The following is a 57,671-nucleotide window of genomic DNA, read 5'->3' on the forward strand; positions in this document are numbered from 1 at the left end:
GGATAATTTACTGTTGGGTCTTAGTGCTATTTCCGATTCTTGCAATACCGAGGCGTTTGTTCGTCGGGATTGGGAGGCTGTTGCCACGAATGTAGGTGCGAAATTTGTAAACATTGAAATAGTTTGTACCGATCCAAAGGAGCATGAGCTACGAGCCATTAAACGAAAAAGCACTGTAGCAAATCTCAAGCCTCCTAGCTGGGATAAGATTAAAAATCGAGTTTACGAACCTTGGGATTCAGAAGTTATAACGATTGACACAGCAGGTTCGAGTGTTGACGATTCATTAAAGACGCTTTTGGTAAAGCTGGGTGTGTGACGATTGTATATAACAAATTACTGCACCGGATAAATAACTCGCTGGAGCTCGTCATTTTCTAGTGATAAAGCGTTAGATGTAAGGAGAAACATGGCAATCACTGTAAGACCAGCGACGGTCTTTGACGACATTAAGGAAGTTGTGGGACCCAAGCATCCAGACGCCAGTGTCTGCTGGTGTTTGACGTACAGACTCCCTGCGAAGGAGAACAAAGCCCTCACTGGTCCGGCTAGGGGCGAGCGTATAGCGGCAATGCTGCAGGATGGACCAATTGGTGTCTTGGCCTATGATGAAGACGAAGCAGTGGGCTGGGCTGCCGTCGCCCCCCGCACCGAGACTACATTTGATCGGAGCAGGACAATTCCCCGCGTAGACGATGCGGATGTTTGGTGTGTCTGGTGCATTCGGATCAAGCCTGGCCATCGCAAGAAAGGAATTTCACATCACCTGCTAGCTGGGGCTATAGAATTCGCTCGTGGCCATGGAGCAACGATACTGGAAGGTTATCCGCTGGACAATGCAGGCGAGACGATCAACACGACTATGGCGTATGTTGGAACGAAGGCTCTCTTCGAGTCAGCGGGCTTTCGTCATGTAGCGGACACAAAATCTGTGCTAGATGGTTTTCCACGGCTCTTGATGCGGTTGAACCTATAGTGGTTTGGGTTTAGAGAGGGTGGTGAGAGGCTCATCAAGCGCATGTTGTCGGACTGGTTTTCCGCTGCGTTCCAAACTAGCCGAAAATGCGGGCGATGTGATGCATGCAGCAGCTAGAAAAGTTCGCTGTGAGAGCCGATGCGTGCAAGTTGTAGTTTGTCGTTGTTGATTCTATAGATCAGCACAAGGTCTGGTTTAATGTGGCAATCGCGAAAGCCGTGCCAGTTTCCCGTTAGGGGATGATCAACATTTTTGGGTGGTAAAGTTTCGCCGCGTTGTAACTGGGAATAGGCATTTTAGTGATTTTCTTAAAATCTTTTTTGAATTGTGTTGAATATTCAAGAGTGAGCATTTGGAACCTTGCCCTCGGTCAGCTCATTGAACAAATCATCGACAGATGAGCTTTGTTTGCCTTTGCCTTCAACCAATTCTTTAATTGCAGCGGCAGTTGTTCCATTTGGCTGTCGCGCCTTAAGCTCAAAAGGTATACCGCCATGGTTGATGACTGCGCGGGCAAAAAGCTTAAGAGCCTGAGATGGACTTAGCCCGACATCATCGCAAATGTTGGTAAAAGCCACTTTTGTGTCATGATCTATGCGTGTGCTAAGCATTTCGCTTTTCATGGTAATTACTCCAGCGTGTGTTGCAATGTTAGACATTGTAGCACATAGTTGGAACATCACATAACAAACCTCGTCATTCATGGCCTGTGGCCGCTGGATTTGCAACAAGTTGCTCGCCGTTTAGGCGTGCGTTAAATTGCTATGTGAGCCCTTGTTGACTACAATGTATTACATTGTTTTGGTTGAGAGGAGTGTCAACATGAGTGTTACCACAGTTCGCTTACAGGCAGAGGTTGAGCATCAGTTGGAAGCTATCGCGAGCAGGCTTCATCGGAGCAAAGGATGGGTGATCAATCAAGCCTTATCGGAATACATTGATAAGCAGCATTTACAGCAAGAGCGCTGGAAACAAACCTTGGATGCGATGGAGTCAGCAGCTCAAGGAAAATTGGTTGACGCTAGTGAAGTACACAACTGGTTAAACAGTTGGGGTACAGAAAAAGAACAGGATGCTCCGAGGTCTGGTAAGTGAAGCTAGTTTATACCAAGGATGCAATCGAAGATTTAAAGCGTTTGCGGGAGTTTATTGCAGTTAATAATCCAACCGCAGCTAGCAGAATAGCCGCAGAATTGATCGCAAAAATGGAGTTGTTGCCAGAATTCCCAAGGATGGGTACGCCGGTTCAGATGGCTCCTGTTCCAGATGTCATCCGTGATATGGTTTTTGGAAAATACGTTGTTCGCTATTCTGTTCACACCAGTGCAGTCATTGTCCTTCGAGTATGGCATGAGCTTGAAAATGAGCGATAGCAATTTAACAAGTTACTGCACCGGAAAAGTAACTCGCTGGCGCTCCCAATTTTCCGGTGAGTAAAGCGTTGGGTGGACCAAGCATAGAGGAGTGAGTAATGGACCTTGGACTTCGTGGAAAATGTGCCGTCGTGACTGGTGGCAGCAAGGGGATCGGCCGCGCGATTGCGCTTGCCCTGGCCGAGGAGGGGGCGCACGTTGCCATCTGTGCTCGTGGCGAAGAGGCATTGCGTGATACCGAAAGGGTGCTTCGCGAAAGAGGCGTTGAAGTCGTTGCGGCCGTTTGCGATGTTTCCGATCCGGCGGCTCTTGACGGCTTTCTCGAGTCGGCCCGTAAAGCGTTCGGTCGTCTCGATATCCTGGTCAACAATCCATCTGCACTTGCCAGCAGCTTTGCCGATGACGAAGCCGGATGGCGAAGCGGCTTTGAAGTCGACGTCATGGCCGCCGTGCGAGCCACCTGGAAGGTAGTCCCTTGGTTCGCCGAAAGTGGTGGTGGATGCATCTTACACATTTCATCCGTGTCAGGATTGGAAGCTGGCTCTCCACCTGCTTACGCTGCTGCAAAGGCTGCCCTAATCAGCCACTCGAAGACTTTGGCGGTTTCCCTCGCTCCTCAGAAAATCCGCGTCAATGTGATTGCACCAGGCTCGATTGAGTTTGCAGGCGGCCTGTGGGAGGCGACCAAGCAGAATGACCCTGAATTCTACTCGACGGTGCTTGGGACCATTCCATGGGGTAGGATGGGCACCCCTGAAGAGGTAGCCAATGCAGCCGTCTTTCTCGTCTCCGAACCAGCGAGCTGGATCACAGGCGTGTGTCTCGGTGTCGATGGTGGACAGCGTAAAGCGAACATCTAAGGGATATCCACCTTCTGCCTAGGTGAGTTGTGCCGCCGCTGATACTGGGTATTGGCTTAAAATAACTAAGGACCTCATTTTGAAAATTAAGTACACCCTATTGACCGTGGTGGCTTTATTGGCCAATCCACTGCAAGCAGACTCATTTGGGCCGTGTGACCTCGAAGTCAATGCTTCTGGATTTTCCTCATCAACCTGCGCTAAAAGTGAACTTCCGCTAGACTATGAAGGCCATGTTGCTGGCAATGTTGAACTGGCAATCCGCAAATTTACTGTTGAAGACTCTGATAAACGTCGCGGTCAACTATGGCTGATACATGGTGGGCCTGGCGAACCTGGAGCGGGGTTTTATCCTTTTATCGACGTGTTTCGTGCTGCTTTTGAAGGCTTCGATCTCATTATACCGGATCATCGTGGAACCGGTGAGTCGACTCGACTTTGCCCGGCTGAAGAATCTTTAGAGAGTGAGGCAGGCTATGCTTTGGCAAACTCAGAGTGGGGATCTTGCATCGGCTCTATGTTTGCAAATCCAGAACGAACCAAAGCATTTTCCATCAGTAATGCTGCTCACGATTTAGCGGCGCTTATCGAACAGTACCGTGAGCCAGGCGAGGTTTATGTATACGCGGTATCTTATGGCACTCAATTGACCTTGCGCATGATGCAAGTTTCGGAACCAAAGCTGGATGGTATTATTCTTGATGGAATTATTCCGCCGGAGTCGATGCCGGAATGGGATCTCAGTTTTAGAACCGCGCTTGTTGATGATGTTGGCCGATCGATTTTAAGTGAACAAAGTATCGAGCAGTATCAACAGCTTTTAGCGTCTGGCATCAATATTTGGCAGGATGTCATTGGTCCGGGAGATATACGTCAGTTTATGGGAACGTTGTTAAGCTTTCCTGAATTACGTAAGCGCATTCCGGACCTTATCAATGAGTTGGCAGAAGGGCACACGGGTCTCCTGACTGACACAGTGACAGCGCTAAAGGAAGCACATCAGCGTTTAGCTCCATACCCACAGTCTGAGCCATCGATACCCTTGGTAATGCTCATCAGCGGTTCGGAGAATAACAGTCGCCGAGACCTTAATGCTGAAACCGTAGCTGCCGAGGCCAAAGACGCTCTCTTCATCCATCCGCTACCGGGTTTGTTGGCGAGCGCTTCAGCGCCATTTTATGATAGAGACGACTACTTTGGGCAGTTGCCAAAACGTATGCCGCGTACTTTGATTATTCATGGCACCTTAGATCCGAGTACACCTTATGAAGGAGCCAGGCTGCACGCTGATTTATTGAGTAAGGCAGGAGATCTGCGTTTTTCAACCGTGATTGGTGGTGCACATTTTTTGCCTGTGGTTGCACCTGGGTGTTTCATTGAGGCAGCGTCAGCATTTGTTAGCACTGGTGAAGTGCCGGAGCATTGCGATTCGTTATAAATACCAGAAAGCCGCGCGTGCTGCGGGCGTTAGCGTCCCCATTCTGATTGAAGGATTAAAATTGAAGATAACACGGTTAATTTGGTCATCACTACTGGTGATTGTTGCAGCTTCTGCGTGTTCAGCTGAGTCTGAAAGCTCTGCATCGCGAGCATTGATAACGTCAGATGCCGAGGTGTTTGCTGGTTTATTTAGACAGTATGGCGAGGAACTCAGTGCAGAAGAGTTACAGCGGTATTATCTGGAACCTGGCTCAGATGGAATACGCATCTTTACGCCATATAGGATTATTGATGCTGATAACCTTGCGAAAGAAGTTTCTCAGAACCGTGACCTATATCAAAAAGCAATATCACTGTGTCTGCCAGTAGTACGATCATTGGCCGAAGAGTCTGAGCGTATCATGCAAGAGGTTGCTGACAGCATTGGTGAGCAAGAGTCAGCCCCCGCTTATGTTGTGTTTGGGGGAAATAATTCTGGCGGAACCGCCAGCGCTGAAGGATTGGTGATTGGGATTGAGACGGTCTGCAATCTGATTGATAGCGAGGAAGAGTTCGCTCAATCATTTACCTATCTTATCGCTCATGAAATGGTACATGTGTATCAAAGTCGATTAGTCAGTATCGAAGGCCAACCTTCTCTGCTTGAGCTGACACTCATAGAAGGTGTGGCTGATTTTATCGCTGAAAAAATTCTGGGAAGAGTAGATTTCTCAGCTACTGCACGAACTGAATATGGGCTAAATAACGAGGCGCGTCTTTGGCAAGAATTTAAGACTGTTATGGATTCGACTGAAACCGGCGACTGGATGTATCGGCAACAAGCAACGGATGGAAAGCCTGCAGACATGGCATACTGGATTGGGAAGCGCATTGCTGAAGCTTATTATAACAATGCGCCAAATAGCAGCGTAGCTTTACGTGAACTCGTTGGATTTTCGGATGTGCACGAAATACTAAGTAAAAGCCAATATGGCGAAAAATTTTGATCGGGCAAGTGGGTAAGAACCATTGCAAAAGGAGATGCACAGCATGAATCAAGTTAAGAGTCAGTTTCAAATCATAGCCGCCTCGGTTTCAACGCTTTATTTTGCCTTGTTTGCCTATGGAGCCTTTGTTGTTATTCGGCAATTCGAAAAAATATTTGACTCTTTTGGAGCTGAGCTACCAATTCAAACCGCCATACTCATCGGCTCTTATCGCTATTGGGGAGTGTTGTGCCTCATTTCTGTTTTTGTACTTTACAAAGTCATTAAAGGAGAAAACCGTCGATCGATGACGTTACTTACTTGGCTTTTTGTTTTGTCATTATGCTTAGTTCTGTTTGCAACTTGGGGAATTTACAGCCCTGTACTTGCAGGTAGCGGATAACTTTCAATATAAAAAACAAGTTGTATCGCCCGGAATAAATGTTAACTTTATGGTTGCAATGAGTTACATTAAAAAAATAAATTTAAAATGAAGCTGTTTAGTAACATTGAGTCTGTTTTCATCAGGCATGCTTGTTTCGAGTGTTTCTATTGCGAGTGATATTCTAAAGTTTACGGAGTTAGCCATGAAGAAAGTTGTTTCCCTATCGGTTCTAAGCTTGTTTATGGTTGCATGTGCTTCTCATAATACGCTTGAAGAGAGTGCGGATACGATAAACGAAGAGCCAATACATTATCTGGATTTAACCTTAGAGGAGACAAAGGGGTTACTTAAGGAGTATTGGGTTGAAGTGAGCAGAAAAAACCCCAGGTACCCAATGAGTGCAGTTAGTGCCCGACAGTCCGGGTGCGTAAATCTGATTATAGGCATCAATAGTGATGGGCGTGCTAGTGGGTATAGAGTGATAAAATCGTATCCGGAAGGGGTATTTGATAACTACGCAATTGCCGCATTAACGGAGTGGCAATGGGTTGCTGCAGATACCAATAGTGATAAAACACCCGTATTAACCACTATCCAGTTGGATTTCTCTATGAGTGAATCTTCAAATAGAAAAGAAGCTGAAAATCAGTGTCGGGTAGGGTAAAAATAACTCTCTTACCAAACATGACTATACTCACTTGGTCTGCAGTACAACAAGGCTGGATGTTTGTAAAATGAAGGTACAGATCAGTGATTCAACTATGAGCTGAAGTGACACCGCACCATTAAAACCTGATTAGTACATTAAATTAAGCTAGCGAATTGACTCTGAACTACAGTACAGGGTTTATGCTTGTGTTTTCAATGAATATCAGAGGAGATAAATGATGAGTGCAGAAACTAAGCGCGCAGTACTTTATCGCATGACGACTCCTAAGCATCAATGCCCATATGGCCTAAAAGTACTGTATCAACTGCGCCAGGCTGGCTATGAGGTGGAAGATAACCAGCTGGGCTCACGACAAGATATCGATGCATTCAAAGCTAAGCACCAAGTGAAAAGCACCCCGCAGGTGTTTATTGATGGTGAGCGTATCGGTGGTTATGAGGCGGTTCGCAAACACCTCGGGAAGCCAGTGCACGATCCTGATGCGACCAGTTATCGTCCAGTAGCAGCACTATTTACTATGACCGCACTAACTGCTGTTGCCCTGAGTGTTGGTGTGCATGGTAACTGGCTATCGGTACAGACAGTCGAGTGGTTTATAGCCTTGTCGATGGTGGTCTTGGCGCTGTTAAAATTGCAGAATATTGAAAGTTTTTCGACCATGTTTCTTAACTATGATCTGGTCGCAAAGCGCTGGGTGCCTTACAGCTATGTCTACCCCTATGCAGAAGGTTTGGCTGGTGTGTTGATGGTTGCCGGTATGCTGAACTGGCTATCGATTCCACTGGCGCTTTTTATCGGTTGTGTCGGTGCCGTGTCGGTTTTTAAGGCAGTTTATTTGGACAAACGTGAGATTAAGTGTGCTTGTGTTGGTGGTGCCAATAACGTACCACTGGGTTTCATCTCGCTAACCGAAAATCTTATGATGATCGGCATGGCATTGTGGATGTGGTACGCCCATGGTTGGTTTTAATCACGTTTTACGGCAACAGCTCCATCAAAGACGCCACTTCATTTGGATCGGCCAAAGCTGTGGCTACTTTATTGATATCTTCGGCCAGTGGACGATCGTTTTGCAATGGTTCAACATAGTGGCGAAGCCAGTTGCAAAGTATTTGAGATGCATGACTTAATGATTGTTTGCTTTTCAGCTCTGCACCTTGCACCAATACCATTGATTCAATTGCCAGTATTTGATACAGCTGAGTTATGCTGCAGCTAGCTCGCCGTGCTGCGATGGTGCCTAATGGCACTATATCCTGATTATCAGCGTTGGTTGGGATGGATTGGATGGATGCTGGCATTGCTTGGCTTCGCAGCTCAGCCACCAAGGAGGTCGCACATACTTGTGCACCCATAAATCCACTATGGAGACCTGTGTCTTGCGGTTGCATAAAGGCTGGTAAGCCTTTATTTTTTAAAGGGTCGGTGATTCTGGCGATGCGTCGCTCGCTGTACAACGCCATTTGGATCAGTGCATTATTTAAGTGATCGCTGGCAAAAGCTAAATGCTGGCCAAAAAAATTACCGCCATGAAGAACCAGATGCTCATCGGGGAATAGCAGAGGATTATCGGTGACCGAACTAAGTTCTGTCTGAACGGTATGTGCATGTTGATGCACCACATCCAGCACCGCACCCAAAGCTTGAGGTGCACAGCGTAAGGTGTAGGCATCCTGCAATAGGGGTTGATGCTGAACAATGCCGTTTGGCATATTGGCCAATCGCTCCGCCGCTGCTTGCCAGGGAGTTAACGCTGCACTACTTTCCGATAGCGACCAGAGCCATCGATGCAGCTGCTGTTGACCAGAGTGAGGGCGAAGCTCGCCAATTGCAGGATGAAAAGCTTCACGATGCCCCTGCAATAACTCAGCGTAAAGCAAGACCAGCAAAGTACTGAGTTTAACGGCGCGCTCAGCTGCTGTTGAGTTAAGAGCGGCGATGCCCACCGTGACCGAAGTCCCATTCACCAATGAAATGGCATCTTTCCCCTGCAATTGTAAAGGCTGCCAGCCGAACTGTTGATGAGCAATTGCGCTCTCTATCCATGAGCTACCTTTAATGCTGACGCGTCCTTCGCCACTGAGCGCTCGCGCCAGATGGGCGAGTGGGGTTAAATCACCACTGGCACCAACTGTCCCTTGCGATGGTATTTCAGGAACCACATCGGCTAGCAACCAAGCCAGCATGCGCTCAATCATAACCGGGTTAGCACCTGAGTGACCAGCGGACAAGCTGGCGATGCGGGCGACCATCATGGCTCGAACATGGTGATGCGCTAGTGGCTCACCAACACCACTGCAAAGATGATAGACTAAATTTTGTTGTAATAGTGCAGATTGCTTTGGGTCAACATCCGTGGTTGCTAAAGGCCCATAGCCTGTCGTGACCCCATAAATACGTTGGCGATCGGCGATGGCATCACAAAGAAATTGGTGCGCTTTTGCAATAGCAGTTTGTGCTTGCTCAGGTAGGAACAATGTCTGACGACCATGCGCAATGGCTTCTACATCGTTCAGTGTTAGGGGCCAATCCTGCATTGCAGTGTTTCCTTAATGAGGGAGTTACCAATCGGTAAGCTTACCCATGGTATTGGTTGGTAAGACTGCACCATAAGTAAAGCTAATAGGGCGCTCAGCTGCCGGCCATTGCGAAATAGTTTTGGCAATTTCATCCGAGGTTATAGCTTCTGAAGCGGCCGGGACGATAAAAGCTTTCAAGCGCGTCTGTGAAGCTGCTTTTATGGGACGGACGGTGCAACCATCAACACTATCTAAGGCAAGCAATCGTTCAGTAATTAGGCTAGGGCTCACATTAACCCCCCCAATGCTTACCACGTCATCAATACGGCCGTTTAAGTGAAAGGTGCGATCACTAAGCCAGTGCGTTTTGTCCAATAGCGGGATAGTTACCGTGTCGCCTTTACGTTGGATATGTAAGTGATCAGAGCGTAGCCAGTGAGTCAGCAGTTGATAATTCGGATCGGGTCGCCAGCGCGTGGCCACACCACCTGTTTCTGTACTGCCATAAATATCGAGCAAACCCGTTAACCCTAATTCGAGTAAATGATCAGCTGTAGCCTCACATAAGGGGGCGGTAGAGGTGACACCCACTACTTGGGGCGGCCATGGCTTTCCTGAGCGTGCCAGATAATCCCAACGAGGGGGTACCGTCACGACTAAATCACCAGAGGTAATTTCAGGTAGCGCATGGCTATTGACCCAGAGCCGAGGGATCTGTCCGACAGCGGGCAGGGCAATGCCCAGCATAAAGCCATACAAATGGTGCAGTGGCAGCCAAGAAAGAACACGTTGGATCGACAGAACGTCAGCAAGGCATAACTCCAGTGCTTTTGCTTCTGCAGCTATTTGATTCCATGGATGCAAATGTGCCGTAGGCTGTCCAGTGCTACCTGACGTTCTAAAGGTAAGTCCAGATGTCTCCATGGTCGCTTGAGCCACCAGGCTGGCCCAGTCGTCAATGCTGCTGGTCATGAGTAGGCGATCTTCGACACCGGTCTCGTGTAGGCGAAAAAACTCGTTCACACAGCCAGCCAGATGAAGTCGTTCAAGCGAATCAATGTCGGGATTCTCTTGCCAATCTGCGGCCACGCCTCGATAGGCACTCAGTTCTGCGCCCAATAACGATTGCAAAACTGCTTTGCAGTCAGCGACGGTAAGCCACTGTGGCATCATTATATCCTTTGGAAAGCAACTAAATTAAGCGGGGGTATTATCATAAACAAGCTGCCTTGCCTGATGACCAGGCAAAGCAGCTGCCATTAAAATTATAGACGTTTGACAAAAATCCAGAAGCTGTCGCCAGAAATAGCCTTTTTCATATGGACTTTTACTTTGGTCGGCTTCATTTGGTAGTCGAATACGTATTCAAACATGGTATTGAGGTCACCATTTTTAACACCATCTTTGAAACGGCCTTGAAACTCTTTACTCTGAGTGCATGGCGCAACACTGGTAAAAAAGTTCTTACCAATGACGCTCTTAGGGTCGCGACCGGTAATGCTACCTTCCGCAGCATTGTATTGAATAATGGTACCATTACCATCTAGCTGAATGGCTCCAAAAGCTAGCTTATCAAGATTTTCATCATTCATTTTGGCCAATGAGTTTTCGATATCATCGCCACCAAAGCGAATCGTTTCTAGCGACATAATTACCACCTGATTATTTATTGTTGCTGGATATTGGCGCCAGAGCTCGGTACACATTGGAGCCACAATGCCAGTTTGTAAGGGTTCATTTATAAGCTAACAGTAATAATTAAGCATAGCAAATAGCTTTAACCTGCATAAATGGCATATTACCTTAGCATTGCGTAAGCAGAAAAAAACCGGATACATGACTGTATCCGGTTTTGTACGATTGCACTGAGTGTTTGGTGATACACCGCTAGCGTTATTATTGTTTTGGTAACTCTTTGTATCCCATGTTGTAGAGAGTAAAAGAGAACACATCAGCGGCTTGATCGATGATCATCGACACAGGCATGCCCGCTCCATGACCGGCATTCACATCAATGCGGATCAACTGTGGATTCTGGCCGCCATCTTTTGCTTGAAGCTCCGCAATGTATTTAAATGAATGTGCCGGAACCACTCGGTCATCATGATCCGCGGTAGTCACCATGGTTGCCGGGTGATTCACACCTTCCTGAACATTGTGCACCGGTGAATAGCCACGTAAGTAGGCGAACATTTCTTCACTTTGCTCTGCAGTACCATAGTCATGCGCCCAACCAGCACCTGCGGTGAAGGTGTGATAGCGAAGCATATCGAGCACACCGACCGCTGGGATCGCTACTTTAAAAAGCTCGGGCCGCTGGATGGATGCGGCAGCGACGAGCAAGCCGCCATTTGACCCACCACGTATAGCCAGCTTTTCAGCGCTGGTGTACTTCTTATCGATGAGATACTCACCGGCTGCGATAAAATCATCGAACACATTTTGACGGTTGAGCTGGCGTCCCGCGTCATGCCAATCTTTGCCGTACTCGCCACCGCCGCGAATGTTGGCTACGGCATAAACACCACCCATATCCATCCAGACGGCATTAGAGACGCTAAAAGACGGAGTTAAGCTGACATTGAAGCCGCCATAGCCATACAAAATAGTCGGGTTGGTGCCATCTTGCTCAATGTCGCTGCGATAGCTGATGATCATCGGGATCCGGGTGCCATCTTTTGAGGTATAAAATACCTGCTCAGAGGTGTAGTTGGCAGGGTCAAAACCAGTTTCAGGTCGATTGTATAACTCGGTATCACCGCTTTGTGGATCCAGCTCGAAAATACTGCCCGGGCTGATGTAGTTGGTAAAGCTGAAGTAGAGCGTATCGGCATCGCTTTTGCCACTAAAACCTCCCGCACTTCCAACGCCTGGCAAGTCAACCTGACGAACCAGCTGGCCTTCATAGTCAAATTGTTTGACCTGAGCCACTGCATCAACGATGTAATTAGCAAAGATAAAGCCGGCACCGGTGCTGGCACGAAGTACATGCCCGGTTTGTGGGATCAGCTCCTGCCAGTACTCAGGTTGAGGCTTGGATGCTTGAGCAACCACCACCCGGCGGTTCGGTGCTTCATGGTTGGTCACCAAAAACAGCTCTTCACCTTGCGAGGTCAGAAAGCTCACATCATGATCGGTGGTATCTACAATGGGGGTAAAGCCAGCTTCTGGTTGTGCCAGATCTTTGAGAAACAATTTATTACCTGATGTCGAGACTGCTGCAGATACCAGTAGGTAGCGATCATCTTCGGTCACGCTGGCGCCGATATAGCGGTGCTCTTCACCAGGCGCTGCACCAAAGATCACCTGATCTTCAGATTGCGGTGTGCCCAATTGATGGTAATACAGTTTGTGTTGATCTGTCATGGCCGACAGCTCGCTGCCATCCGGTTTGTCATAGCTGGAGTAATAGAAGCCTTCATTACCCACCCAGCTGATGCCACTGAATTTGATATCAACCAGTACATCACCAATTTGTTCACCGCTTTCGGTGTCGATAACGATGATTTTGCGCCAGTCGCTCCCGCCTTCAGAAATGGCATAAGCAGCCAGGCTTCCATCGCGTGAGAAACGAATGGTGGCCATGGATGTGGTGCCATCGTCACTGAAGGTATTTGGATCTAAAAAGACTTCGGGTTCCGCGTCACCTTTTTGCCGGTACAACACAAACTGATTCTGCAGGCCATCGTTGCGATAAAAATAGGTGTAGTCGCCTTCGATGAAAGGGGCTCCTAAGCGTTCAAAGTTCCATGAATCTTGTAAGCGTTGGCGGATATCCGCGCGGTAGGGGATTTGTTCTAAATAAGAAAAGGTCAGTTCATTTTGCGCCTTAACCCAGGCTTCGGTCTCACTGCTGCGATCGTCTTCAAGCCAGCGGTAAGGGTCTGCTATTGGTTGACCAAAATAGGTATCTACCACATCGCCGCGAGCGGTATACGGGTAACTAAGGTTATGAGAGCTATCGGTGACCTGATTGGCTTCGGTGGGGTCAGATTGACCACCACTGCATGCAGTTAACAGGGCGACAGTAAATAAGGGGACGGCATACTTCATAAGACAGTGGACTCCATGGTTGTTGTTATTTTTAAGCAAGATTAACAAAGTAACGCTACAAAGCCTATCAACCCAACAGGTGTTGGCCGCATAAAACGGGCCTGTCGCAGTTTTTAAGGGGAAGTGTGCTTTTATTCTTAAACCACCCAAGGGTGCAGGGTACCGAAAGTAAAAAGCAGTCGATACCTGTGAGGTGCTCGACTGCTTCGCATCATCGCTTTGCTAGTGGTTACTTCACTACATGATGGTTGAGGTTATTCATCATCCTCGACCAATGTCATCAGCGAGGTATTGCCACCGGAGGCTGTGGTATCGATACTGATGGTTTTTTCTGTCACCAAACGCTTGATTAAGGTGTCGTAATACTCAGCGCTGATCACTGGTAAAATGGCGCCCTGACGTTGTGCCAGTTGTTGGCTAAAGTAGCCCAAACGTGATGAACGCGCCGCGATAACTGCGCCCGCCAAATGCGGATGGGCCAGGATCGCTTGCAACTGGTTTGGTTTCGCAACCTGAAATACGCCTTCAGCAATGCCGGTAGAGATAAACTTATCTTTAAAGGCCACGGCTTCTTCATAGAACAGCTCTGATGCAACCGTAATGACGGTATTGCCTGCAGCTAAAGCGGTAATGATGGAGATGGCCCAGAAGTTAAATGATGTACTCTTATCGGCATAGCACACTACGCAGCCACGAGGCTCGATGTGCAGCGTATTGGATTCACCCGTTGGTCCCGGCAAGGTGATGTGCTTGCGCATGTGTTTTTCCAGCCGGTTTAGTTGGGCACGAGCATCGGCTAAGGTTTGTGCTAAATCATCGGCCAGTTCGTCGATGATGTCGACAGTTGCAACTTTTGCTAGCAGTTGACGTACCGCGGACATGCGATCATTCAATGGCGTTGCCCGCCAGATTTTCTCATCGCGCATGGAGTTTTTCATCAATACAGCGACTTGCTCATCGGCATCATCGGTGTGGTGCAGATCCAACTCATCCGGGGTGAGGCTGGTCATTTGTACGTTTTCCGGTGAGGCTTTCTCTTTCACCAAACGCAGCAAATAGTTGGGGCCACCAGCCTTGGGGCCAGTACCCGACAAACCACGACCACCAAAAGGCTGCACGCCAACAATGGCTCCAATCATATTGCGGTTAATGTAGACGTTACCGGCGCGAGACATTTTCGCCAGATACTCACAGCGATCTTCAATTCGTGAATGCACACCCATGGTCAGGCCATAGCCGGTGCCATTGATTTGATCGATCACCTGATCCAACTCACTGGCTTTAAAGCGAATGATATGGACACAGGGGCCAAAAACCTCACGTTTTAGTACCGATAAATCCTTGATTTCATACAAACGTGGGGCGAAGAAAAACGCACCTTGTTTGGTGTTGTCAGGGATGTCGCACTGGAAGTGCAGGGTAGCTTTGTCTTTCAAATACTCAACATGCTCGGTCAGGCTATTCAGTGCCTTAGCATCGATTACCGGGCCAATATCGGTCGATAAGAATGATGGGTCGCCAACATGCAGCTCTTTTAGAGCGCCTACCAGCATCTCAATGATGCCATCCGCCACATCGTCCTGGATAAAGAGTACGCGTAACGCAGAACAGCGTTGGCCTGCGCTTTGAAAGCCAGAACTAATGACGTCATCGACCACTTGCTCAGGCAAGGCGGTAGAGTCGACAATCATGCAGTTCTGACCACCGGTCTCTGCAATCAGTGGGACCTGAGTGTCACTGCGAGCGGCCAGTGTTTGCGAAATTACCGTACCGGTTTCGGTAGAACCGGTGAACATGACCGCCTGAATGCGTGGATCCGGCACAATGGTTTTACCCACTTCACTACCGCGGGCAATGACCGGTTGTACTACATGCTCAGGCAAGCCAACCGAAAGCATCAGCTCGATGGTGCGCAGGGCAATCAAACTGGTTTGCTCGGCTGGTTTGGCTATGACGGTATTACCAGTAACGATGGCTGCAGCTACTTGCCCTAAGAAAATAGCCAGCGGGAAGTTCCAGGGGCTGATGCATAAAATGACGCCACGGGCTTCAAAGCGCTCATCTTCAGACAGCTCTTCAGCGCGGGCGGCGTAATAACGGCAAAAATCAACCGCTTCCCGCACTTCATCAATACCATCCTGTGCTACTTTGCCTGCTTCTTTGATACAAATCGCCACCAGCTCATCATGATGACGCTCGAGAATGTCGGCGATGCGGCGCAATAAGTCGGCACGCTCTTTCACGGGCGTGGCAGACCAACTGGTAAAGGCTGCATCGGCATTGGCCAGCATGGTTTGCATATCATCACTGTTATGCAGTTTGACATGGCCGATAACTTCCTGGTGATTGGCTGGGTTTTTTACCGCAACAGCGCCTTCAGGCAGCTGGCCTGCATCGATACGGTGCTCTTCAAACCAACGCACCAGGTTTTCTTTAAACGGCGTAATGGCATCGATATCGGTTAAATCGAGCCCTTTGGAGTTGGCTCGTTCTTTGCCGTACAAATCAATCGGCATTTTAATCTGGTTGTTGTATTTGTTGCGCAGCCCTTGCAGGGTTTCAACCGGATCTGGCAACAAGGCCTCAACCGGCTTGCTGGTATCGACAATGGCGTTAACAAAAGAGGAGTTAGCGCCGTTTTCGAGCAAACGACGCACCAAATAAGCCAATAGATTTTCATGCTGACCGACTGGGGCATAGACCCGGCATTGAATTTTTTCTTCACGGACAATTTGGTCGAATAACGATTCGCCCATGCCGTGCAAGCGCTGGAACTCAAAGCCAACGTTATCGCCTTTGGCTACTTCTAAAATGGTCGCTGCGGTGTAAGCATTGTGGGTGGCAAATTGCGGGTACAGCACATCACGCGCTTCCAGCAACTTAATGGCACAGGCTTTGTACGATACGTCGGTGGTCGCTTTGCGGGTAAATACCGGGAAATGAGCCAGGCCCATTTGCTGGGTGGTTTTAATTTCAGTATCCCAATAAGCACCTTTGACTAAGCGAACCATCAGTTGGCGGCCGACGCGACGGGCTAAATCAGTCACCCATTCAATGACAAAAATAGCACGCTTTTGATAGGCTTGAACGGCTAAACCAAAGCCATTCCAGTTGCCCAGTTCATCATCGCTGAATACCGCTTCGATCACGTCCAGTGAGATATCGAGCCGATCCGCTTCTTCTGCATCGACGGTAAAGCCAATATCATATTCTTTAGCTATTAAGGCTAAGGCTTTTAATTTCGGCACCAGCTCAGTCATCACGCGCTCACGGTGGCTAAACTCATAACGTGGATGAATGGCCGACAACTTCACTGAAATACCAGGGCTTTTGATCGGGCCACGGCCTTTGGCGGCCTTGCCTATGGCATGAGTGGCGTCTAGATAGCTTTGATAGTAGAACTCGGCGTCTTTCATGGTGCGCGCACCTTCGCCTAGCATGTCGTAGGAATAGACATAGCCCTTTTTTTCTGTTTCTGCAGCGCGTTCAATGGCGTCCTCAATGGTTTGGCCCATCACAAACTGTTTGCCCATGATTTTCATGGCAAAGTTTACCGACTTACGGATCACTGGCTCGCCCAAGCGACCAATGGTCTTTTTCAGCATGCCAAATTGTTGTGCTTTCGATTTATCGCTGTAGTTCACCATTTTACCGGTGACCAGCAGCCCCCAGGAGGAAGCATTCACAAACAAAGAGTCGCTACTACCTAAATGAGAGCTCCAATCGCCTTTAGCTAGTTTATCGCGGATCAGTAGCTCCTGAGTGCGCTTATCAGGAACGCGTAATAAGGCTTCAGCGAGACACATCAGTACTACGCCTTCTTCACTGGAGAGAGAGAACTCATTCAGTAAAGCATCGATACCGCCCTGGCCATCTTGATCCTGACGGATGTTATGCACGATTTGGCGTGCACGCTCCCAGGCCCGACTGCGTGCTTTTACTCCGACTTCGGCCAGTGGCAATATATGATCAATGACGGCATTTTCATCAATACGATAGAAATCACGGATTTTTTGCCGGATGGGGCAATCAGTGGTCAAGTCACCATTAAATAGCATAGCTTTAATCCTCAGAGTCAGGGGCAACAGCCAGCACTATGAATGCGGAATGTCGACTGTCATTTTTTACGGTTCTGTATCATGGTTTCAGTGCGCGTATTCTAATGAAAATATCGCAGAATATGTTGGTTAAATTGTTACTTTGTCCACGAATTTACAGGGCATAATTTGCACATCACCGAATAAATCACTGCGTTTGTGTTGATAGGATAGCGTAAAGCCGAAGTAAGTGGGGAAACCGACACAACAAGTATCGGTTAGCAAGGTATCGGTTTGTGTGAGATCTAGGCTGCTTTCTCGTTGGTACTGGCCGCTTGTTTTGTTGTTGCGGCTTTTGGTTTGGCTGGTGCTGCTTTGCGTTTATTGCCCAGAATGGCAAGCAATTCATCTTTATGCTCTGCCAGATACATGGCCAGGGCGTCTTGTTTTGCTTTGTCTTCGACCAGTTCGCTTTTACCCAACCAGTCACATAGCTCATCTGCCATATCAAGCATTTTATCGTAGGCGTCAGCTTCTGCTTTAGAGGTAAAAGTCATCTTTTCTTCTCCGTTTCGCTCGACCACGTACTTAACGATTACAGCCATGGTTTTTCCTCTGCTCTGTTGATTAACAATACTGTCTATTTATACAGTTTGTTGTGGCGAATGTCCAGTGTCGTATGCAGCTGTAGCGACCATCGTTAAAAAATGCTGGCATGATGCTACATCAGGGTGGTGGCATGAGCCGAAATGAAGGGCAGAAAATTATAGGAAGAAGCCACCTAAGTTAGGTGGCTTGCATATGTAGTTGATGGATCAGAATTGTACTCTGGTCTGTAAGTACCAAAAACGACTGCCGGGCATCTCGTAGTTGGATGGATCATAACCATTGAGGGTACAAGAAAGGCAAATAGGCGGCTCCTTACCAAATAAATTGTTCAGGCCAACCACAATTTGTACGCCATTCAGCAGCATATCAGTTTGCCAACTAAACTGAACATCATGGTATACCACAGAGCCTAACCGGTTCTGGCCAGTCTCAGGGGTGTTTTGACAGATAGCAAAGCTGGCTGCACTGCCACAGCTTTCAGTCAGCTCACTGAGGTAGCGCATGGTCCAGCTGGCTTGAATGCTATCGTTGCCATAAGCCAGATTTAGATTGCTACTAAAGCGAGGAATGCCACTGTTGTTTACTTCGACCCCGACGGTTCTTGGCTGGCGTTCATTGTTGGCATCAAACACGCGATGATAATTCATCATGGTGGTGCGCCAATTCACGCTCAGTTGCCCCATATCGGTTGCTGGTTGTAACCAGCTAACATCAAAATCAACACCAGAAGTATCGATTTTACCAATATTGGTTAGGGAGTTGCTGAAATTATCGATGGCACCGAGCGCATTACGCTGAATACCACCGCAAAAATCATCGCTTAAGGTTTGCACACAAAGGTTGAGCTGTGTTTGAGCATCCAATGCCTGAATAGCCCCTTTGAGCTTGTGTTGATACCAGCTAACACTGAAGTCCATTCGTTCAGACCAGCTGGTTTGGCTGGCGAATTCCGGGCTATACACGAAGCCAAGGTTATAGCTAGTGGATGTTTCTGGCTGCAGCTCTAGGTTACCGCCGGTAATGACACCAATTTGAGGGTTTGGCTGGACATAGTTGGCTGGTACTCCGAGGCTGGAACAGTTTGCTTGAGTGGTGGCATCGCTGGGATCAGAACAAGGATCGTTGAGCACGGCATCAAAGCCACTGGCTGAGCCAAACAGTTCGCCAATATTTGGTGCGCGGAACCCTTCGGCCCAGCTACCCCGTAGTAAAAACTCACTGGAAACTTGCCAGCGAAGGCCTGCTTTGCTGGTTAGCTCGCTGCCAAAGGTGGAATAATCAGAAAATCGACTAGCTATACTTAAATCCATTTGTTCGGCTAACAGCTGATCGCGCAGCAGTGGAATACTCAGCTCGGCATAGACTTCATTCACATCGTAGCTGCCGGACGTTGGCGAAGAAACCACACCGTTGTATTCACCCGCAACCGTTAGGCCATCAGGCCGGTAGCTGCCGCGGTACTTGCGGTATTCCCAGCCAGTGGCAAATGCTAGCTCCCCAGCAGGTAAAGCCATTAAGTCACCGGTTAAGTTGGCTGAAAATAGGTTGAGTGTATTTTCGCTGTTATCCCGAACTACTGGCTGAATGTAGGCAAGCATTTCAGGTGTAAGCGCATTGGCTCCAAACAGGTTGAGTGGGACACACCCAGCTTCAGCCTGACACGTTGCTAAAGGGCCTAAGCCAGTTGCCAATCGTCTCGCGTTATAACTACCAAAGTTAAGTTGTTCTGCACGGTTGGTGCTAAAGGCGGCGTTGATATCCCAGTTAAACCAGCGATCACCTGCAGCAAAATCACCGCTAAGCCCCGTAGCGACATAAAAGGTATCGACGGTTTGCTCAAAGCGACGAGCGCCTCCTTCGAGCGGTCGGTAAGCCAGCATCAGCAAGTTAGGATTATCACCACCAGCAACCAGGTCAAAGCCAAAGGGGTTGTAGGGATTATCGGCAGCAATGGTTACATTATCGGCCCAGAAATTGGTTGGTACTGCGGTACCCAGAAAGAAAGGTTCAGCCGCAGCTTGGTTGGTGCTTTTGCGCTGATTGTACAAACCACGAAGATACCACTGAGTGTTATCGGTTAAACGATATTGTTGCTGAGCAAATAAAGATCCCCGTTTGTTCGGGGTTTGTAGCAAGTTATAGTTGGCATAATTAAAGCGGTTGTCATCGCTAAAACAACGAAAGTCGTCACTACGATCACAGCCACTAAGCGCTGGGTTGTATGTGGGGTTGGCGTTATTAGGAAACAGATTTTGTTGCTGGCCGGTATTGGGATCAATAAAGTGAATCAAACCGGCCGGGATAGCAGCACTACCCAAAGCACTGCCGGTACCAGGTACAGGCAGACTGGATTGTTCCCGGGTATTTGAGGCGACGGTTTTTTGATCGTAATAACTAGCAGCTATAAAAAAGCTGTGCCGGTCAGACTCACCGCCAAAGCTCAGCTCAAGCTGGCTCTGCTCTCCATCGCCTTTCGTGAAGGAGCCATAGCGCGCATTTAAAGTGGCGCCAGTCTGCGCTTGTTTTGTGATGATATTCACCACACCAGCAATGGCATCTGAGCCATAAATAGAAGAGGCTCCATCCTCCAGCACTTCGATGCGATCCACTATCGCCATGGGGATGGTATTTAAATCAACCACGCCTCCGACACCAGAAGCCGAGCTTTCATTCACCCAGCGTAAGCCATCTACTAACACCAGAACCCGTTGGGTACCAAGGTGTCGCAAATCGACAGTAGTTGCTCCAGCTCCGACGCCACCGCCATCTGGTGGGAAGCCAAAGTTACCGCTAGAGTTAAACCGTGTATTCAGAGCTGAGCCTGACGCGGTGATGGATTGCAGTAAATCACCAATAGAACTCATTCCTGATCGATCAATGTAATCACGATCCAGTACCTGTACAGGGTTCTGCCCTTCGAGTTCAGATTGACGAATACGACTCCCCGTTACTTGAATGCGTTCTACTTCTTCTACTGCTTGCTGTGACGATTCCGCATGTGCAGAAAAAGGAGAAACAATGATTGCACCAAGTGCTAAACAGACCCCACTGAGTGGATAACGCATGAAACCTCCGGGTTAACTTGTTGTGTTTATTATTTGTTATTAGTGAGCTAACTGGTTTAGCCCAGAGCAATACTAGTTAATAGCATAATAAATGCAAAATTAATGGTGCTAAAAAGTTGAAGTTTCTGTACCAATATCTTTACATCCTGCCTGTAGCTGGGTTCATTACTGCTTTCATGATTGCTTTTGCAAAATAAAGTTGCTTATTCGTTCGTCAACATTGAAAAATGGCGGATTTCTGTTTAGATTGAAGCAACAGCAATAAGAAAGGGATGAAGAAGAATGAAAAAGTGGCTTTTAGCACTTGCGGTGGTTGTGTTTTCTGTTGGCTCATTGCAAGCAAATGCATCAACGAAAGATTATCGGTTGGTCACGGTTGCCGGTTATCTGAACTTTTACTTATTAAACCTGAATGCCTGTCAGGATTTTCATCCAGCTGTGCGTCAGTCTGCTTATCAGGTTGAAAGTCAGTTGTATCCATGGTTAGAAAAGTTGCAAGCTAAACTGGATGCTTCCAATGACTTTGATAGCAAGATGATGTCTGACATCGTGTTGCGCCGACGTGCGTTATTGAATGAGCAGATTGCGGAAGACGATTTCACACTGGATCATTGCAAGGCCATTGTACAGATCCTTGGTAATGAAGGTTTGGATGAGACATTACTTGCTGTGCTGAATTAATGATTACTCGTAGATTCTAACAAAACCAGCTTCGGCTGGTTTTTGTGCTTTTTACGCCTTCTCGATTTTTTTCTGTTACAATTCGTCTACTTGTCGTTGGTTGGGAGCCTGAGGTGCCATCACCGGTCTTGCAGGTCAAAGATCTAAATTTGCAGTTGGCTCAACGCCAGATCCTGCGTCATATCAATTTTTCACTGTCTAAAGGCAGAATGCTCGGTGTTGTCGGGCCCAATGGGGCAGGGAAAAGCTCATTACTGAAATTATTGCATGGCGAACTGCTGCCTACCTCTGGACAGATTTGGTTGAAGAACCGGCCTTTACAAGCTCATACCCGACGTGAATTAGCGCAACAAGTTGCAGTGGTTGTGCAAAGCCCGGTACCGGTATTTAGCCTAACCACAGAGCAGCTATTAATGATGGGGCTGGTGCCGCACAAACGCTGGCTTGACCCGACCACCAGTGAAGATCGTCAGCACATTGAGCAGGCGTTGCTCAAAACCGGCCTGATATCACTTCGTGCTAAAACTTTGGATTCATTATCTGGCGGCGAACTGCAGCGTGCCTTTATTGCCCGGGCTTTGGTGCAAAATGCGCGAGTTTTATTGTTGGATGAACCAACCAATCACCTCGATGTGCATTATCAGCATCAAATTTTAAATTTAATCAAACAATTGGGTTTGACTATTGTGTGCTGTTTGCATGACTTAAACCTGGCTGCCAGTTATTGTGATGATATTCTGTTGCTAAATGAAGGCCAGGTGTGCGGCTTAGGCCCTGCCGATCAGGTGCTGCAGCCTGACTTGTTAAGTGCCGTGTTTCGCCAGCCATGCCGGCTTATTCAGCAGCCAGGTTTAACGCGACCCATCATTCACTTTTATCCAGCAGAGCACGGGGCCATGCATGCCGATTAAACGAAGCTATGTTTGGTGGTTAGCTGGGGGAGCCTTGCTGCTGACGTTGATGATGAGTATCCGCTTAGGCAGTGCTGAAATCCGCTATATACAACTGTGGCATAGCATCTGGCAGCAACAGCTGGATCCATTGATTGATGCCATTGTTTGGCAAATCCGCCTGCCTCGAATTGCCATGGCTTTTTTTGCCGGCGCCGGTTTGGCGGTTTGTGGGGCTTTGCTGCAGAACATGAGCCGCAATCCCTTGGCTGATCCCTATTTATTTGGTTTGATTGCCGGGGCGGGCTTAGGTGCGACCATCTCGACCATTTTGTTTCCCGATCAACAATTACCGCTGGCGATCGCCGCCTTTGCTGGCGCAGCTCTTGCGGTCATGCTGGTGATTTTGGTCTGCATAAGTCATGGCTGGCAGCAAGTTCAAGTCATGTTGCTGGCCGGGGTAGCGGTTTCTTTTATGCTGAGCGCTATCAGTAGCTTTATTCTCTATTTTGCCGACCCTTTTGCCGCCAATCGGGTGATATTCTGGCTGATGGGCAGTTTAAGTCGCAGCGATTGGCAGGGGGTAGCTATTGTTGCACCGGCGGTGTTGGTACTGATGGTGCTCGCTCTTGCTTTTAGGCGACAATTGGATGCCATGCTGTTGCATGACGAGAGTGCCCGCACCTTAGGCGTGCCTGTAGAGCGAATTCGGTTGCTGTTCTTACTGGCGACTTCCGCCGTGACGGCCTTTATCGTGGCCCAGTGTGGCGGCATTGCCTTTGTCGGTTTAATGATCCCGCATTTGGTTCGGCAATGGTTTGGAGTCACCTTGTTGCCTTTGTTGCTTGGCTCTGCGCTAGTCGGCGGCATTTTCCTGATCTGGGTGGATAATCTGGCGCGTAGTTTGCTGCAGCAGCAAGAAATTCCATTGGGGGTGATTACCTCCGTCATTGGCAGTGTATTCTTTCTTATTCTTTTACGACGACAGCAGGGTTAATTTTTCATGAGCGATGACTACAAAACCAGCAGGCATCAACAGCGACAGCAACAGTTAAAAGAGCAGGTTGATGCTGCAGTTGCCAAAGCAGATCAAGACAAAGGGTTGCTACTGGTTCTCACTGGCAATGGTAAAGGCAAGTCAACCGCCGGGTTTGGTACCGTGACAAGAGCGGTAGGGCATGGTTATACCGCTGCAGTTGCTCAGTTTATTAAAGGGGAATGGGCATGCGGCGAGCGCAATTTGTTGCAACAACATGGCGTGCCCTTTGCCGTGATGGCGACAGGGTTTACCTGGGATACGCAGGATAAATCGGCCGATATTGCAGCAGCAACGGCTGTCTGGCAGCAAGCGAAAGCCTTTTTAGCCGATGAAAAGATCAATCTGGTATTGCTTGATGAGCTGACCTACATGCTCAGTTATCATTATCTGGATACCGATGAAGTACTGGCTGCTATTGCAGGACGTCCAGCGCATCAGCATGTGGTGGTTACGGGTCGAAACTGTCATCGGCGCTTGATCGAATTGGCCGATACTGTCAGTGATGTGCAGGTCGTAAAACATGCATTCGATGCAGGGATTCGCGCACAGCAAGGAGTCGATTGGTGAGGCGTATTCACTTACCAAAGTTTGGTTATGTGCTGGCTCTGCTCAGTACCCTGATGTTGTTACCCTTACACGCCGCATCGAGCGAGCCAGCACCGCAACGGATCATTGCATTAGCCCCTCACATTGTAGAGCTACTATTTGATATTGGTGCAGGCGATCAGCTGGTGGCCGTTAGCGATCACAGCGATTACCCGGCGATTGCCAGAGAATTGCCTCGGGTAGCCAATTATGCCGCCATTCAGTTAGAAGCCGTGTTATCGCTGCAACCAGATCTGGTGATTGCCTGGCGCAGCGGTAATCCTGCTGCCGATTTACAACGCCTGGCTGCCTTGGGTGTGCGCATTGAGTACTCAGACCCAAAGCAGTTGGCAGATGTCGCGACTGAATTGCGTTATTTAGGTGAGCTGACCGGACATGTACAGCAAGCTGAGCAACAAGCGCAGCGTTATGAACAAGAGCTCGCCAGATTAGAGCAACAATATCAGCAGCACCAACCTGTCCGAGTGTTCTTTGCCAGTTCTACCCAGCCATTATCTACAGTGGCGAATCAGGCGTGGCCGCAACAGATGTTAGAGCTGTGCGGTGCAGAAAACCCGTTTGCTGACGTGAAAGGCGATTATCCTACCATTGGGCCTGAACAATTACTGTTGGCACAACCGGAACTCATCATTGTTCCATCTGGTTCGATGCAGGCTATTAACCCAGCAGACTGGACGCAGTTTGCCCGAATTCCTGCTGTGCAGAATCAACAGTTTTTGCAGGCAAACGCTGATTATTTGTATCGTTTTACCCGCCGTAGCCTGTTGGGTATAAAACAGCTTTGTCAAGGCATCGATGACTTCCGGCAAACAACTGCTCTTACAACAAAAGCTGACCGTTGATTTTGCTCCACCCAAGATGTTTTTTTTGCTAAGCTAAAACCGCCGTATAAAACCAACAACATGGCAGTAAGGTATCGACACACCTTAATAAAGCAAAAAGACAATACTGACATAGAAATGGAGCATCCTTGTGAAATATCAAATTCTCATCCTTTCCGCCTGTCTGGCGATCACGGCTTGTTCAAAAAAAGAGCCGGAGCCGCGCGCTGTTGAAAAAGGAGCGCTGGTGATGGTTGGCGGTTCGCTAAGCACCAGCAATGCTGAAGTATACCAACGGTTTATTGAGCTGGCGGGCGGCCCTATTCAGGCACGAATTGCAGTGATCCCGGCAGCCAGCGGCCAGCCCGTTCGCTACTATAAGCAGTTTAAACAAGACATGGTGCATTATGGCCTGAATGAAGATCAGGTGACCTTATTTCCGATTGCCGTCAAAGACGACCGCAGTACGCCAGATGTCGATGAAAGCACCTGGGCGCAGGGTGGCTTTAATGAGGAGCTTGCCGCCTCGTTGGATCACTACACGGCCGTTTGGTTCCTCGGTGGTGATCAGTTGAATATTACTAAAACATTGGCGCCAGAGCATCAGGCAACTCCGGTGTTGCAGGCAATTCAGGCGTTGTACAAGCGCGGTGGCGTGGTCGCTGGCACCAGTGCCGGGGCAGCTATGATGAGTGATATTATGGTAGCCGCAGGTGATTCGTGGAATGCCTTGACGGTAGGGACTACCGATAGCTATGCCGGCATGCAAGATCAGGAGAATGGCCCTTTATTGCTTCGCTCCGGGCTTGGCTTTTTTCGTGATGGCATCATCGACCAGCACTTTGATCGCAAAGCGCGTTTTGGCCGTTTGGTGGTCGCGACTCAATTGCATCGGGAGTTTTATCCGGTCGGTTACGGTATCGATGAAGATGCCGCTTTGGTGTATTACCCGGAAAGTCAGGAGATAGAAGCGCTTGGTTATGGTGGAGTCACCATTATTGATGTGCGCGATGCCAACAAAATTAGCAACCCACACGGCTACCATATCGAAGGGGTGCGTATTAGCTTTATACAGGGGGCTGATCGCTATCATGTCAAAGAGCATCGTTTTATCCCCAACCCGCTGAAGTCTGCTACGGTAGGGGCTGAATACCTTGATATTGCCGGGCCAGTAGTGGCCTCAGGTGTGTTTAGCCGTAATAGCCGGTTAAAAGATCTGATTGGTTTTGATCTGGTCGATAACAAAGGCACCGACGAAGTTGTGAGCTACTTGCATCAGGGTGAAGGACTTGGCTTTACGCTACGGTTCCGTCAGGATGAACGTACCCAAGGCTATTGGGAGTACCTGGATGGCATGAAAGACAATAGCAGTGCCGCCTTTGTTCGGTTGGATATTATTCCAAGTCGTTTTAGCATCACTGAACTGCAACCAGACAACCGGTAAGTCTCTCTTTCTATACACGTCATCTGATCGCATAACCAAACGCTTATCACAAACTTAGGTTATGCGGTCATCAAGACCCGCTAGTACAAGCGCTCCAGCTGATAATCGCCTTGCTTAAAAGCCTCAGCTAACTCGTGGGAGCGTTCAATCACAATGGCCCAATCTTTTAAACGCTGTTGATCAGGGCGCTTAAAGTCGTTGCGATCGGGGATTTTTCCGCCGGGTAACGATTCTATCCACTGTGCTGAAGGACATAGCATCACGACATGATCATAGTGCGATGAGAAACGTCTGCGCCAAGGCAGGCTTTTATCGAACCAACCGGGGCTGATTTGCGGGTAAAAGTGCGGGTACAAGACTAAGCCTTGTTGCGAGAACGGCATATCAAAATGATAATCGGTAATGCCGCCATCGTAAAACACACCGGGGCCAGCGCCGGGAATATCGAGAACGGGATCCAGCACCAGTGGAATGGAACCACTGGCTTGCAATGCTTGCTTCAGATTGTGTTGATCCAAGGGCACCCAGCGAGTGGGTAAATCGTTTAAATCAGCAACAACCTGAGCCTGATTGGGGGTGTGAAACAAGACTCGCTCAAAAAAATGCCCTAACCAACGGCGCTGCGCTAAATTTGCTGCTGCAGTCATGGTTAAGCCAACCAGTTGCGTAGCTTTGCTGCGCCCGCGGGTTAATGCCCGCGCTCGTGCCACGATGAAATTTAGCTTGATAGCCGGGTTCTCGATCACTTGCTGGATATGCTGCTGGCTTGGAAACACCGCATCAATCACAGTCATAGAAATACGGGTGATGTCGGCGGTGGATGCTTTTTTTGGGTAGCAAAGAGTCGAGTAGGCCTGACAGAATCGCTGCGAGGCCGCAACAGGGGCATCTTGGGCAAAGCAAGCAAAGCGCCAGGCGCCGGCTGAGCTGCCAAGTAACTGCAATGGCTGTGTACGCTGAGCAAAGAAATCGCCAAACAGATACTGATCAAGACCAAATAAACTAAACCACTTTGGGCCACCACTGGCGCCGACCATGGTGCTGAAATCGTCGGCGTGCATACCTCGCTGTTGGATCTGTTGAAAGGCTTTAGGTCCTGCTAAAACACGTAACGTCATAATGCTCCAAAGAGTTTTTTATACATGGTCTCCGCGTACTCATCGGTCATGCCAGAAAGGTAATCGCAAATCACCCGTAAGCCCTGGCCATGACGCTCTGCATCATGCCAGCGCTGTTGGGTGTTTAATGGTAGTAATCGCTTTGGATCCGAGGCAAAGGCATCAAACATGCGCAGCAGCATATTCTGGCAGCGAAAACGAGTTTGTTGAATATCTGGTTGGCTGATGACATTGGTAAACACAAAGCGCTTTAACACATCAAGCAATTGTTTTTGTGGTTCGGGTAAGCAGGCATTTAAGCGGATCAATGGCTCCTCGCAATCTGGCAGTACTTCATGCAATTCAGCCGAGGTAATAAATAAATTGACCAGGGCACCGATGGCATCTTTACGCAGGTGATGCTCAGAGCAAAATAAGCTGGTACCGACATGTTGCATCAGTTGTTGCAGCGCTTCAGGCAGGGAGCTCAGGCTGGTTTGCATCTGTAGCTGCCATTGCCCGGCAGTGGCATGTCCGGTCACAATAGCATCTTCTAAATCATGCACGCCATAGGCAATATCATCGGCCAGTTCCATAATGGAAGCATCCAGAGACTTGTATCTGGATTTTAACCATGGGCTGTGCGGCAGGGTGTCAATCTGTTGGAACTGCTGGCGATCGGAATCGCTTAACGGTGCTAATACCCAATCCAACACATCGGCATCTTCGTGAAAAACCGCTTTAACGGCTTTCCATGGTGTTAAGCACAATGGTGCCGCTTCACGGTTGTCGCCAAGTTCTGTAGGCGGGAGTACCGGATATTTTAGCAGGCCCAATAAAGTGCGGCGGGTTAAATCCATGCCGTGATGTTCGGTGTACGGTTCTAACCGGGCGACAATGCGAAAAGTCTGTCCATTGCCTTCAAAGCCACCAGCATGCAACATTTTGTAATTGAGCGCAGTTTCGCCACCATGACCAAAAGGAGGATGACCAATATCATGGGCGAGACATAAGGCATCAATTAAGCTGTCATCGGGTAAATGGATGGCTCTGTCAGCTACATCAACATAGCGGCGGCGGAGCTGAGTCACCAAACCGGTACCAATTTGCGCTGCTTCCAATGAGTGTGTCAGACGAGTGCGGTAAAAATCATTCTGGCCGACGCCCATAATCTGCGTTTTAGCTTGCAGGCGGCGAAAAGCGGCTGAATGAAGAATACGCGCCCGATCCCGTTGCCAGGGGGTCCGTTGGTCATCTTGTCGAAGCGTAGATCGTTCTGAACGTCGTGCCAGCCATGGAGTTGTCATAAGGTAATCCGCTTAATACAGGCACAGTTATCTTACGCCAAAGGTTATGATGGATCGAGTCAAATAGCCGCATTTTTAACTATTTTTACCACAAAATTATCTTTCTGCTGTCATATTAGTGTCACTTTGTATTGATATAACGGACCCCACTATTTATCACCAATTTAGGGATAATTTATGACGGCTACTCGCAGTTTTTTGCGCTATAGAAACAGCTTGCTCAGCGTTGTTTTACTCCTGCTGATTGTGATGCTGACGGCCTGTCAACCTGCCGGGGATCTGGGAAGTCGCAACAACCCGGTTCGTTTGTATTTTACGCCTTCTGTTGATGCCGATACCATCGCCAGTAACTCACGTGAGTTTATTCGCTTTTTAGAGCAAGAAACAGGGCACTACTACACAACAGGGATCCCTACCAGCTACATCGCTGTCGTTGAAGCTTTTGGCTCAGGTCGGGCAGATATTGGCGCCATGAACTCATTTGGCTACTTGATGGCGCATGAGCGTTATGGTGCAGAAGCGCATTTAAAAATGATCCGCCATGGCGTGGATTATTATCAGGGGCAAATTGTGGTGCGGGCGGATAGCGGTATTGAAACCATAGCGGATCTTGCCGGCAAGCGCTTTGCTTTTACCGATCCCGCCTCGACTTCAGGTTACTTGTTCCCACTTAAAATGCTGCTTGACGAGAATGTGACGCTAGGGCATGAAACCTTTGCCATGAAGCACGACAGCGTCATCACTATGGTGTATCAGGGACAAGTAGATGCTGGCTCCGCCTATTATTCGGCTCCGGCTGCTGATGGCAGCATTCGTGATGCCCGCCAACGTGTGTTAACTCAATTTCCTGATGTTACGGAACGGGTTCGTATTCTGGCGGTGACCGAGAAAATTCCAAACGATCCCTTTGTTTTTCGTAAAGATTTACCAGCAGATATCCGGGATAGCTTTATCACCGCCATCAAAAAATTTCTATCGACGGAACAGGGGCGCGATATTTTTCGTAATATCTACAGCGTGGAAGGGTTGATTGACGCAACCGATGAAGATTATCAGCCATTACGAGAGATGATCCGAACCATCGAAATTGATACGGAATCATTGGTGCTTTAGGGGAACCCATGCCACTTTTACATGCAGAACACATCAGTAAAACCTATCCAAACGGCACTCAGGCTCTAAAAGGGATTGATATCGAAGTAGAGCAGGGAGAGTTTTTGGTCGTCATTGGTTTGTCAGGTTCAGGCAAGTCAACTTTATTGCGTTGCATCAATCAATTACACACCGTCAGCAGTGGTCGAATTGTGTTTGATGATGCAGAAATAACCGCGTTGAAAGGTCGCAGATTACGTCAGGCGAGAAGCCGCATTGGCATGATTTTTCAACAGTTTAATCTTATTCCACGTAAAACGGTATTAACGAACGTGTTGTCAGGCGCTCTGGCCCGTACCCCGGTAATAAAGTCACTGTTAGGCATGTATTCTGCTGAGGATAAGCAAAAAGCGTTGGCGTATTTAGATATCGTTGGTCTGGCTCAGAAAGCTTATGTGCGGGCGGATAATTTATCCGGTGGTCAGCAGCAACGTGTCGCCATTGCCAGAGCCCTGATGCAGGACCCTAAAATACTCTTGGCTGATGAGCCGGTGGCCAGTCTGGATCCTTCAACTTCTCATTCTGTGATGAAATATCTGCAAAAAATCAATCAAGAGCTCGGTGTGACCGTGATTTGCAACTTGCATTTTTTGTCGCTGGTACGTACTTATGCAACGCGAGTTATTGCATTAAAAGAAGGGCAGTTGGTGTATCAAGGCGCTCCCAGTGATATTGACGAACAATGGTTTAAAACCATCTATGGCGAAGACGCGGTAGAAGTCAGTATAAATTAACGGAAAAAATGATGACCGAACATATTATTGCGCAACCCATGTCCATTCAGCGCTACAAAGCGACCATCAAAGCCTGGTGTACAGATGTACTCATTTGGAGTTACAGCTGTATTGTCTTGTTTAAAATAGCCTATCAACAATGGTGGTTAGATCTGCGATATGTTGATTTTTCATGGCATGAGCCACTGTACTGTTTTGTAGTTGCTATGGTATTGGCTAGTGTGCTTATCTACACTCGATGCTCAATTGGTAAAGCTTTATTTGGCTTGATCACCTTTAAAGAAGGTCAATCTATATTCCGTGCGTCGTCTGTACGTTTGGCGCTCGTCAAGCTGCTACTGACTTTTGCTGCTGGATTGCATGTGTCGCAGGTGTCGATGCATGAATTTTTATCGCCAAGCGGTCTTGCTGGCGCCCAACGCATTTTTAGCGCTTTACTAAGCCCAAACTTTGCTATTTTTGAAGATGCGCTTTTTGCTGCCATTGAAACTGTTTATATGGCATTTGTTGCTACGGCGCTGGCGATACCGGTTGCTTTTGTGCTGGCCTTTTTTGCCGCCCGAAACCTGATGAAACACTCTGCCGCTAGTTTTGCACTCTATGCGGTGATCCGATTCTTTATGAATTTAACACGTTCGATTGAGCCGCTGGTGTGGGCCATTATATTTTCGGTGTGGGTCGGTATAGGCCCGTTTTCAGGCATGCTGGCTTTATTTCTGCATTCTGTGGCGTCATTGACGAAATTGTACTCGGAGCAAATAGAAGCAATCCATGATGGCCCCGTGGAGGCAATGACGGCAACAGGCGCTCATCCCGTTCAAGTGATTTGGTACGGTGTGGTCCCACAAATTATTTTACCTTATTTGTCCTATACCATCTATCGTTGGGATATTAACGTGCGGATGGCGACGGTCATTGGTCTGGTCGGCGGTGGTGGCATTGGTACCATGCTGATGCAATACCAGGGCTTAGCTCGCTGGAATGAAGTAGGTATGCTGGTGATTGTGATTGCCACCATCGTTTGGTTGATGGATTATGCCTCGGCACGTATTCGGGCTCATTTAAAGTAATGATGTCGATGTAAGTACCGTTTGTGGCAACGGTACTCACTCATGAATAGCACCTATTATTTTTCAGTTTGGATCTTGTGCCAATACGCTTTAAGATCTTGTTTCACTTCAGGCATTAATAAATAAATCGCCAGGATATTGGGCAGCGCCATCAAGAAAATCATCGAATCAATTAAGTCGAATACCGCCAGAATATTCGGTACAGCGCCAATGGACACGACCAAACAAAACAAAACCTTAAATAGATTTTGGTTGAAGGTGGTTTCGCCAAATAGATAGCTCCATGACTTCAAACCATAATATGACCAGCTGATCACGGTAGAAAAACCAAACAGCAGCAATGCCACCATCAATACGCCAGGGAACCATTCGAATACACTAGCAAAAGCACTTGAGGTCAGACGAACGCCATCCAGATCCGCACCCAGGTAAGCACCGGTTAGAATAATCACCAAAGCAGTGATGGTGCATATCACCACGGTATCGATAAAAGGCTCAAGCAAAGCAACAAAACCTTGTGACACTGGTTGGCGAGTTTGGGCGGCGGCATGGGCAATTGGAGATGAGCCGATCCCTGCTTCGTTGGAGTAGGCAGCTCGGCGAAAGCCTTGAATCAACACACCAATAAAGCCACCATAAGCCGCTTCGGGGGCAAAGGCGCCGTGAATGATGGTCATAAAGGCGGCAGGAACCGCGCTGGCGTGACCACCAATGATGATCAGGGCTGCTGTCAGATAAATTGCACACATGATCGGGACCAGTTTACTGGTCACGTTGGCAATACTTTTAATACCACCAATGATAACTACCGCCACCAAAAGCGCGTAAAGGGCACCAAACAGCCAGGCATTATCAAAACCAGTCACGCCCTTCACCTGAGCAAACCCCTGGTTGACGTGAACAAAAGCAGTGGAGCCAAAGACACAGGCAACGGCAAAGAAAATTGCCAGGGCTTTGCCAAGGCGGGGCAGATTAAACTTGGCGAGCGCAACAGGGATGTAATACATCGGGCCACCAGAAAAAGTGCCATCCGGGGCTTGGTGGCGGTATTTAACCGCCAAAGTACATTCAACAAATTTCAGCGACATACCAAGGATGCCAGCGACAATCATCCAGAAGGTAGCACCTGGGCCACCTAAGGTAATGGCGACAGCGACTCCGGCAATATTGCCGGTACCCACTGTGCCAGATAAAGCCGTTGTCAGTGCTTGAAAGGGGGTAATATCACCTTGTTGTTTGGGATCTTTATAGCGGCCACCAACGACCTTTAAGGCATGGACAAAACCACGCACATTAATAAAACCCAGGTAAAAAGTGCTGATGATGGCGCCAGAAACCAGCCAGAGCACCACCATGGGAATTTCAACACCTGCGACAGGAAATGCATAAAAAACGACACTGGAAAGGTGGTTGGTAAACCACTCAAAACCTTGTCGAAAACTAAATTCAGTAACCATTCATGACCTGTCATCTACAGTAGAAAGTGGCTTTTATACTGCGCAAAATAACCAGTTAGATCAAGTATTTTGATGAAATGATAGCGCACTCTAACAATAGACAAATGATGAGGTGTTTATGAAAGCAAATTACATAGGGTTGTTGATTGTATTGTTATTCACTCTGCAAGGCTGTGCTGGCGGTTATCGCGCTACACCTGATGAGCAGCGGTTAGCCATTCAGGATATGCGACAGCAAAGCTTAGCTCGCTTGTATCAGGAAAAATCAAGTGCTCGTGCTGAGGTTCAGGCTGCTCCGGGTTATGCGGTGTTCAGTAATGCCAATATAAATGTGATTCTGGCTAGTTTTGGCGGTGGTTATGGCGTGGTACGAAATAATAGTACCGGGCAGGATACCTATATGCGGGTCGGTGAGCTCGGTTTGGGGCTGGGCGCCGGGGTGAAAGATTATCGTTTGGTGATGGTGTTTCATACCGATGAAAGTATGGAGCGTTTTATCGAACAGGGCTGGACCTTTGGCGGCCAAGCAGACGCAGCCGCAAAAGCTGGAGACAAAGGTGGTGCTGTTGGGGCTGAGGCCAGTGTCAATGATGTCACAGTGTATCAGATGACAGAATCTGGCCTTGCACTGCAAGCGACATTGAAAGGCTCACGCTTCTGGGTTGATGAATCGCTTAATTAAATGCTGCGATTGATAGCAAGTGGTTTCATATTATCACCAAAGGCAGGCCAACCCAACTCAGTTGCGACAGCTATTGCTGATACCCAGCCAGAAACTGTTGCAACTGGCCAATGGCTTGTTCTAGCTGTTCCTTATGTGGCAAAAAAACAATTCGAAAATGGTCTGGCTCTGGCCAGTTAAATGCCCGGCCATGCACCAATAACACTTTGTGTTGACGAAGAAAGTCCAGCACCATCAATTCATCGTCTTTGACTTTAATGACACTGCGATCAATTTTGGGGAATAAATACATAGCACCTTTGGGCCGCATGCAGCTTAATCCCGGAATGGCATTCACCATTTTCCAGGCGGCATCCATCTGTTCAAACAAACGTCCACCGGGCCTGGTCAGCTCAAAAATACTCTGATAGCCACCCAGCGCGGTTTGCACAGCATGCTGGCAAGGCACATTGGCACAGAGTCGCATCGATGCCAGGATCCCAAGGCCATCAATGTAATGTTGAGCATGCCGTTTAGCACCAGAGATAAACAACCAGCCGACCCGAAAGCCGGCAATGCGATAGTTTTTCGATAAGCCACCAAAGGTCAGCATCAACAAATCATCACACAACGATGCCGTACTGATGTGACTGTGGCCATCGTATAAAATCTTATCGTAGATTTCATCGCTAAGAACCACCAGCTTGTGTTGGCGAGCCAATTCAAGCAGCGCAAGTAATACGTCTTCTGGATAGACGGCCCCGGTTGGGTTGTTTGGATTAATTAGTACCAGTGCCTTGGTTCTTTTGCTGATTTTACTCGCTATATCCGCTAGATCGGGAGCCCAGTCTTGTTGCTCATCACAGCGATAGTGTACCGCTTTACCACCAGCTAAGTTTACCGCTGCAGTCCATAATGGGTAATCAGGGGAGGGGATAAGCACTTCATCATCGTTATTTAGCAGCGCTTGCAACGACATTAATATCAACTCAGAGACACCATTGCCAATAAAGACATCATCGGCGTCTGCACCGCGGATACCACGTTGTTGATAGTATTGAGCCACAGCGACCCGGGCGGGATAAATACCTTGAGAATCGGAATACCCCTGCGCGGTCGGCAGGTTATGGATGACGTGTTTCAATATTTCATCGGGTGCTTCAAAACCAAAAGGTGCCGGGTTACCAATGTTGAGCTTTAGAATGCGGTGACCTTCATCTTCCATACGGCGCGCTTCTTGCGCCACAGGACCACGGATATCGTAACAGACTCCCTCAAGCTTTGAGGAGCGTAACACAGGCTTCATAAGATCACTTTTAGGTTGATATACGTCTGGATAGCCAAATACTACCTGAATTGTGCTGAGAAATAAAAGAAGAAATATCCATTTTCTTCTTTATTTTGTGGGCTGGGCCATACTTATTGATGGGCTATGCTGATATCACCTACACCGACGCTGGCTTCAAAGGATGCTTGACCTGAACCTTCCAACTCAAGGGTGCCACCAACCAGATGGCGCTCTGATTTTGTTTCTTTTGGTGCGTTTTTTAATTGCACATTACCAACCCCGGCAGTCAGCAGTATCTTTTGATAATGTGTGGTATCGAGATTAGCGGATACCTGGCCAACGCTAACATCAACGAAGGCATCAGCGATAAATTGCTCAGCAAAAAATTGACCAACCCCTAAATCGATACGAACCGCCAGCGATTCAGGGATAGTCAGTTGCCAGTCTTGTTTGGTGTTGTCTTTATCAATACTGAGTGACAGCTTGCTACCATCGCGCTGCTTTGTCAGTTCGATATCGCCCACCTTATGACTGAAAAACCACCATCGCTTTTCGCCAGTGACATCAACACGAAGTTGAATTTTGTCGGTGTTTGCCGTGCTTAATTTTATTTGCCCAACGCCGACTTGAAGATGCAGTTGCTGCAATTGCGCAGCATCCAGTTCCATGGTGATGTTTTTGGTATCGGCATGAACAGACCAGCTCAACAGCACACCGAACAATGCAGCCAGGTTAAGTTGCACTTTCATAAATTTATCCTTTAATAGATTCTGATTCCTTCAAAAGGAAGCAGGTAGTATGCCAAAATTATTTTTTATATGTAAATAAGTAACTTAACTGATTTTCATGGCAATGTCGCTGTGTTGGAAAGCATGAAAAATTCGTACATTTCACTATTTAAGTTTAAAATGACAAATAATGAAACAACTACAAAGTTAAAAACTAAACCAATACCCGCTGCGGTACAAGACTTTAGTCTACCAAGTAGTTGAAGATAAAGTGCAATGAAGATAAAAGGTGGTTCATGCGAAATTTGACATACTTGATGTTTGTATGTGTTTGGTTGATGGTGGCATATGCTTTGGTATATCCCTTTATCCAGCAACCGGATGTTGAAGAGGTGTGGCTTGAGCCGTTGCAACACCCATCCCGAGCAGAAGTGCAGCCCTATCTGACAAAGCCATCTGTCAAGGAGCGAATCGCCTATCCCGTGCCGGCACCAGAATTTAGCCCGTTGCCTGATTTTAATGAAATCTCAGATATTCATGAAAAGAAACAAGCTTTTTTTAATTACCTCGGCCCTTATGTCTACCGGGAAAATGCACGGTTGCGTGCGCTCCGTGCCGATTTAACGGTATTACAGCAACGAATCCAGGACCATGACGCACTGAGCATGAACGATTATGCTTTTATCTATCGACTGTATGATGAATTTCGTATGAGCGATGATGATGTGAGTGAGCAGGGCATCACTGAGTTACTGAAGCGGGTCGATGTATTGCCATCATCTTTGGTATTAATGCAAGCGGCCAATGAGTCAGCTTGGGGAACCAGCCGCTTTGCGGTGGAGGGGCTAAACTTTTTTGGTCAGTGGTGCTTTCGTGAAGGCTGCGGTTTAATTCCTTTATCGCGCGGCGATGAGCAATTTCATGAAGTGGCCCGATTTGACAGTGCCGAAGCCAGTATCCGCAGTTATTTTTACAACTTAAATACTTTTCACACCTATGAAGAACTGCGTGATATACGAGCTGATTTGCGCAGTCGAAATCGGCCGGTGCGTGGCGTTAATTTAGCTCCGGGGTTAAGCCGTTATTCTGAGCGTGGTGAAGATTACATTGCTGAAATTAAAGGCATGATCCGCTTTAACTGCCCAATATTGGAAGAAGTCCGTCAACAGGTAGCTATCTCTCCCTCCTGTTAATCGACAGGAGGAAGGACCAACAAACTATTTAATGCAACTCAACAATCTGCACCTTCGCTTCTGGCGCATCAGGCGCTTGTTCATCACTTTCATCAGTACTCTGCGGTAGTGCGATAGTCACAGAGTCAAAAGCGGTATCCGCGGCGAAATGCTTATCTGCATGGGTTAAACCAGCAAAGTTGAATAAACTGGTGTCAGCAAGGTGGGAAGGCACGACATTTTGCAGTGCCTGAAACATGGTTTCAATGCGGCCAGGAAAACGCTTGTCCCAGTCTTGCATCATTTCTTTGATCACCTGGCGCTGCAAGCCATCTTGTGAGCCGCACAGGTTGCATGGAATGATAGGAAAGGCTTTCTGTTCTGCATAGCGGGCAATGTCTTTTTCCCGGCAGTAAGCCAACGGTCGGATCACCATATGCTCGCCATTGTCACTCAGTAGCTTTGGCGGCATTGACTTCATTTTGCCGCCATAAAACATATTTAAAAACAGCGTTTCCAGCATGTCATCACGATGGTGACCCAGCGCTATTTTAGTTGCACCTAACTCTTTTGCAGTACGGTACAAAATGCCACGGCGTAAACGCGAACACAACGAGCAGGTGGTTTTTCCTTCAGGAATTTTGTCTTTGACGATGGAATAGGTATCTTCGGTGACAATGTTAAAATCGACCCCTAAAGCACTGAGGTAATTTGGCAATACCTCGGCAGGGAAGCCCGGTTGCTTCTGATCGAGATTGACCGCGATAATCGAGAAGTCGATGGGGGCTGATATTTGCAAGTTGAGTAAGATATCAAGCAGCGTATAGCTGTCTTTACCACCTGACAAACACACCATGACTTTATCGCCTGCTTCAATCATATTGAAATCGGCAATGGCCTGACCAACACCACGACGTAATTTTTTGTGCAGCTTATTCAGACTGTATTGTGCTTTTGCTTGCGCAGAATGAGACATAATCGAACCCCGGAAAAAAACGGAGCTTAGTATAGCGGATCTGATGGCATTTCCATAGAGCCAGCCAACCTCAAAATGCACGGGGGAGTGCTTGCTCCTTCGTGCATTTTGACATCCATAGCGGATAGTGGTGGTCGGGCTGTTACTTGTCTACTGAGTTGACTTATTTTTCTAATGGGCTGACAAAGTTATCTGGTTTTAGGGCAATCACATCGCAATCTAATCGATCAATGACGTGCTCTGCGGTATTGCCAATTATGGCAGCTGAGAACCCGGTGCGGCCAATAGTACCAATCAATACCATCTCGGCATCCAACTCTTTCGCCACCTTAGGGATCACATCCTCTGGCATGCCTTCAAGCACATGAGTGCGATCATCGCTGATACCATGTGCTGCAGCAAGGTCCCGCACGGCATCAACATGATGTCGTCGCATGGTGCTGTTGTATTCATCAGGGTTAAACTCTGGGATTTCAATGGCAATATTCACCGGCGTACCAGGATAGGCATTGACTAAATGCACCTTAGCAGACAGCATACTGGCAACATGTTCTGCTTTGTTGATGAGCCGTTTATTTAATGAACGGTGGTAATCTTGCTCACTGCCGGCGTTGACTGCAACCAGAACATTGCCGCCCTCAGGCCAATCATGGTCTTTGACCAGTAGTACAGGGCAGGGGCATTTGCGCAATATATGCCAGTCGGTCGGGGTGAAAATCATCGATTTCAACACATCGTGATCATGGGTGCCTTTGACTACCATATCATAGCCTTCTTCCAGAACCGCCTGTACGATGGCTTCAAAGGGGCGATTATGCCATTCGACATGAATATCAATGACCAGGCCTTTCTCACGGTAGGGAGCAACCAGTTCACTGATCCATAATTCCCGATCTTTAATCACCGCCTGACGCATGGATTCGCGTTCGTCACCTGATAACATGGTGGTCATTTCATAAGAGAAATCATAAATAGACAAGAAGGCGGTCAGGCTGCAATCCTGATAGCGTGCATATTCAACGGCACGGTTCAGTGCTTTTTGCTGTTCAGTGGTGGGATCAATGACCACCATGATATGTTCGGGCTTGGTCACGGGCTGTCTCCATTTGCTTGTCTGTAGCTATAGTGTAGACAAAATAAAGCAGCCTGCCGAATTTAAAGCTTGTTCTATATCAAAAGATTGATGTTAATTTTACCTTATACATCAAGTTGCTATACCAGCCATGCCGCCAAGCCGTGCTAATGACTGAGCATCGACAAGACGGATTAATTTTCCATCGACATGGATCAGTTGCTCTTTATGAAAACGGCCGAGCAAACGGCTGATGGTCTCGACGGTCAGCCCAAGGTAATTGCCTATTTCGCCACGAGTCATAGTGAGACGAAACTCTTTGCCAGAAAAACCACGGCTTTGAAAGCGTTGCGCCAGATTGGTTAAAAATGCCGCCAGCTTTTCTTCGGCATTCTTGCGATTCAACAACAGCATCAACTGTTGATCGGCTGAAATATCCTGACTCATTAAGCGCATTAACTGTTGACGCAACTTCGGCAACTCGCCCAGTAATTGCTCCAGGTTGTGATAAGGGATCTCACACACCATGGCCGTTTCGAGCGCCTGAGCAAAACTGACATGCTGCTCGGTATTGATGGCTTCAAAGCCAAGCACATCACCCGGCAGGTGAAAGCCGGTGATCTGTTCTTCACCTTGCTCGGTGAGCGTAAAGGTTTTAAAAGAACCGGTACGAATGGCATACAAAGCCTGGAAGGAATCACCTGCTTCATACAGGTAATCGCCTTTATGCGACGGCTTTTTACGCTGGATAATGTCATCCAGTGTATCCATTTCACGGTCGTTTAAGGTGAAGGGTAAACAGAGCTGGCTGAAACCACAGTCCTGGCAATTAATTGATGAGTTGGCCATGTCACATCCATTATGGAGCTAATTGAGGGATAGCTTAAAAAACTAGTCGCTGTATAGCAAGCCAAACCGTATAAAGGCCATAAATACCTAATAAGGCGGCTGTCCCGTAGCGAAACCAAAGCTGTTGTTTTAGTTGATTAAGCTTTGCTGCAATGCCTGCAGTCAGTAAAATAGCGGGTAAGGTACCCAGACCAAAGGCGAACATAATAGCGGCACCAGATAAGGCGCTGCCACTGGCAAGGCTCCAGCTTAAGGTACTATAGACCAAACCACAGGGCAACCAGCCCCAACAAACGCCATAGCCAAATGCTTTTAAGGGGCTATCCAATGGCATCAATCGATTGCTCAGCGGCTGGATCAGGCGCCACAGGTGCTGGCCACCACGCTCAAGGTACTGTAATAGGTTCCATAGCCGGGAGATATACAACGCCATGGCAATCAGCAACAAACCGGCCAGCAATCGCAGCCAGAGCATGGAGGCGCCACTCACTTGCATAGCAACCACGCCAAAATACCCCACCAATGCACCGAAAAATGCATAACTGCACAAGCGCCCGGCACTAAGCAATAATTGCAAAGCCAACCGTGTAGACCAGCGAGTGGTGGGCATGGATAGTTGTAAGGCGGCAACAATGCCACCGCACATCACCAGGCAATGGCTACTGCCAATAAAACCTATCAGAAAAGCAGCTGCAATATCAGCGTTCATCGGGCTCCTGATGTGGCTTCTGCTGCGAAGAGGATTGATCGTCGCTGGCATCTTGCTTGTACTGATGGGGCTCATCATCAAACAAAATACTAAAGCCTTGTTTGTCCAGATCTTCAAATTGCTTGCTTCGCACGGCCCAGAAAAAAATAGCCAGCCCAATCATGACAAAAAGCACAGCAATTGGGATCAGCACATAAATAACACTCATGATTTTAAAAGCCTTAGCGAGTTCGATACCACCAATAATGAGCTAAATGACATACCAAGTACAGCGACATAGGGTGAAACCAGGCCAACGACCGCCAGTGGTATGATGATGCCATTGTAGCCCACAGCCCAGGCAAGGTTTTGTTTAATGGTTCGTGCAGCTTGCTCGCCGCCGGCTAACAGGGTGGTCAGCAGGCTTAAATCATTACGAAGGATCAGCACATCTGCCTGATTTTTTGCCAGATCAGTACTGCCTTGCATGGTTACCGAAACATCGGCAGCATGAAAACAGGCACTGTCATTGATGCCATCGCCAACCATCATAATTTTTTGTTGTTGCTTTGCCGCGAGTTGTTGCAGCACGGTCACTTTTTGCTCTGGGCTACAGCCTTTTTCCAGCCAATCAAAGCCCAGCTGACTTGCAAGTCGCTCCGCCTGACTGGAACTGTCACCCGTCAGAAGACCCAGTTGGTAGCCTTTTGCTTTCAGTGCGTTGAGCAGAGCTGGAACTTCTGGCCGAACTTCATCCTGCAATTCAATCGCTGCCAATACGGTCTGATTAATGGCCAGGTAGACCATGGCGCCATCCACCGGCTCTGCCTGACAAAAATCAGCATGTCCGACCCGTATCTGTTGTCCTTGATGCATGGCAGATATACCTGCACCGATGTGAATTTGCACATCACTCAGCGCTAACGTATCGCGGAGATAAGGCAGAAACGCTTTGCCAATCGGGTGTTCGGAATGACGCTCAACATGGGCGATCAGGTTTAATAACTGGTTTTGGTCCAGCCCGGCTTGCAGCAGATGAACCTTATGCACACTAAACCGACCCTGTGTCAGGGTGCCGGTTTTATCGAATACGATCTGCTGTAGCTCTGGCAGGCGATCCAATACTTTATTGTTTTTAATCAGAATATGTTTGCGATTAAGCCGGGCCAACGAACAGGTAATAGCCGTGGGAGTTGCCAGTGCGAGCGCGCAGGGGCAGGTGGCAACCAGCACCGATAACGTGACCCAAAATGCACGGCTGGCATCAATCCAGAAAAACCATACCAAAAAAGTGGCCAGTGCGATCAGCAGCAATCGCTCAACAAAGTACTGCGCCAGCTGATCGGTTTTTTCAGCCAGCTCTGGTTTTTGGTTCAGGGTATCTTGTTGCAGTGCAATGATTTGACCAAGCCGCGAAAGCGCCAGTGGTTGTGTTACCTGCACTTGCAAAACACCATCATGATTGATGCTGCCGGCCAGCACGGTTGCACCGACGCTTTTGCTAATCGGCAGGTACTCCCCGGTCAGCATCGACTCATCGACACTACTGCTGCCGCTGACGACTTCGCCATCGGCTGGCAAGGTTTCACCGGCTTTCACCAAGATTAAATCACCAACTTGTAATCGTTTGGCCGAGGTGTTTTGTGGTTGACCGTCGATCAGCTGTGTTGCTGTCACGGGCATAATTTTCAGCAAGTTACTGGTGGCATCACGAGCTTTTGAGCGGGCGCGGTACTCAAAAAACTTGCCCAGCTGTAAAAAGAATACGAACATGCAGACCGACTCGAAATAGACTTCACCGCTTTCTGTCAGGGTGGCGTAGGCAGAAGCAAAATAAGTGTAATAAATGGCCAGACTTACTGGCACATCCATGTTCATTTTTCGGTTGTGAATACTGCGCCAGGCACTGGTGACAAAGGGGAGGGCGGCATAAAAAGCCACTGGCGTCGTTAGTAACATGCTGATCCAGCGCAGGTAATCCTGGTGTTCAGGATCGATACCGGTCCACTCGCCAAAGTACAGTGCAATCGCCAGCATCATCACTTGCATCGAGAGCACACCGGAAACGGCGAGTCGTTTCAGGTAACGTTTTAGTTCTTCTTTGTAGGTTTGCTCTTCTTGATCAGCGGCGAAAGGGCTGGCTTGATAGCCCAGGCTGGCTATCTGCTGCAGGATCTGACTTAGCTTGAGTTGCCCGGGATACCATTCAATCATGGCGCGTTGAGTGCTGGAGTTGACGCTGATGCTATACAAGCCAGTCAACTGCTTTAAGCGACGCTCTATGAGCCAGGCACAGGCAGCGCAGCTGATGCCGCTGATAGATAACTCGATTTTACTGATTTCTCCCTGGCTGATAGACAGATCAGCCAGTACATCCGGGCTATCAAAGCTAGCAAGCTCTGCAGCCAAGTCTGCAGGCATCGCATCCGCTTTTGTGGCCGGTTCCGTGCGAAAGCGATAATAGTCGGCCAGCCCTTGTTGAATAATCGTATCGGCGACCGCATGGCAACCGGCGCAACAAAAGACGCGATTTTGCTGTTCAAAATCCAGCGTAAACTGCTGACCAGTGAGCACGGGCTCATGACAATGAAAGCAGTTTTGCTGAGCAGACATGAGCGCTTTAGTACCCTAGCTTGATTTCCTGAACTTCAGGAAGTTGAATGTTCGCTCGCAAACGCCATTCTTCGCTATCATCGGAAACCACTAACCGAAAACGACCTGTCGGGGTATGAGGCAGGGTTGCGACATACAGCAACTCTCCGCTGCGATAGGCATTGACCTCAAAGTCATGAGCTCCAAGGGTTGGATGGTAAAAATCCAAATGAATGCTTTCTCCCAGCACGGCATTTTCCTCAAAGCGGACGACGGCACGATTACCGGCAATCAACACATGCGCATTAAGGTTGCGTAGGGCGGCTTCGCGGTACTTTTCCAGCCGGTTATTGATGGTACGTCCTTCTCGATAATAGTCATCGACCACCATTTCCGGTTGGTTTTGCATCATGATATAAAAAGCCCAACCACCCCGGGCAAAGGCTATCAGAGGGAGCAATATCAAGATCCAGGGCCATAACTGCTTGTACCAAGGTTGGGTATCTGTTTTCATGCAAGCTTACCTCATTAAAAATAAACCCCGAACCCGGGGTTTATTTTTTGCACTCAGCCCGTTGGCTGAGGACTACTTTTGCTCTGGGTTCGACAAACGGTACACATAGGCGGTAATGATGTGTATTTTATCTTCCCCCAAGGTCTGTTTAAAGGCTGGCATTTCGCCGTAGCGGCCTTTGACCAAAGTTTCTTCGATATCAGCGGCAGAGCCACCATACAACCAGATGTTATTGGTCAGGTTGGGCGCACCAAAGGGTAAGTTGTGAGCCAGGCTTCCTTTACCATCCGCACCATGGCAGGCGGCACACATGCCAAACTTTGCCTGGCCTGCATCGGCATCTCGCTGATTGACGGTACGGCCAGATAGGCTTAGTACGTAAGCGGTCATTTCACGGATCCCTTGCTCTCCCAAGGCATCTTTCCAGCCTGGCATGGCGGCTTTACGGCCATACAGCAGTGTTTCTTTAATTTTATCTGGCGTACCACCATACAACCAGTCATCGTTGGTCAGGTTCGGGAATCCGCGTTGACCGCGAGCATCCGAGCCATGGCATTGCGCACAGTTTTGTAAGAACAAACGTTGACCAATGCGGAGTGCATCCGGGTCGTAGGCTAAATCCAGCACATCGCGTTCGGCAAACTGGCGAAACACTGGTCCATACACTTCATCAGCACGGACAATCTCACGATCCAGTTGAACATTTAAGCCGGCTTCACGAGCAGCGATAACTGCTTGCTCCGATTCTGCCAAGGATAAAATGCCCTGATTGGAACTGGTCCAGTTTAAAAAGCCTTTGTAATTACCAAGTCCCGGGTAAGCAGCTAAATATAGCAATGACCAGACGATGGTGATGTAGAACATGTAGGTCCACCACTTTGGCAGTGGGTTATTCAGCTCTGAAATACCATCGTGCTCATGACCGGTAGTTTCATCTTCAGACACACCAACATAGTTTTTCAGGTTCCAGGTCAGCAAGACAAAGCAACCGACTAAAACCACCAGAGTAAAGATAATGATCCAAGCGCTCCAGAAGCTACTCATGATCGGACTCCTGTTTTTGTTTTTGTTCAGGTTTTGCCTCTGGCTCGTCATCGAACACCAGATTGGCTGCTTCGTCGAAATCTTTTTTCCGACCCTTGCCGTAGGCCCAAATAATCAGGCCGACAAAACCCACAAATAAAATAACGGTTAATATGCTATGAACAGTTGAAAATTCCATCGTCATCACTTTAAGGCTGTACCCAGCGACTGCAGGTATGCAATCAGGGCGTCCATTTCAGTTTTACCTTGAACGGCTTCAGCTGCACCGGCAATATCTTCATCGGTGTAGGGAACCCCAAGGTTGCGAAAGATCTCAAGCTTGCGGGCTGTGTACTTTCCATCCAACTTACGCTCAGCCAACCAGGGGTAGGCAGGCATATTGGATTGAGGTACCACCGAACGCGGATCCATCATATGGGCATAGTGCCAGTCATCGCTGTAGCGTCCGCCAACACGAGCCAAATCAGGTCCTGTCCGCTTAGAGCCCCACAAGTGCGGATGCTCCCAGACATGCTCACCAGCAACAGAGTAATGACCATAGCGCTCTACCTCTGAACGGAATGGGCGGATCATCTGACTGTGGCAGTTGTTACAGCCCTCACGAATATAGATATCGCGACCTTCCATTTGCAGCGCAGTATAAGGAGTCAAGCCATCGACTGGTGTAGTGGTTTCTTCCATATACATCAGCGGGGTAATTTGCACCATGGTGCCAAAGCTGATGGCGATAATGGTAAAGATCCCGAGCAAGCCAACACTTTTCTCTATTTTTTCATGATGATTTTTATTCGACATTGCTTGCTCCTTACGCTACAGCTTCAGCTAAAGGTTTTAGCGAGTGCTGTTCTGCCCGAAGTGTTTTGTAGACGTTGTACGCCATAATAAACATACCGACCAGTACAAAGACACCACCAATAAAACGCATCAGATAGAACGGCATGGAAGCCTCAACACTTTCGACAAAACTGTAAGTCAGGGTGCCGTCAGTGTTAACTGCACGCCACATCATGCCTTGCATAATGCCCGAAATCCACATGGCAACGATGTACAACACCACACCAATGGTGTGCAACCAGAAGTGGGTATTGATCAGCTTGGTGCTGTACATCCGGCCTTGATTAAACAGGGTAGGTACCAGATAGTACATGGCACCGATGGTGATCATTGCGACCCAACCCAGCGCACCTGAATGCACGTGACCGACCGTCCAATCCGTATAGTGTGATAAAGCGTTCACTGATTTAATGGCCATCATCGGACCTTCAAAGGTCGACATGCCGTAAAAGGACAGTGAAACAATTAAGAAGCGCAGAATAGGGTCTGTTTTTAGTTTATGCCAGGCACCAGATAACGTCATGATACCGTTGATCATGCCACCCCAGCTTGGAACAAACAAAATAACCGACATCACCATGCCAAGCGACTGAGTCCAATCTGGCAGGGCGGTGTAGTGCAAATGGTGCGGACCAGCCCAGATATACAGTGCGATTAAGGCCCAGAAATGCACAATGGATAAACGATACGAATAGACCGGGCGTCCGGCTTGCTTCGGTACAAAGTAATACATCATGCCTAAGAAACCAGCCGTAAGCAGGAAGCCAACCGCATTATGGCCATACCACCATTGGATCATCGCATCGACGGCACCGGCATAAATGGAATAGGATTTAACCAGGTTAAGCGGTATCACCATGTTATTGACTAAATGCAAAGCCGCAACAGTAATAATAAAGGCGCCGTAGAACCAGTTTGCCACATAGATATGGCTGGTGTTCCGTTTGACTAAAGTGCCAAAAAACACCACCGCAAAAGAGACCCACACCACAGTGATCAGAATATCAATCGGCCACTCTAGTTCAGCGTACTCTTTCGATTGCGTGATCCCCATTGGCAGCGTAATGGCAGCCAGCACAATGACGGTTTGCCAGCCCCAAAAGGTAAAAGATGCCAGCTTTTCTGCAAACAATCTGACCTGGCAGGTACGCTGCGCGACATAATAAGCGGTTGCCATCAACGCATTGGTGCCAAAAGCAAAAATAACTGCATTGGTATGAAGAGGACGAAGCCGGCTGTACGTCAGCCAGGGAGTGTCAAAGTTTAAGGCTGGCCAATACAATTGGGCTGCTATTAATACACCTATCCCCATACCCACAATACCCCAGATAATGGTGGCAAGGGTAAAGAGACGGACAACGCTATAGTTGTATTCAACTTCTAACGATTTAGTCTGGCTCATATCGAGTTCCACTGCAGTTTCGCTGATTTCACATATCCACTTCTGCTAGAAAGTGGCCCTTATTATCACTCATGGTAGCGACTATGTGACTAGCTGTACCTACCATGGGCTATTCTGGTTGCGGATGATACGGTTTTCACTTTGGAAAAGAAAGGTGAATCCGCCGCTTTTATGATATAGAACAAAGTCCTTGATTACTAAGTAATCAAGTGTAGGTTCTCTTTGCTACTTTTGCAGCAAAGCAGGTAAAATCATCTTTTTATTATTCACGTGACGATAACTCAATCATGTCAACAAGGTGGGAACTATGCAACGCTCTCTGCTTGTCATCATCTTGCTACTCATGCTGCAAGCCTGTCAGCCGCTCCAACAAAATTATGATTCTGAGCTTTTGCTCTATGGTACCACAACCGAACAGCTGACTATAAGCCCTGCTAATGTTCCCGTGGAGTCGTTATTACGACTTGATTTTCAGACAGTGGATACCGTTGTTGCCATCACTGGTGAAATTATTGGGGTGTCGATGTACATGGGGCGGATCCCGCTGCATTTCTCTGAACTGAATGCAACACATTGGCGAGCCGAACTACTATTGGGTGCTTGCAGCGATCCAGCGATGGAATGGCGTATCATTGTCACGGTTCAATATGCCAGCGGTAAAGAACAGTTGCTGAGCGAAACCTTTCGTTCCAGCTGGGGCTAGTGCTTACTTAGGGATAAAAAGTTAAAGACGGATCTGCTGCTTGAGCAAGAGCGGCATCGGTTGCCAGTGCAAACGGGCGGTCTCGAGGCAAATAAAATGCTGATAGCCGTCATCAGGCATGTCTGGCATGGCTTGGCTTTTCTGCTGCCACGGGTTCCAGAGTACGGCATGATCCTGACCAGCCTGGTTGAGCGTCAGCGAGTGCTTATCGCCGATAAGCTTCATTTCTGCAGCAGGCTGACGGTACACTCGATCAGTCTCGCTATCAATGTGTGCATGGTCATTGGCTTGTTGTGTTGGCTGGCCACTGACTTTATCCATATAAGACTGGCTTAAGCCTTGTATCTGTATTTGCTGAATCGTTTCTGAACCCACAGTACTCGCCATTAAAGGCGCAATAGCAAAGTAGCTATGCAATGCCGCTTGCTGAGCAATAGGGGCGTCGCAGCGTAGTTCAATCGTTAGCGTGTTGCTCAGTGTTAATTGCAGATAGAGTGTAACAGGGCTGGCAATATGCGGTAGCGTATCCAGAGTGACTTTTAAGGTGAGCTGCGTTGCAGACTCCAGTTCAGCTTTGTGATGCAGCTGCCACAAACGATTGCGCACCAAGCCATGACCGGGCTGAGTGGCGGCATCAGGCAAAATATTGGCATCTGCCGGTCCAAACCAAGGCCAGCAAATAGGAATACCACCTCGAATAGCCTGCTGTTGATGCCAGCTACTTAATGGCGAAAGCCAGAGCACTTCCTGCTCTGGCTTTGGTTGATACGACAAGACTTGTGCACCGTAGCTGCTGATCACCGCACAGGCATCGCCAAATCGGAGCTGCCAGCAGGGCAAGTCGCTCAGATGGGCAAAACCGGTTTGTTCGGTGATCATGCCAGTCATGTATGACCCGGTCACTGCTTCAGTTACTTCATCAATTGCATGGTGTTATCGAGCATGCGGTTGCTAAAGCCCCATTCATTGTCGTACCACGACATCACTTTGACCAAACGGCCATTGACCCGGGTCTCGCTGCTGTCAAAAATCGACGACATCGGGTTGTGGTTAAAATCAACCGAGACCAGTGGTAAATCATTTACCATCAAGACTTCATTCATCGGTGAGCTTGCCGCTGCTTTACGGATAATATCGTTGATTTCATCGACCGAGGTGTTGCGACCAGCGATAAAGGTTAAATCAACCAAAGACACATTCAGGGTAGGAACCCGAACCGCCAAACCATCAAACTTGCCCTGCAATTCAGGCACTACCAGACCTACTGCAGCAGCAGCACCGGTTTTGGTTGGAATCATCGACATAGCGGCAGCACGGGCACGACGGACATCAGTATGGTAGACATCGCTCAAGCGTTGATCATTGGTGTAGGCATGAATAGTGGTCATTAAACCAGATTCAATCCCGAGCGCATCATTCAGTGGCTTGGCGATAGGGGCCAGACAGTTGGTGGTGCAGGATGCATTGGAAATAATGGTCATATCCGGTGTGATGATGTCATGGTTAACACCGTACACCACGGTTGCATCCACATTCTTGGCCGGAGCCGAGATAATTACTTTTTTCGCACCCGCTTCAAGGTGAGCACCAGCTGTGGCTCTGTCATTAAATAAACCGGTACATTCCAGTACCACATCAACATTCAGCTCTTTCCAGGGCAGAGCTGCAGGGTTACGCTCGCTTAAGGTACGAATTTCATCCTGGTTGACAAAGATGCTCTGATCGCTGTGTTCAACTTGAGCCGGAAAAATGCCATGAGCTGTGTCATACTTCAGCAAGTGCGCATTAATGGCGGCATCGCCTAAGTCATTAATGGCAACAATTTTAATGTCGTACGACTTATTCGTTTCATAAAGAGCCCGTAAAATATTACGGCCGATGCGGCCAAAGCCGTTGATTGCAACACGAATGGTCATAAGCACCCCTTGATTAGTCTGATTTTGTAGTAAAATTACATTGTTTGGCGTTTTTTTCAAGTGAAAAATGCATTTGCATACGAATTCTTGTAATAAAATAACGCAAAATGCTAAAGTTCAGAGTAATCTAGTTTGATTATAGTATTCCAATAACGAAGGAACCTCATGGATAGCGCCTTATTGCAACAAGGGCTGGCAATGGCTGGCATCGAAAGCAACTACACCGATGCTTATGGTCAGCTGCGTGATGTAGACGAGCAAAACCTATTGGCTTTATTGGCGGCACAAGGTTTTGACACCGAGGATGAAGCCGCACTGGCTGACAGCATGGCCCTTCAGCAGCAAGCGATCTGGCAGCAAGTTATTTTGCCGGTTTCCGTGCAACGCGAAGACCAGCCATTGCATCTGGAGCTGAGAGTACCATTGCAACTGGCCAATGAAACTTTGCGGTTTAGTCTGACGATGGAAACAGGACAACAAAAGCGGTTCAGCCTTACCCCGGTGGATGGCGAGTTGCTGCAGGTGCATCAGGACGAGTTTGGCGAATACCACCTGTACCAGCATCAACTGCACCTTGAGCTACCCATAGGTTATCATCGTTTGCGTGTCACCGAACCGTCGGCAAAAAAAACCGAACAGTCGTTGATCATTACCCCGCATCATTGTTATCAACCGAGTGCTTTTCAGCAGCAAAAACAATGGGGCGTTTCGGTGCAGTTGTATGGTGTGCGCTCTGAGCGCAATTGGGGCATTGGTGATTTTACCGATTTGCAGCAGCTGGTTACTTTTTTGGCTGGGCAGGGTGCAGATTATGTGGGTTTAAACCCAATTCATGCGCTCTATCCGGCGATGCCAGAGCATGCCAGCCCTTATAGCCCGTCTTCACGACGTTGGTTAAATAGCCTCTATATTGATGTTTCGGCGTTACCAGGTTTTGCAGCGTGCAGTGCTTGTCAGCAGTTGGTAAACACCACTGAGTTTCAGCAACAGCTGCAGATGCAGCGCGATAAAGATTGGGTCGATTACAGTGGAGTGATGCAGCTTAAGTTGCCGGTCATGCGCACGCTGTATCAGTGGTTCATTGAGCAGGCTGATGCGAAAAGCCAGCAAGCCTTCTCGGACTTTAAACAATCCGGTGGCGACAGCCTGAAGCAATTGGCGCTCTACGATGCGTTGCATGCCTGGTTGTATGCGCAAGATAGTGCGCACTGGGGCTGGCCCAATTGGCCTGAAGCTTATCAACAGCCCGCATCGCCTGCGGTGAAAGCCTTTACCAAAAAGCATGCAGCTGATATCGATTTTTACTGCTATTTGCAATTTTGTGCCGATCAACAACTGGCGGCTGCTCAACAACAAGCAAAAGATGCAGGCATGCTGCTCGGTATTTATCGCGATTTAGCGGTAGGCGTCAGTGAAGCATCCACTGAAATCTGGGCCAATGACAGCCTGTATTGCCGAGAGGCCAGTGTTGGCGCTCCGCCGGATCCCTTAGGCCCGCAAGGCCAAAACTGGGGCTTACCGCCAATGTCACCGATGCAGCTTTTCCAACAAGGCTATCGTCCGATGATTGAACTGTTTCGCAGCAACATGCAGCATGCTGGCGCGTTACGGATCGATCATGTCATGGCCTTACTGCGTCTGTGGTGGGTGCCGAAAAGTGCAGCCGATGCCAGAGGTGGTGCCTATCAATATTATCCTATTATGGATCTGCTGGGCATTTTAGCGTTAGAGAGCCAGCGTCATGAAACGCTGGTGATTGGTGAAGATCTTGGCACCGTGCCGGATGGTATTCGCGACTTGTTGCATGAGTATGGTGTCTACTCCTATCGGGTGTTCTTTTTTGAACAAGCCGCCGACGGTGGTTTTATTTCACCAGCGCATTACCCGCAACAAGCGATGGCGACACTTTGCACGCATGACTTGCCTACCTTGATAGGTTTTTGGCATTGCGATGATTTAAAGCTGGGCCAGCAATTGGGCTTGTATCAAGATGAAGCGCAATTGCAGGGACTATTTGCCGAGCGCCATCGCAATAAGCAGCGGATCCTTGATTCTTTGCATGGTCATGGCATGCTACCAGATGATTATCCACGACAAGTGGAGCAGGTCGGCATGGAGCCGGTGTTGGCGAAGGCCTTGCAGTTGCATCTGGCGCGAGGTCAGAGCCAGCTGCTTTGTTTGCAATTGGAAGACTGGTTTGCCATGACGCAGCCGGTCAATGTGCCGGGTACCAGTGACGAATACCCGAACTGGCGTCGCAAGCTTAGCCATACTTTGGAGCAGCTCGCGCATTCGGACGATATGCAACAGCTGTTGCAGCAAATCACGCAAAGCCGCCGTGAGCAGCTGTATTCGCTGTGAGTCTTCGACCATTGAACCGTCACTTCACCCATTTAAAACAGGATAAAATGCATGACGTCTGTTGTTGATTTGCTTGAAACACGCTGTGCCGCACCTTTTGCTTTATTGGGCTGGCAGCCCAACATCCAGCAGGGCAAAGCCAAAGGGCTGGTGCTGCGCTGTTATCTGCCAGAAGCCAGTGCCGTTGAGGTGATGGATGCAAAAACCGGCAAATCCCTGGGGAGTTGTCAGGCGATTGAACAGCAGTTCGGTGTATATGAGCTGGTATTGCCTCGTAAGCGAGCTGCCACACCGTATTGGCTGCAAGTGACTCATGGCAAGCATCAGTATCGATTGGTGGATCCCTACCAGTTTCGTGACGAGGCCTTTTATGCCGTGCATTTTGTCCATAGCGAACCGCACAATCTGTATCGGCAACTTGGCGCCCAGCTTATTGATCTGTCGTTTGCAGGCAAGACCATAGCTGCCACCCGTTTTGCTGTGTATGCGCCGAATGCCAGCAGTGTCAGCCTGATAGGCGATATGAATGGCTGGGATGGCCGCTGTCACCCAATGCAACGCACCGATTGTGGCCATTGGGTGCTGGTGGTGCCGGAAATAGCTGCAGGAGTACGTTACAAGTACGAAATTAAAGATGCCAGCGGTCATACCTTACCGCACAAAGCCGATCCGCTGGGCTTTTTTGCCGATCAATACCCATCGCATGCCTCGCAGGTGTACGATCATCAGCATTATCAATGGCAGGATGAAGCCTGGCTCGAGCGTGATACCCAATCTCTGTACCAATCGGCCATGAGTATTTATGAAGTGCACTTAGGCTCCTGGCGTCGTAAAGCCGATAATAAGCCACTAAGCTATCTGGAATTGAAAGATCAACTGATCCCGTACGTGCTGGATATGGGCTACACCCATATTGAGTTGATGCCGGTGATGGAACACCCCTTTGATGGCTCCTGGGGCTACCAGCCGGTTGGTTTGTTTGCTCCGAGTTCACGCTTTGGACACCCGGATGAATTTAAAGCCTTTGTCGATGCTTGTCATCAGGCGGGCATTGGCGTCATCCTTGATTGGGTTCCGGCGCATTTTCCATCCGATGGCCATGGCTTAGCCCGGTTTGATGGCAGTGCTTTGTACGAATACGATGATCCACGCCGCGGCTGGCACCCGGATTGGAATTCATGCATCTATGATTTTGGCAAAGACACGGTTCGTCAATTTCTGGTTGCCAGCGCCATTTATTGGTTGGAACACTTCCACATCGATGGGCTGCGCGTCGATGCCGTCGCATCCATGCTGTACTGGGATTACTCCCGTAAAGCAGGCGAGTGGGTACCGAATGTTGATGGTGGCAATCACAACTACGAAGCCATCAGTTTATTGCAATGGCTAAATACCGAAGTGTACCGCTTGTATCCAAAGGCCATTACCATCGCGGAAGAGTCTACTTCCTTTGCTGGTGTATCGAAGCCGGTTGATATGGGCGGCCTTGGCTTTGGTTTTAAATGGAACATGGGTTGGATGAACGACAGCCTGCGTTACATCAGTAAAGATCCGGCCTATCGAAAATTTCATCACAATGATCTGACGTTTTCGATGGTGTATCACTACAACGAAAACTTTGTCTTGCCGTTGTCGCACGATGAAGTGGTGCATGGCAAGGGTAGCTTGCTGCACAAAATGCCCGGAGATGAGTGGCAACAAGCCGCTAATTTACGTGCTTACCTTGCCTATATGTTTGCCCATCCAGGTAAGAAGCTGAATTTTATGGGCATGGAATTCGCCCAAGCGCAGGAGTGGAGCCACGAGCGCAGTCTGGATTGGCACTTGCTCGATTTCGATAAACACCGTGGTGTGCAGCAATTATTCCGCGATTTAAACCTGAGTTACCGTCGCTGCGCGCCTCTGCACCAACTGGATTATCAGTCTGAGGGTTTTGCCTGGTTGGATCATGATGACGCCGAGCACTCGATGCTTAGTTTCTATCGACAAGATGCAGCAGGCCAGCGGATTTATGTGGTCAGTAACTTTACACCGGTACCGCGTAACCAATATCAGTTAGGCGTTGCCGAGGCAGGGGATTACGAAGTCATCGTCAATACCGACAGCGAGCATTACTGGGGCAGTAACTACGATATAGGCGCCTTATTCAGTAGTGAACCCAGCGCACATCAGCGGCAGGCCCATAGCATCCGCCTGAAAGTCCCGCCATTGGCCACCTTGTATATCCGCAAACGGAGCAGCTGATGAGCCTGCAAGTCCCCTTGCTAAAAACCAAAGTTGGTCAACCAAAACCATTGGGGCCAATTTGTATTGAGCACCACTTTATTGCCGGCGCTGATAGTGAGCAAACGAAAACCGGTATTGGTTGCTGGAACTTTGCAGTATACGCGCCAGAAGCCAAAGCGCTTACGCTATGTTTGTTTCAACCCGATACCGAAGAGCCAATAGCCGAACTGTCGTTTATTGGCCGCACGGCCGATATTTGGCATCTGGAAGTGTCTGGTATTGCTGATAATACCTTGTACGCGTTATCGGTCGATGGAGTCAATCAGCCACAGCAAGGCTTTTGTTTTGATGCCGAGCGCTTATTGATCGACCCTTATTGTCGTCAGCTCAATCGGCCACAAAATTATCAGCCGCGTTTGTATGAGAGTAAGAGTGCTTTGTTTATCAGCAAAGGCGTATTAAAGCACCATTCATTTGATTGGCAACAGATCGGCAAGCCAGAGATACCAGCTGAGCAAACCATCATTTATGAGGCGCATGTCAAAGGCATGACCATGCTGCACCCGGAGGTGCCTGAAGAGTTACGCGGAACCTATTTAGGGCTGTGTCACCCAGCTATTATTCAGCATTTACAACAGCTTGGCATTACCTCTATTCAATTGCTTCCGGTGGCCAGCTTTATGAGTGAACCCCGCCTGGAGTCGATGCAGCTGAGCAATTACTGGGGCTACAATCCGGTCAATTTCTTTGCGCCGGATGCACGTTATCAGCTCCATGATGCGGTGACTGAATTTAAAACCATGGTGCGTACCTTTCACCAGCATGGTATCGAAGTGATTTTGGATGTGGTGTTTAACCATACAGCTGAAGCGGGTGCCGATGGCCCCTTATTAAGTTTCCGTGGTCTGGCCAATCGTCAGTATTATCTGTTTCATAATCATGCCGACATCACCGATTTCCAAAACTACTGCAATTTTACCGGCTGTGGTAATACGCTGAATGTGGCGCATCCTTTGATGCAAAAAATGGTGATGGATGCATTGCGTTATTGGCTGACCGAAATGCAGGTCGATGGTTTCCGGTTTGATTTGGCGGTCACTTTGGGCCGGGAGCACAAACGCTTTAACCCTTATGCGGCATTTTTTCAGATCATTGCGCAGGATCCAGTCATCAGTCAGGCCAAGTTGATTGCAGAGCCCTGGGATGTTGGCCCCTTTGGTTATCATCTGGGGCAGTTTCCGGCCAATTGGGCTGAGTTAAACGATAAATGCCGCGATACTTTCCGGGCATTTTGGCGCGGCAATAAAGGCACTTTGGCCGAATTTACCACCCGTTTGCTTGGCTCACGCGATATTTTTCAGCAACACAGAATGCCCGCCAACTGTAGTGTCAACTATCTGTGCTATCACGATGGTTATACCTTGCACGATCTGGTCAGTTACGAGCAAAAGCACAACTGGCTTAATGGCGAACAGAACCAGGATGGCCATTCGCATAATTTAAGCTTGAATCATGGTGTTGAAGGGCCAAGCCGTGATCCGTTAATTATCAAACAGCGTTTTTTGCATAAGCGCAATTTAGTGGCAACGCTGTTATTCAGTCAGGGCATGATCCATTGGCTGGGTGGGGATGAATTAAGTCATACCCAACGTGGCAATAATAATGCTTACTGTCAGGACAATGCCGTCAGTTGGTTGCATTGGCAACTGGATAAAGACAGCAAAGATTTTTTACAGTTTGTGCAGCAAATGATGGAGCTACGCAAGCGCTTTCCTTGTTTGCAACAGTTATCGCTATTGGATGAGCAGTACCAACTGCATGGTGATAAACATCGGGTACAGTGGTATCTGGCTAGCGGTGATTTAAAACAAAGCCATGATTGGCATGATCCGGATCGGTCGTGCTGCATGTTCAGTATTACCAACACCAGCAGCAACAGCAGCTTGTTATTTGTGTTTAATGCCGCCGATCATGAGTTATCGCTGGAGTTGCCGGATGAACACTGGCAGTTATTGCTGGATACCCAGCTCGAACAGGGCAAGCTACAAGCGGATGGCCCGGTTTGTCAGCAATACCTGCAAGCGCCTTTTAGCATTTCATTGTGGCAAAATATGTAATTCAGTGGCGAAGTTGGTATACTTCGCGCCGATTTTCCAAGCTTAATAGGATCGTACATGTCAGAACCAACGCTGCGTTGTGATATCGGCTTTGTCGGGGCCGGTGTGATGGGGAAAAACCTCATTCTTAATCTGGCCGATAATGGTTATCGGGTAGCGGCTTTCGATTTAGATCATCAGAAGCTGGAAGCCATTTTGGCGCAAGATGCCGCCGAACGTGGGGATCAGCCAGCACGGGTAGTGGCCTGTACCTCCTATACCGAGTTGTTATCCAAACTCACCTCACCGCATTTAATTGTGTTGTCGGTGCCCGCCGGTAAGCCGGTCGATGATATTTGCCACAAACTGATTGATGCCGGCATTGAAGCCGATGACATCGTGGTAGATACCGGCAACAGCCTCTGGACAGATACCGTTGAGCGAGAGAAGTCGTACGAAGGTAAGTTCATCTTTTTCAGTACCGCCGTTTCGGGTGGCGAAGAAGGTGCCCGCTTTGGTCCGTCATTGATGCCAAGCGGCGACCCATATGCCTGGACGCGCATCAAGCCGGTCTGGCAAGCCATTTCTGCTAAAGTAGATCCTGCCAGCGGTAAACCGATAGAGCGCCGTATTCCCGGCCAACCGGTGACTGAAGGCGAGCCCTGCGCCACCTATATTGGCCCAACAGGTTCCGGTCATTACGTCAAAATGGTGCATAACGGCATTGAATACGCAGATATGCAGCTGATTTGTGAAGCCTATCAGGTGATGCGCGATCAACTGGATATGACGCCGCAGGATATCTCGGCGGTGTTTCGTGATTGGAATGATGGCGTGTTAAACAGCTATCTGATGGAAATCAGCGCCGAGGTTTTAGCCACAGCCGACTCCGATACTGGCTTGCCGTTGGTTGATGTGATTTTAGATAAAGCGGGACAAAAGGGCACAGGCCTCTGGACTGCCGTCAGTAGTTTGCAACTGGGTAGCCCTGCACCGAGCATCAGCGAGGCGGTTTATGCCCGCTCATTATCGGCGTTAAAATCGGAGCGGGTCAAAGCATCCAGTATCTTAGCTGGCCCCAGCCCGCAATTGCTGAGTGAAGCCGAAAAACAGACCACCATCAACGCCTTGCACGATGCATTGTACTGCGCCAAAGTGTGTGTGTACGGTCAGGGCTTTCACTTGATGAAAACAGCGGGTGCAGAACAGGGCTGGGATCTGAATTTTGCTGAAATCGCCAAAATCTGGCGAGCGGGCTGCATTATTCGAGCGGTGTTTTTGCAATCCATTACCGAAGCC

The 57,671-nt window shown here is 48.5% G+C and carries 51 protein-coding genes and 2 pseudogenes (1 of these 53 running past the window's edge); 26 read left to right on the forward strand and 27 right to left on the reverse strand.

Annotation, left to right across the window (positions count from 1 at the left end):
- Nucleotides 1-319: pseudogene (locus tag Q3O60_RS14305) on the forward strand (ATP-binding protein); the annotation flags it as partial.
- A 90-nt stretch (nt 320-409) separates the two neighbouring features.
- On the forward strand, nt 410-976 hold the full coding sequence (locus Q3O60_RS14310) for a GNAT family N-acetyltransferase (protein ID WP_305894626.1): 567 nt from the start codon (nt 410-412) through the stop codon (nt 974-976).
- Between the two features lie 113 nt (nt 977-1,089).
- Here the strand turns inward: Q3O60_RS14310 and Q3O60_RS14315 are convergent.
- Both Q3O60_RS14315 and Q3O60_RS14320 read right to left on the reverse strand, forming a co-directional pair.
- Nucleotides 1,090-1,328, reverse strand: a pseudogene (locus Q3O60_RS14315) (type II toxin-antitoxin system RelE/ParE family toxin).
- Nucleotides 1,315-1,599 (reverse strand): type II toxin-antitoxin system RelB/DinJ family antitoxin, encoded by a 285-nt coding sequence (locus Q3O60_RS14320; protein WP_305894627.1) that lies wholly within the window; start codon nt 1,597-1,599, stop codon nt 1,315-1,317. Before Q3O60_RS14320 ends, Q3O60_RS14315 begins: the two are co-directional and overlap by 14 nt.
- Nucleotides 1,600-1,798: 199 nt before the next feature.
- Between Q3O60_RS14320 and Q3O60_RS14325 the strand changes: the two genes are divergently transcribed.
- The 8 genes from Q3O60_RS14325 to Q3O60_RS14360 all read left to right on the forward strand — a co-directional run bounded on the left by Q3O60_RS14325 (nt 1,799) and on the right by Q3O60_RS14360 (nt 7,639).
- Nucleotides 1,799-2,071, forward strand: a complete 273-nt coding sequence (locus Q3O60_RS14325) for a CopG family ribbon-helix-helix protein (protein ID WP_305894628.1) — start codon at nt 1,799-1,801, stop codon at nt 2,069-2,071.
- Nucleotides 2,068-2,349, forward strand: a complete 282-nt coding sequence (locus Q3O60_RS14330) for a type II toxin-antitoxin system RelE/ParE family toxin (RefSeq protein WP_305894629.1) — start codon at nt 2,068-2,070, stop codon at nt 2,347-2,349. Before Q3O60_RS14325 ends, Q3O60_RS14330 begins: the two co-directional genes overlap by 4 nt.
- Nucleotides 2,350-2,447: 98 nt before the next feature.
- Entirely contained in the window at nt 2,448-3,209 is a 762-nt protein-coding gene (locus Q3O60_RS14335; protein WP_305894630.1) for an SDR family NAD(P)-dependent oxidoreductase, read from the forward strand.
- Nucleotides 3,210-3,318: 109 nt separating this feature from the next.
- The gene (locus Q3O60_RS14340; RefSeq protein ID WP_305894679.1) at nt 3,319-4,647 is read left to right on the forward strand and encodes an alpha/beta hydrolase; all 1,329 of its coding nucleotides are present in this window, start codon (nt 3,319-3,321) and stop codon (nt 4,645-4,647) included.
- Complete coding sequence (locus tag Q3O60_RS14345) at nt 4,604-5,635, forward strand: DUF5700 domain-containing putative Zn-dependent protease (protein WP_305894631.1); 1,032 nt, start codon at nt 4,604-4,606, stop codon at nt 5,633-5,635. The genes Q3O60_RS14340 and Q3O60_RS14345 overlap by 44 nt, the downstream gene beginning before the upstream one ends.
- 43 nt (nt 5,636-5,678) lie before the next feature.
- Nucleotides 5,679-6,017 carry a hypothetical protein gene (locus tag Q3O60_RS14350; RefSeq protein WP_305894632.1) on the forward strand — a complete coding sequence of 113 codons (339 nt, stop codon included), beginning with the start codon at nt 5,679-5,681 and terminating at the stop codon, nt 6,015-6,017.
- Nucleotides 6,018-6,201: 184 nt separating this feature from the next.
- On the forward strand, nt 6,202-6,663 hold the full coding sequence (locus Q3O60_RS14355) for an energy transducer TonB (protein WP_305894633.1): 462 nt from the start codon (nt 6,202-6,204) through the stop codon (nt 6,661-6,663).
- A 220-nt stretch (nt 6,664-6,883) separates the two neighbouring features.
- On the forward strand, nt 6,884-7,639 hold the full coding sequence (locus tag Q3O60_RS14360) for a MauE/DoxX family redox-associated membrane protein (protein ID WP_305894634.1): 756 nt from the start codon (nt 6,884-6,886) through the stop codon (nt 7,637-7,639).
- A 7-nt stretch (nt 7,640-7,646) separates the two neighbouring features.
- Here Q3O60_RS14360 and Q3O60_RS14365 read toward each other — a convergent pair whose 3' ends face one another.
- From Q3O60_RS14365 to Q3O60_RS14395, 7 genes are all read right to left on the reverse strand, one after another.
- Nucleotides 7,647-9,206, reverse strand: coding sequence for an HAL/PAL/TAL family ammonia-lyase (locus Q3O60_RS14365; protein WP_305894635.1), 1,560 nt, complete (start codon nt 9,204-9,206; stop codon nt 7,647-7,649).
- 24 nt (nt 9,207-9,230) lie between these two features.
- Complete coding sequence (locus Q3O60_RS14370) at nt 9,231-10,358, reverse strand: AMP-binding protein (protein WP_305894636.1); 1,128 nt, start codon at nt 10,356-10,358, stop codon at nt 9,231-9,233.
- Nucleotides 10,359-10,453: 95 nt separating this feature from the next.
- The gene (gene pyp / locus Q3O60_RS14375) at nt 10,454-10,837 is read right to left on the reverse strand and encodes a photoactive yellow protein (RefSeq protein ID WP_305894637.1); all 384 of its coding nucleotides are present in this window, start codon (nt 10,835-10,837) and stop codon (nt 10,454-10,456) included.
- Between the two features lie 247 nt (nt 10,838-11,084).
- A complete protein-coding gene (locus tag Q3O60_RS14380) occupies nt 11,085-13,241 on the reverse strand; it encodes a prolyl oligopeptidase family serine peptidase (RefSeq protein ID WP_305894638.1) in 2,157 nt (718 codons plus the stop codon).
- 254 nt (nt 13,242-13,495) lie between these two features.
- Nucleotides 13,496-17,299: a bifunctional proline dehydrogenase/L-glutamate gamma-semialdehyde dehydrogenase PutA gene (putA, locus tag Q3O60_RS14385; protein ID WP_305894639.1), complete on the reverse strand. Its 3,804-nt coding sequence runs from the start codon at nt 17,297-17,299 to the stop codon at nt 13,496-13,498.
- A gap of 284 nt (nt 17,300-17,583) precedes the next feature.
- Nucleotides 17,584-17,883, reverse strand: coding sequence for a YebG family protein (locus Q3O60_RS14390; protein WP_305894640.1), 300 nt, complete (start codon nt 17,881-17,883; stop codon nt 17,584-17,586).
- Between the two features lie 210 nt (nt 17,884-18,093).
- The gene (locus Q3O60_RS14395; RefSeq protein ID WP_305894641.1) at nt 18,094-20,952 is read right to left on the reverse strand and encodes a TonB-dependent receptor plug domain-containing protein; all 2,859 of its coding nucleotides are present in this window, start codon (nt 20,950-20,952) and stop codon (nt 18,094-18,096) included.
- A gap of 282 nt (nt 20,953-21,234) precedes the next feature.
- On the opposite strand from Q3O60_RS14395, the gene Q3O60_RS14400 reads away from it, so the two are divergent.
- The 6 genes from Q3O60_RS14400 (at nt 21,235) to Q3O60_RS14425 (ending at nt 26,433) form a co-directional block, all read left to right on the forward strand.
- Nucleotides 21,235-21,633, forward strand: coding sequence for a hypothetical protein (locus Q3O60_RS14400; RefSeq protein ID WP_305894642.1), 399 nt, complete (start codon nt 21,235-21,237; stop codon nt 21,631-21,633).
- A gap of 113 nt (nt 21,634-21,746) precedes the next feature.
- Nucleotides 21,747-22,544, forward strand: coding sequence for an ABC transporter ATP-binding protein (locus tag Q3O60_RS14405; protein WP_305894643.1), 798 nt, complete (start codon nt 21,747-21,749; stop codon nt 22,542-22,544).
- Entirely contained in the window at nt 22,534-23,520 is a 987-nt protein-coding gene (locus Q3O60_RS14410) for a FecCD family ABC transporter permease (RefSeq protein WP_305894644.1), read from the forward strand. The genes Q3O60_RS14405 and Q3O60_RS14410 overlap by 11 nt, the downstream gene beginning before the upstream one ends.
- Nucleotides 23,521-23,526: 6 nt before the next feature.
- Complete coding sequence (cobO, locus tag Q3O60_RS14415; RefSeq protein ID WP_305894645.1) at nt 23,527-24,129, forward strand: cob(I)yrinic acid a,c-diamide adenosyltransferase; 603 nt, start codon at nt 23,527-23,529, stop codon at nt 24,127-24,129.
- On the forward strand, nt 24,126-25,010 hold the full coding sequence (locus tag Q3O60_RS14420; protein ID WP_305894646.1) for a cobalamin-binding protein: 885 nt from the start codon (nt 24,126-24,128) through the stop codon (nt 25,008-25,010). The genes cobO and Q3O60_RS14420 overlap by 4 nt, the downstream gene beginning before the upstream one ends.
- Before the next feature lie 130 nt (nt 25,011-25,140).
- Nucleotides 25,141-26,433, forward strand: coding sequence for a cyanophycinase (locus Q3O60_RS14425; RefSeq protein WP_305894647.1), 1,293 nt, complete (start codon nt 25,141-25,143; stop codon nt 26,431-26,433).
- A gap of 80 nt (nt 26,434-26,513) precedes the next feature.
- Here the strand turns inward: Q3O60_RS14425 and Q3O60_RS14430 are convergent, their stop codons facing one another.
- The gene (locus Q3O60_RS14430) at nt 26,514-27,551 is read right to left on the reverse strand and encodes a patatin-like phospholipase family protein (RefSeq protein ID WP_305894648.1); all 1,038 of its coding nucleotides are present in this window, start codon (nt 27,549-27,551) and stop codon (nt 26,514-26,516) included.
- Nucleotides 27,548-28,837 (reverse strand): anti-phage deoxyguanosine triphosphatase, encoded by a 1,290-nt coding sequence (locus Q3O60_RS14435; RefSeq protein ID WP_305894649.1) that lies wholly within the window; start codon nt 28,835-28,837, stop codon nt 27,548-27,550. The genes Q3O60_RS14430 and Q3O60_RS14435 overlap by 4 nt, the downstream gene beginning before the upstream one ends.
- Before the next feature lie 177 nt (nt 28,838-29,014).
- On the opposite strand from Q3O60_RS14435, the gene Q3O60_RS14440 reads away from it, so the two are divergent.
- Genes Q3O60_RS14440 through phnE form a run of 3 tightly spaced genes read left to right on the forward strand, consistent with a single transcriptional unit; the run spans nt 29,015 to nt 31,793 of the window.
- On the forward strand, nt 29,015-29,950 hold the full coding sequence (locus Q3O60_RS14440; RefSeq protein ID WP_305894650.1) for a phosphate/phosphite/phosphonate ABC transporter substrate-binding protein: 936 nt from the start codon (nt 29,015-29,017) through the stop codon (nt 29,948-29,950).
- 8 nt (nt 29,951-29,958) lie between these two features.
- Nucleotides 29,959-30,723, forward strand: coding sequence for a phosphonate ABC transporter ATP-binding protein (gene phnC / locus Q3O60_RS14445; RefSeq protein ID WP_305894651.1), 765 nt, complete (start codon nt 29,959-29,961; stop codon nt 30,721-30,723).
- A gap of 11 nt (nt 30,724-30,734) precedes the next feature.
- Complete coding sequence (phnE, locus tag Q3O60_RS14450; protein WP_305894652.1) at nt 30,735-31,793, forward strand: phosphonate ABC transporter, permease protein PhnE; 1,059 nt, start codon at nt 30,735-30,737, stop codon at nt 31,791-31,793.
- Between the two features lie 56 nt (nt 31,794-31,849).
- Here the strand turns inward: phnE and Q3O60_RS14455 are convergent, their stop codons facing one another.
- Nucleotides 31,850-33,250: an alanine/glycine:cation symporter family protein gene (locus tag Q3O60_RS14455; RefSeq protein WP_305894653.1), complete on the reverse strand. Its 1,401-nt coding sequence runs from the start codon at nt 33,248-33,250 to the stop codon at nt 31,850-31,852.
- 118 nt (nt 33,251-33,368) lie between these two features.
- On the opposite strand from Q3O60_RS14455, the gene Q3O60_RS14460 reads away from it, so the two are divergent.
- Nucleotides 33,369-33,932 carry a lipid-binding SYLF domain-containing protein gene (locus Q3O60_RS14460; protein ID WP_305894654.1) on the forward strand — a complete coding sequence of 188 codons (564 nt, stop codon included), beginning with the start codon at nt 33,369-33,371 and terminating at the stop codon, nt 33,930-33,932.
- Nucleotides 33,933-34,002: 70 nt separating this feature from the next.
- Here the strand turns inward: Q3O60_RS14460 and Q3O60_RS14465 are convergent, their stop codons facing one another.
- Nucleotides 34,003-35,217 (reverse strand): pyridoxal phosphate-dependent aminotransferase, encoded by a 1,215-nt coding sequence (locus Q3O60_RS14465; protein ID WP_305894655.1) that lies wholly within the window; start codon nt 35,215-35,217, stop codon nt 34,003-34,005.
- A gap of 113 nt (nt 35,218-35,330) precedes the next feature.
- Nucleotides 35,331-35,948, reverse strand: coding sequence for a toast rack family protein (locus tag Q3O60_RS14470; protein ID WP_305894656.1), 618 nt, complete (start codon nt 35,946-35,948; stop codon nt 35,331-35,333).
- A 275-nt stretch (nt 35,949-36,223) separates the two neighbouring features.
- Here Q3O60_RS14470 and Q3O60_RS14475 point away from each other — a divergent pair, with 275 nt between their 5' ends.
- On the forward strand, nt 36,224-37,120 hold the full coding sequence (locus tag Q3O60_RS14475) for a glucosaminidase domain-containing protein (protein WP_305894657.1): 897 nt from the start codon (nt 36,224-36,226) through the stop codon (nt 37,118-37,120).
- Between the two features lie 28 nt (nt 37,121-37,148).
- Here Q3O60_RS14475 and ttcA read toward each other — a convergent pair whose 3' ends face one another.
- The 11 genes from ttcA to ccoN form a co-directional block, all read right to left on the reverse strand.
- A complete protein-coding gene (ttcA, locus tag Q3O60_RS14480; RefSeq protein WP_305894658.1) occupies nt 37,149-38,075 on the reverse strand; it encodes a tRNA 2-thiocytidine(32) synthetase TtcA in 927 nt (308 codons plus the stop codon).
- 163 nt (nt 38,076-38,238) lie between these two features.
- Nucleotides 38,239-39,147 (reverse strand): universal stress protein UspE, encoded by a 909-nt coding sequence (uspE, locus tag Q3O60_RS14485; RefSeq protein ID WP_369812675.1) that lies wholly within the window; start codon nt 39,145-39,147, stop codon nt 38,239-38,241.
- 132 nt (nt 39,148-39,279) lie between these two features.
- Nucleotides 39,280-39,996: a fumarate/nitrate reduction transcriptional regulator Fnr gene (gene fnr / locus Q3O60_RS14490; RefSeq protein WP_305894660.1), complete on the reverse strand. Its 717-nt coding sequence runs from the start codon at nt 39,994-39,996 to the stop codon at nt 39,280-39,282.
- A 34-nt stretch (nt 39,997-40,030) separates the two neighbouring features.
- Entirely contained in the window at nt 40,031-40,705 is a 675-nt protein-coding gene (locus tag Q3O60_RS14495; RefSeq protein ID WP_305894661.1) for a sulfite exporter TauE/SafE family protein, read from the reverse strand.
- A complete protein-coding gene (gene ccoS, locus Q3O60_RS14500; RefSeq protein WP_305894662.1) occupies nt 40,695-40,913 on the reverse strand; it encodes a cbb3-type cytochrome oxidase assembly protein CcoS in 219 nt (72 codons plus the stop codon). Before ccoS ends, Q3O60_RS14495 begins: the two co-directional genes overlap by 11 nt.
- Nucleotides 40,910-43,297: a heavy metal translocating P-type ATPase gene (locus tag Q3O60_RS14505; RefSeq protein WP_305894663.1), complete on the reverse strand. Its 2,388-nt coding sequence runs from the start codon at nt 43,295-43,297 to the stop codon at nt 40,910-40,912. The genes ccoS and Q3O60_RS14505 overlap by 4 nt, the downstream gene beginning before the upstream one ends.
- A gap of 7 nt (nt 43,298-43,304) precedes the next feature.
- Nucleotides 43,305-43,790: a FixH family protein gene (locus Q3O60_RS14510; RefSeq protein WP_305894664.1), complete on the reverse strand. Its 486-nt coding sequence runs from the start codon at nt 43,788-43,790 to the stop codon at nt 43,305-43,307.
- A gap of 72 nt (nt 43,791-43,862) precedes the next feature.
- Entirely contained in the window at nt 43,863-44,834 is a 972-nt protein-coding gene (gene ccoP / locus Q3O60_RS14515; protein ID WP_305894665.1) for a cytochrome-c oxidase, cbb3-type subunit III, read from the reverse strand.
- The gene (locus Q3O60_RS14520) at nt 44,827-45,012 is read right to left on the reverse strand and encodes a cbb3-type cytochrome oxidase subunit 3 (protein WP_305894666.1); all 186 of its coding nucleotides are present in this window, start codon (nt 45,010-45,012) and stop codon (nt 44,827-44,829) included. The genes ccoP and Q3O60_RS14520 overlap by 8 nt, the downstream gene beginning before the upstream one ends.
- 5 nt (nt 45,013-45,017) lie before the next feature.
- Nucleotides 45,018-45,629 carry a cytochrome-c oxidase, cbb3-type subunit II gene (gene ccoO, locus Q3O60_RS14525; protein ID WP_305894667.1) on the reverse strand — a complete coding sequence of 204 codons (612 nt, stop codon included), beginning with the start codon at nt 45,627-45,629 and terminating at the stop codon, nt 45,018-45,020.
- Between the two features lie 10 nt (nt 45,630-45,639).
- The gene (ccoN, locus tag Q3O60_RS14530; RefSeq protein ID WP_305894668.1) at nt 45,640-47,070 is read right to left on the reverse strand and encodes a cytochrome-c oxidase, cbb3-type subunit I; all 1,431 of its coding nucleotides are present in this window, start codon (nt 47,068-47,070) and stop codon (nt 45,640-45,642) included.
- A gap of 307 nt (nt 47,071-47,377) precedes the next feature.
- Between ccoN and Q3O60_RS14535 the strand changes: the two genes are divergently transcribed.
- A complete protein-coding gene (locus tag Q3O60_RS14535; protein WP_305894669.1) occupies nt 47,378-47,773 on the forward strand; it encodes a hypothetical protein in 396 nt (131 codons plus the stop codon).
- Nucleotides 47,774-47,794: 21 nt separating this feature from the next.
- Here the strand turns inward: Q3O60_RS14535 and Q3O60_RS14540 are convergent, their stop codons facing one another.
- Both Q3O60_RS14540 and gap read right to left on the reverse strand, forming a co-directional pair.
- Entirely contained in the window at nt 47,795-48,661 is an 867-nt protein-coding gene (locus tag Q3O60_RS14540) for a D-hexose-6-phosphate mutarotase (protein WP_305894670.1), read from the reverse strand.
- Nucleotides 48,662-48,684: 23 nt separating this feature from the next.
- Nucleotides 48,685-49,689 carry a type I glyceraldehyde-3-phosphate dehydrogenase gene (gap, locus tag Q3O60_RS14545; protein WP_305894671.1) on the reverse strand — a complete coding sequence of 335 codons (1,005 nt, stop codon included), beginning with the start codon at nt 49,687-49,689 and terminating at the stop codon, nt 48,685-48,687.
- Between the two features lie 165 nt (nt 49,690-49,854).
- Here gap and malQ point away from each other — a divergent pair, with 165 nt between their 5' ends.
- The 4 genes in view from malQ to gnd are tightly spaced (at most 57 nt apart) and all read left to right on the forward strand, a layout consistent with a single transcriptional unit that may run on beyond the window.
- On the forward strand, nt 49,855-52,050 hold the full coding sequence (gene malQ, locus Q3O60_RS14550; protein ID WP_305894672.1) for a 4-alpha-glucanotransferase: 2,196 nt from the start codon (nt 49,855-49,857) through the stop codon (nt 52,048-52,050).
- Nucleotides 52,051-52,101: 51 nt separating this feature from the next.
- Entirely contained in the window at nt 52,102-54,294 is a 2,193-nt protein-coding gene (glgB, locus tag Q3O60_RS14555) for a 1,4-alpha-glucan branching protein GlgB (RefSeq protein ID WP_305894673.1), read from the forward strand.
- Nucleotides 54,294-56,393, forward strand: coding sequence for a glycogen debranching protein GlgX (gene glgX, locus Q3O60_RS14560; protein ID WP_305894674.1), 2,100 nt, complete (start codon nt 54,294-54,296; stop codon nt 56,391-56,393). The genes glgB and glgX overlap by 1 nt, the downstream gene beginning before the upstream one ends.
- A gap of 57 nt (nt 56,394-56,450) precedes the next feature.
- Nucleotides 56,451-57,671 carry the 5' portion of an NADP-dependent phosphogluconate dehydrogenase gene (gene gnd, locus Q3O60_RS14565; protein ID WP_305894675.1) on the forward strand. 309 nt of this gene lie beyond the right edge of the window, so the window shows 1,221 of its 1,530 coding nt (coding positions 1-1,221); it begins with the start codon at nt 56,451-56,453; the stop codon falls past the right edge of the window.

Origin of the sequence: Alkalimonas collagenimarina (assembly GCF_030717845.1) — a bacterium.
GTDB classification, from domain to species: domain Bacteria; phylum Pseudomonadota; class Gammaproteobacteria; order Enterobacterales; family Alteromonadaceae; genus Alkalimonas; species Alkalimonas collagenimarina.

What these genes read in the sequence shown, in the direction of transcription:
- ccoN (WP_305894668.1), bottom strand. Translation starts at nt 47,070, where the DNA reads ATGAGCCAGACTAAATCGTTAGAAGTTGAATACAACTATAGCGTTGTC.
- cobO (WP_305894645.1), top strand. Translation starts at nt 23,527, where the DNA reads ATGAGCGATGACTACAAAACCAGCAGGCATCAACAGCGACAGCAACAG.
- Q3O60_RS14435 (WP_305894649.1), bottom strand. Translation starts at nt 28,837, where the DNA reads ATGACAACTCCATGGCTGGCACGACGTTCAGAACGATCTACGCTTCGA.
- Q3O60_RS14350 (WP_305894632.1), top strand. Translation starts at nt 5,679, where the DNA reads ATGAATCAAGTTAAGAGTCAGTTTCAAATCATAGCCGCCTCGGTTTCA.
- phnC (WP_305894651.1), top strand. Translation starts at nt 29,959, where the DNA reads ATGCCACTTTTACATGCAGAACACATCAGTAAAACCTATCCAAACGGC.
- fnr (WP_305894660.1), bottom strand. Translation starts at nt 39,996, where the DNA reads ATGGCCAACTCATCAATTAATTGCCAGGACTGTGGTTTCAGCCAGCTC.
- ccoS (WP_305894662.1), bottom strand. Translation starts at nt 40,913, where the DNA reads ATGAGTGTTATTTATGTGCTGATCCCAATTGCTGTGCTTTTTGTCATG.
- Q3O60_RS14355 (WP_305894633.1), top strand. Translation starts at nt 6,202, where the DNA reads ATGAAGAAAGTTGTTTCCCTATCGGTTCTAAGCTTGTTTATGGTTGCA.
- Q3O60_RS14470 (WP_305894656.1), bottom strand. Translation starts at nt 35,948, where the DNA reads ATGAAAGTGCAACTTAACCTGGCTGCATTGTTCGGTGTGCTGTTGAGC.
- Q3O60_RS14520 (WP_305894666.1), bottom strand. Translation starts at nt 45,012, where the DNA reads ATGGAATTTTCAACTGTTCATAGCATATTAACCGTTATTTTATTTGTG.
- Q3O60_RS14365 (WP_305894635.1), bottom strand. Translation starts at nt 9,206, where the DNA reads ATGCAGGATTGGCCCCTAACACTGAACGATGTAGAAGCCATTGCGCAT.
- Q3O60_RS14455 (WP_305894653.1), bottom strand. Translation starts at nt 33,250, where the DNA reads ATGGTTACTGAATTTAGTTTTCGACAAGGTTTTGAGTGGTTTACCAAC.
- Q3O60_RS14380 (WP_305894638.1), bottom strand. Translation starts at nt 13,241, where the DNA reads ATGAAGTATGCCGTCCCCTTATTTACTGTCGCCCTGTTAACTGCATGC.
- Q3O60_RS14395 (WP_305894641.1), bottom strand. Translation starts at nt 20,952, where the DNA reads ATGCGTTATCCACTCAGTGGGGTCTGTTTAGCACTTGGTGCAATCATT.
- glgB (WP_305894673.1), top strand. Translation starts at nt 52,102, where the DNA reads ATGACGTCTGTTGTTGATTTGCTTGAAACACGCTGTGCCGCACCTTTT.
- Q3O60_RS14535 (WP_305894669.1), top strand. Translation starts at nt 47,378, where the DNA reads ATGCAACGCTCTCTGCTTGTCATCATCTTGCTACTCATGCTGCAAGCC.
- pyp (WP_305894637.1), bottom strand. Translation starts at nt 10,837, where the DNA reads ATGTCGCTAGAAACGATTCGCTTTGGTGGCGATGATATCGAAAACTCA.
- glgX (WP_305894674.1), top strand. Translation starts at nt 54,294, where the DNA reads ATGAGCCTGCAAGTCCCCTTGCTAAAAACCAAAGTTGGTCAACCAAAA.
- Q3O60_RS14505 (WP_305894663.1), bottom strand. Translation starts at nt 43,297, where the DNA reads ATGTCTGCTCAGCAAAACTGCTTTCATTGTCATGAGCCCGTGCTCACT.
- ccoO (WP_305894667.1), bottom strand. Translation starts at nt 45,629, where the DNA reads ATGTCGAATAAAAATCATCATGAAAAAATAGAGAAAAGTGTTGGCTTG.
- Q3O60_RS14400 (WP_305894642.1), top strand. Translation starts at nt 21,235, where the DNA reads ATGAAAAAGTGGCTTTTAGCACTTGCGGTGGTTGTGTTTTCTGTTGGC.
- Q3O60_RS14370 (WP_305894636.1), bottom strand. Translation starts at nt 10,358, where the DNA reads ATGCCACAGTGGCTTACCGTCGCTGACTGCAAAGCAGTTTTGCAATCG.
- Q3O60_RS14475 (WP_305894657.1), top strand. Translation starts at nt 36,224, where the DNA reads ATGCGAAATTTGACATACTTGATGTTTGTATGTGTTTGGTTGATGGTG.
- Q3O60_RS14430 (WP_305894648.1), bottom strand. Translation starts at nt 27,551, where the DNA reads ATGACGTTACGTGTTTTAGCAGGACCTAAAGCCTTTCAACAGATCCAA.
- Q3O60_RS14410 (WP_305894644.1), top strand. Translation starts at nt 22,534, where the DNA reads ATGCCGATTAAACGAAGCTATGTTTGGTGGTTAGCTGGGGGAGCCTTG.
- Q3O60_RS14390 (WP_305894640.1), bottom strand. Translation starts at nt 17,883, where the DNA reads ATGGCTGTAATCGTTAAGTACGTGGTCGAGCGAAACGGAGAAGAAAAG.
- Q3O60_RS14335 (WP_305894630.1), top strand. Translation starts at nt 2,448, where the DNA reads ATGGACCTTGGACTTCGTGGAAAATGTGCCGTCGTGACTGGTGGCAGC.
- uspE (WP_369812675.1), bottom strand. Translation starts at nt 39,147, where the DNA reads ATGGTGGTCATTGATCCCACCACTGAACAGCAAAAAGCACTGAACCGT.
- Q3O60_RS14510 (WP_305894664.1), bottom strand. Translation starts at nt 43,790, where the DNA reads ATGAAAACAGATACCCAACCTTGGTACAAGCAGTTATGGCCCTGGATC.
- ttcA (WP_305894658.1), bottom strand. Translation starts at nt 38,075, where the DNA reads ATGTCTCATTCTGCGCAAGCAAAAGCACAATACAGTCTGAATAAGCTG.
- putA (WP_305894639.1), bottom strand. Translation starts at nt 17,299, where the DNA reads ATGCTATTTAATGGTGACTTGACCACTGATTGCCCCATCCGGCAAAAA.
- Q3O60_RS14325 (WP_305894628.1), top strand. Translation starts at nt 1,799, where the DNA reads ATGAGTGTTACCACAGTTCGCTTACAGGCAGAGGTTGAGCATCAGTTG.
- ccoP (WP_305894665.1), bottom strand. Translation starts at nt 44,834, where the DNA reads ATGAGTAGCTTCTGGAGCGCTTGGATCATTATCTTTACTCTGGTGGTT.
- gap (WP_305894671.1), bottom strand. Translation starts at nt 49,689, where the DNA reads ATGACCATTCGTGTTGCAATCAACGGCTTTGGCCGCATCGGCCGTAAT.
- Q3O60_RS14465 (WP_305894655.1), bottom strand. Translation starts at nt 35,217, where the DNA reads ATGAAGCCTGTGTTACGCTCCTCAAAGCTTGAGGGAGTCTGTTACGAT.
- Q3O60_RS14495 (WP_305894661.1), bottom strand. Translation starts at nt 40,705, where the DNA reads ATGAACGCTGATATTGCAGCTGCTTTTCTGATAGGTTTTATTGGCAGT.
- Q3O60_RS14460 (WP_305894654.1), top strand. Translation starts at nt 33,369, where the DNA reads ATGAAAGCAAATTACATAGGGTTGTTGATTGTATTGTTATTCACTCTG.
- Q3O60_RS14320 (WP_305894627.1), bottom strand. Translation starts at nt 1,599, where the DNA reads ATGAAAAGCGAAATGCTTAGCACACGCATAGATCATGACACAAAAGTG.
- Q3O60_RS14540 (WP_305894670.1), bottom strand. Translation starts at nt 48,661, where the DNA reads ATGACTGGCATGATCACCGAACAAACCGGTTTTGCCCATCTGAGCGAC.
- Q3O60_RS14310 (WP_305894626.1), top strand. Translation starts at nt 410, where the DNA reads ATGGCAATCACTGTAAGACCAGCGACGGTCTTTGACGACATTAAGGAA.
- phnE (WP_305894652.1), top strand. Translation starts at nt 30,735, where the DNA reads ATGACCGAACATATTATTGCGCAACCCATGTCCATTCAGCGCTACAAA.
- Q3O60_RS14360 (WP_305894634.1), top strand. Translation starts at nt 6,884, where the DNA reads ATGATGAGTGCAGAAACTAAGCGCGCAGTACTTTATCGCATGACGACT.
- malQ (WP_305894672.1), top strand. Translation starts at nt 49,855, where the DNA reads ATGGATAGCGCCTTATTGCAACAAGGGCTGGCAATGGCTGGCATCGAA.
- Q3O60_RS14440 (WP_305894650.1), top strand. Translation starts at nt 29,015, where the DNA reads ATGACGGCTACTCGCAGTTTTTTGCGCTATAGAAACAGCTTGCTCAGC.